The sequence below is a fragment of the Bacillus sp. GW823-FHT06B01 genome, from assembly GCF_058952315.1.
Genome location: NZ_JBXAHR010000002.1, coordinates 204,013 through 259,513 on the forward strand (window position 1 = coordinate 204,013; position 55,501 = coordinate 259,513).

Below are 55,501 nucleotides of genomic sequence, written 5' to 3' on the forward strand. Positions count from 1 at the left end.
GTTATGAGCATGTTGCAATGGAGGGAACATCATTATTGTCATGCATATCGGAATCTGTAAAAAAGATATATAAGGTAATTTATGTTAAAATATAAAAATTGATAAAGCGTCTGTGTCAAAACGCACGATAGTTTGAGAGGGAGTGCTAGATTTTTGGGGCTGAATTAAAGGATAATAAATCAAACAAGGCTTTAAAGGTTGGAACTAATATCATACTTGTTTTATTACTAATAGGTGCAGTACAAATGTTTTATGATAAAGATTATACAAATGATCATTTCGGTGGGTTATTTATAATGGTCTTTTTTGGAATTAAAATAATTTCTAATTTTATGATGAGTATAAAAGAAGGAGATAAAAAGTCGATATTCATTGATGTAGGTTTGATGATTTTTTTGTTCTTCTTGTTGTTTCTAGTGTGAAATACTTCTTTTGAAAAAAGCTCATAGTCTTATAGAGACTGTGAGCTTTCCTTAATAATAACGGTACTAATGTAGCAATTTATAAAATGTTCGAGTAGTAGAAGTAAACTGAGCAGCTTCTTCCAAAAAGGGATAATGGTTACTCTCTTCAAATGTCACAAAAATAGAATTGCGTATGCCCTCATGCATCTCGATAGAATACTGAATCGGGCACTGCACATCGTGTCTTCCGCATATAATAAGCGTCTTTGTTTTCATAGAAGGTAAATGTTCTCGTAAATTAAATGTTGGATATTCGTGAGAGAAAGCGTTCATCCGGCTAGCAGACATTGTTTTTTTGATTGGTTTACAAAAATAAGAGTTGTAGTTTTCAGGTTTATACAATGATAATTTTGTTCTCTCAGTAGATAGTTCTTTCCGTTCTTCACTTGTAAGGTGAGGGCTTTTTAAATTTTCGATGAGATGTTGCATATAATGAAATTGTGGATGTTCTGGATGATAAATACAAAAAGGTGTTTCGGTGTAGTTGCTTGCTGCGGCTCCGACGATGACTAATGATTGTAAGGAATTTGGATATGTAATCGTATATAAAAGTCCAAGCATACCGCCTGTTGAGTGGCCAGCGAAATGCCATGTTGGGAGTTGTAAAGCTTCCCGTATTGCTTCTAAGTCGTGAACTGTTTCAATCATACTTAATTCGTTTTCTGCCTTGGCTTTTGCAGAGTTACCAGCGTTTCGTAAATTAATGAGCAATACACGATGCGTAGCAGTGAAAACATTCGCAAAGTAATCACCAGTTTCATTAAATTGTGAATAGTGATGTGTAATGCAAAGCGGTTCGCCACTGCCTTTAGTAAAAAGCTCGAATGTGCCGCGTTTCGTATTGATCATTTGTTGTGTCCACATAATATCACGACCTGTTCTCATAAAAGTTGGACCATTTAATTATGAAATAAAATATATCAGCGATTTTTGAAATATATCGGCGGTTATTAAAATATATCAGCGCATCTCAAGATATATCGACTTACCGACAGAAACCGACAATAATAGCAAGCTATAAATAAAAGGAGGCTATTCAAAAACGAGCCTCCTTTTTCTTTAGTACAAAGATTTTGTCATATTATTCCGAATAATTTCAAGAGATTTCGTTACAGTTAATGCGTTCTTTTCTTCAATTTCTGGTTTACGGGGGATCGGTTTATACATGTTGTCTGGATCTTCCCATGTGAGGGGAAGTTCTGTTTCAGCTTGTCCTTTCCAAGCGTCAATCCATTCTGGAGGGAGATAACCTGAGATGTTTTGGATGTTGTTCATTTCGAGCCAAATGAGTGCCCAAGCTCTTGGGACGACGCGCCAGTGGTCATAGCCACCACCGCCGACAGCGATCCAGCGACCTTCGCAATATTCATTAGCGATTTCGCGAGCGAGCTTCGGTATTTCACGGTAAATATTCATCGTGGCGCAAAGGTGTGTAAGTGGGTCATAATAATGTGCGTCAGCGCCATTTTGCGTTAAAATAATATCCGGTTTAAAGTATGCGGCAACTTCTTTTACGACAGTTCGATATGAATTTAAAAACGATTCGTCTTCTGTAAAGGCATCGAGTGGAACGTTAAAAGAATAACTATAGCCATTACCTTGTCCGCGTTCATTTACAGCACCAGTTCCAGGGAATAAATAACGCCCAGTTTCATGTAGTGAAATGGTGCATACGTTAGGATCGTCGTAAAAAGACCACTGTACACCATCACCGTGATGAGCATCTGTATCAATATATAAAACACGTAAACCGTATTTTTTCTGTATATATTTCATTGCGATGGAACTATCGTTATAAATACAAAAGCCAGATGCCTTGCCGCGGAAGCCATGATGTAAGCCACCGCCTAAATTAAGCGCGTGTTTTACTTTCCCGGAAAGAACAGCGTCGACAGCAGTTAACGTACCGCCAACGAGTAATGCGCTTGCTTCGTGCATATTTGGAAACATCGGTGTATCTTCTGTTCCGAGTCCATATGTCATCGCAATTGATTTTTCTAACTTACCTTCTCCAGCACGTTTTACCGCATTTATGTACTCCTCTGTATGAACGTAGGCGATCTCTTCATCTGTAGCCATCCGTGGTGAGATGACTTGGGAGGGAGAGATAAAACCGCCCTTTTGTAATAAATCATACGTGAGTGTGACGCGCAGTTGGTTAAAAGGATGATCAGGGCTAAACGAATAGCCCCGAAAGTCATCCGAATAAATAAATGCGCTACTCATGCTTGCATCCCCATAATATTCGGCCATAATACGCGGTAGCCTTCTGCTTCAAGTGCATCAATCACTTTTAGCGGATTCATCGTTTGAATGCGGAAAACGAGTACTTTATCATTCTCATCTTTTGCTGGGTAGACGAGAACGCTCACGATATTTATTTGCAAATCACTAAAAATAGCAACGACTTTTCCAAGAATACCAGGTTCGTTTTTTACTTGAATTTCAATTTGTGAACTTGGTTGATGTGCTCCTGTTAATTTCACTAACGTGTGCAGTACAGTAGATTCAGAAATGATTCCAACTAGCTTGCCAGCCTTTGTAACAGGGAGACAGCCAATTTTATTTTCAAAAAATAAAGTAGCAATTTCTTCAACGAAATCGAGAGGATGGCAAGTCATAACAGGATGTTTCATAATAAGTTCAAGTGGTTGCTTCAGCATATCGAGTGAAACTTGTTCATCTAAAATAGACGGACTTGCATCCCTTACATCCCGATCAGAAATAATGCCTACGACATGATTATTTTGATCGACAATTGGAATGTGCCGAATGCCTTTCGTGCGTATCGTTCGGATTGCTGTTTCGATTGTATCGTTTGGATGTAGTGTCACTACATCTTGATTCATAATTTCTTCTACAATCATTCCAGTTGCCCCCTTTATTAATACATAAAACGATTGTGAAAACGTAGACGATCAAATGCTTGAATAGAATCCGTATCAACGCGTTTCCCGATGCGGACCATTAAACAGTTAGCAGGATGTGAACAAATTTCAGGATCATCTGTAGCCATCCATTGTAAGCCACCGGCATTCATCATCTTTTCCATTACTTTTCGGTACTCCCAAACATTTAAGCCTGTTTGTTTTAAATCCCAGTGCCAATAATATTCAGTCGTCAATATAATGTAATCTTCCATATGATCGTCCATCATTGAAACTTCTAATAAGTTCTTTCCGACAGCGCAACCGCGGAAGGCGGGGACAACTTCAATCGCCCCGAGTTCAATTAAGTTTTCCATTTTTCCTTCTGACCATCGTTCGAGTGGATCAGGATACAAGTATGTAACATATCCAACAATCGTTTGGTCATGTCTTGCAATAATGAGACGAGCTTCTGGTAATTTAGAAATTTCGACAATTGCTTTATATTGCTGCTCGGCAGGACGAAACGCAACTAAATCTGGATGAAATTCATACATTTCTAAGTTATGTGTAGAGACAGGACCTTCAATAATTAAAGTGCCTTTCGCTGTTTTTAAGTTTCTAGCATTATATATTTTTTTATGAATCAATGTATTGCTCACCACCTTGAGGGTTTGTGAATCTATTAATATCGTACTTTATAATATATGCGATGTGAATCGAAATTTGTCATTAAAAATTTGTCTAAAAATCAACAAATATACTGAAAATTTTAAATAATATCATTATAATAGATAATAGAATACATAGGAGGGGGATGTAAAGTATGAAAGTAGAAACGCTTCCTGTCATTAAAGGAGAAAATAATTTGCCGAATTATGATGAGGCATACGCGAATTTTAACTGGGAAGAGGTTAATAAAAACTTTACTTGGAATGAAACAGGCCGAGTAAATATGGCGTATGAGGCAATTGATAAGCATGCGAAATCCGATCGTAAAAATAAAGTAGCCCTTTATTATCAAGATGGATCGCGAAAAGAGAAATATACATTTAAGGAAATGAAGGATTTTTCTAATAAAGCAGGAAACGTCCTGAAAAATTATGGCGATGTAGAAAAAGGCGATCGCGTTTTTATTTTTATGCCGCGTTCTCCAGAATTATATTTCGCACTTCTTGGTGCAGTGAAATTAGGGGCAATCGTAGGTCCGCTATTTGAAGCGTTTATGGAAGGCGCAGTTCGCGATCGTTTAGAAGATAGCGAAGCAAAGGTGTTAATTACAACTCCTGAATTGTTAGAGCGCGTACCATTAAATGATTTACCTGCTTTAAAAACAGTCTTCCTTGTTGGAGATAATGTAGAAGAAGGCGGTAAAACGGTAGCGTTCAATCCTTTATTTGAACAAGCTTCAAAAGAATTACATATCGAATGGTTAGGCCGTGAAGACGGTTTGATTCTACATTACACATCTGGTTCTACTGGTAAACCAAAAGGTGTGCTTCATGCGCAAAATGCAATGGTTCAGCACTATCAAACGGCGAAATGGGTATTAGATTTAAAAGAAGATGATGTATATTGGTGTACAGCTGACCCAGGCTGGGTAACTGGAACGGCTTACGGTATTTTCGCACCGTGGTTAGTTGGAGCATCCAATGTTATTTTAGGTGGACGCTTTAGCCCAGAAGCGTGGTATGAAGCACTGCAAGATTACGGTGTAACAGTTTGGTACAGTGCGCCAACAGCGTTCCGTATGTTAATGGGAGCTGGACAAGACGCAATTAAAAAATATGATTTATCACAAGTTCGTCACGTATTAAGCGTTGGTGAACCGTTAAATCCAGAAGTAATTCGCTGGGGTATGAACGCGTTTGGACTTCGTATTCATGATACGTGGTGGATGACAGAAACAGGTGGACAAGTTATTTGTAACTACCCTTGTATGGAAATCCGTCCAGGTTCAATGGGTAAACCAATTCCAGGTGTGAAAGCAGCGATTGTTGATAATGAAGGAAATGAAGTTCCTCCATACACAATGGGTAACTTAGCAATTGGTAAAGGTTGGCCAGCGATGATGCGTGGAATCTGGAATAACCAGCAAAAGTATGAATCTTACTTTATGCCGGGAGATTGGTACGTATCAGGTGACTCTGCTTATATGGATGAAGATGGATACTTCTGGTTCCAAGGGCGTATTGATGATGTAATTATGACGTCAGGTGAGCGAGTTGGTCCGTTTGAAGTAGAAAGCAAATTAATCGAGCATGCTGCTGTTGCAGAGGCTGGTGTAATTGGTATTCCTGATCCAGTGCGCGGAGAAATCATTAAAGCATTTATCGCGCTTCGAGCAGGATACGAACCATCTGATGAATTAAAAGAAGAGATTCGTCAATTTGTAAAGAAAGGCCTAGCAGCTCATGCAGCGCCAAGACAAATTGAATTTAGAGATAAATTACCGAAAACGAGAAGTGGTAAAATTATGCGCCGCGTATTAAAAGCGTGGGAATTAAACTTACCAACAGGTGACTTATCAACGATGGAAGATTAAGAGAGGAAGGTCTGAACGAAATAACGTTCAGGCCTTTCTTTTTTTATGGTATCATAAACTTATATATACGAGTTAAAGGGGAGAAGAAAATGAAAACAGAAAAAGAAAAGATGATACTTGGGGAAATGTACATACCAGCTGATCCTGTTTTGATTCAAGAGAGGGAGCAAGCTCGTATACTAACGAGAAAATTAAATGAAACACCAGAAGTGCATTTAAAAGAGCGTAGCGAAATTGTAAAAGAATTATTCGGAACGACTGGAGATAACATTCATCTTGAATCTTCTTTCAGATGTGATTATGGCTATAACATTCACGTTGGTGAAAATTTTTACGCGAACTTTGACTGTACAATTTTAGACGTATGCCCGGTGACAATCGGAGTGAACTGTATGTTAGCTCCAGGAGTTCACATTTATACAGCAACACACCCGCTTGATCCAGTAGAGCGTATAAGTGGATCAGAATACGGAAAACCAGTTACAATTGGCGATAACGTATGGATTGGCGGAAGAGCAATTATTAATCCAGGTGTAAAAATTGGAGACAATGCGGTGATCGCATCGGGTGCTGTTGTAACGAAAGATGTGCCGGACAATGTAGTAGTTGGCGGAAATCCTGCAAAGATTATTAAAAAAATAAAATAATATTTGAACGAAGCGCCTTCCTCGTCTGTATACATTTATGAAAGAATAGATGAGGGAGGCTTTTTTATGTCTAATAAATTACTTCTTGCTTTTGCTTTACTTGGAATTATAGTCGTATTTTCTTGTGGTTTGCTATTACCGATGCCAATCGGATTTAAAGTATCAATGATTACAGCTGGGGTTATGATGATTGTTATGTTTTCAATCATTATTCCGTTTGATAGAAAACATATAGTACGGAAAAAAGGATATAAAATTGATTTTACAAAAACAAAAGTGTATTTTCGCTGGAATGTATTTGATACGATTTCGGCTTGTCTTGCAGTGTATGCATGTATATGTGTGCAAGCATTAAATATTTTAGTTTCAACGGGACAGACAATTCAAAACCCGTATGTTCAATTTTTTACGAATCAATCACAAGTATGGATTATTGTCGCAAGTTGCTATTTAATTTCCCGCATTTCATTAACGTTAAAAGGAATAAAGGAGATCAAAAATTATGGCGCAGATTGGGATTGAGGAGGAACTCATGCTTGCGTATCAAAATGGAGATAAACAGGCGGGAGAAAAACTATATGTTTTGATCAAACCAGCGCTATACACATTTTTATATCGATTTAACCGAGATGAACAATTAAGTATCGACCTTGTGCAAGATACGTTTTTGACGTTAGAGCGTAAGAAACATATGTATGAACTTGAAAAAGGTAAAATAAAAACGTATTTATTTCAAATTGGTTATCGTCTTATGATTAATAAATTAAATAGAAGAAAAAAGTGGCGTACGCTTTTGCCGTTTTTAGTGCCGATCCAGGAAAAAGAATTTTCTCACGAAGATCGGCTCACAGTAAGAGAAGCAATTTTGAAAGTTTCGGAAGAGCAACGAGCTGTCCTTATTCTTTCTTATTATCATGATATGCAGCAAAAAGAAATTGCAGAGATATTAAACATTCCGATTGGAACAGTGAAATCGAGAATCCATAATGGAATAAAGAAATTGAAACAATTGCTGGAGGTGGATGAAATTGAGCGAAAATCCCTTTAAGAGTGAATATAAATTAAAACAGCATTTAGATAGTGACCATGTAGAAATACCGGGCTTTCCAAAAAAGGTAAGTCGCTTCGATCGATTAATCAGATTTCTTGGTTCCCCAGCGAAAGATCCTGTGGAGGCGACGATTGGGAATGATTTATCTGTTGTGTTTCATGTATCGTTAATAGTTGGAGTTCCACTTCTTTCTCTTATTACGATACTCTTTGCGACGTTGTAAAGGATTGGCAAGAAGAGAAACCCGACCTCTATTTGACACGTCTATATAAATGATGGTATAAAGAAAAGTATATGAATAATTGAGCGTGGAAAGGGAGAAGTAGTGATCATTTCCCTGTTTTAGAGAGCTGATGGCCGGTGAAAATCAGCACATAGATGATCGCGAATTACGCCCCTAGAGCATCTTTTTTCGATTGAATTGTATTCAAAAGGGAAAAGACGGTGCTAAGCCGTTATGTAAATAAGGTGGTAGGCTTTTTTTTGCCTGCAACTAGGGTGGTAACGCGATAATCAAAATCGTCCCTTATTTAAAGGGGCGATTTTTTTATGTTTTCAACCTTCACGCCAGTAATGAACTTAAAGGAGAGTATGTAGGATATGGGTATTTTACAAGATCTTGAATTTCGCGGTCTAATTAATCAGCAAACAGACGCTGAGGGACTTGAGCAATTATTAGAAAAAGAAAGCGTTAAATTATACTGTGGTTTCGATCCGACAGCGGATAGCTTACACATCGGTCATATGTTACCAGTATTAATGTTACGTCGCTTCCAATTAGCTGGTCACCAACCGATTGCACTTGTTGGCGGTGGTACTGGTATGATCGGTGACCCAAGTGGTAAAAAAGCAGAACGTACATTAAATACGAAAGATACAGTTGCTTACTACACAGAAAGCATTAAAAACCAACTTTCAAACTTCTTAGAGTTTGAAAACGTGGACAACCCAGCAACAATGGCTAACAACTATGACTGGCTTGGTAACTTAGATGTCATTTCATTCTTACGCGATATCGGTAAAAACTTCGGTTTAAACTATATGTTAGCAAAAGATACAGTAGCATCTCGTTTAGATACTGGTATTTCATTCACTGAGTTTAGTTATATGATTTTACAATCATACGACTTCTTAAACTTATACCAAAACCATAATTGCCGCTTGCAAATCGGTGGTAGTGACCAATGGGGTAACATTACAGCTGGTCTTGAATTAATCCGTAAATCAGAAGAAGATGCGAAAGCATTCGGTTTAACAATTCCACTAGTTACGAAATCTGACGGTACGAAGTTTGGTAAAACAGAAGGCGGCGCAATTTGGTTAGACCCAGAAAAAACAACTCCTTACGAGTTCTACCAATTCTGGATTAACACAGATGACCGCGACGTTGTAAAATACTTAAAATACTTCACATTCTTATCTCATGAAGAAATTCTTGAGCTTGAAAAGCAAGTAGCTGAAGCACCAGAAAAACGTGCAGCACAAAAAGCGTTAGGTTCTGAAATGACAAAACTTGTTCACGGCGAAGAAGCATTAGAGCAAGCGATTAAAATTTCAGCTGCATTATTCAGCGGTTCTGTAGCAGAATTGACTGCAAGCGAAATCGAACAAGGATTCAAAGACGTACCATCTGTAGAACGTACTGCAGAAGATACAGTATTAATCGACTTACTTGTAGAAAGCAAAATCTCTCCATCAAAACGTCAAGCACGTGAAGATGTAACGAATGGTGCAATCTACGTAAACGGTGAGCGTACACAAGCATTAGACTACGTTGTAACAGAAAACGACCGCATCGAAGGTAAATTCACAATCATTCGTCGCGGTAAAAAGAAATATTTCTTAATTCGTTACTAATCAGAAACGAATATAAACAAATAGTACCCCGAATTGTAGGCTGAAAAGTTTATGATTCGGGGTTTTTATGTGTGAATTTAGATTACCTTACGAGTTCTTGTAAATAGAATATGAAGAATTAATACGAGCATATAAAGTAAGCTAATGAGCATAACAATAAATGCTGTTGGATAAAATTTTGCCGCATATATAAAGAAATCTATTTGATAAATATCTTGGTAATTTGAAACGGTGCCTTTGAAGTAATTCGTAAACTTGGCACTATATTTCCATTCATCAGGATCATCTATTAAATTACTTCCCTGATACCAATTAATAAGTGCGGAAGTAATAAACAGCATACATGCACTACCCAATTGAACCATTTGGTTTATTGTCAAAATGAATCAACCTCCTATTTTATGGTTATTATAGCGTGCATTCATATTTCTGTAACCTTTTTGTTGTAATCTCCTTTTCGAGTTCATACGGAAATCACATGTAAGCGGTATGATAAATGTATAACAAATAGAAAGGAGTGGTAAAACAAAATGTCACTAGAAGCGCTCATTATTTTTTCTTTGCTAAACGCGGGTCAGCTTGCAGAGAATTCGAAGGTGGATGTACATAAAGAGCAGAAAGATGCTTATGTATATGTTCAAAAAGAGGAAAATAAATAATTTTAATATATATAAATAAAAGCTACTCGAAGTAACTGTTTTAGTTGTCTTCGGTAGCTTTTTACACTATGAATAGATAGGAATTAATTCTCGTTTAAAATCTTCGTACATTTCAAAGGCAATTTTCATGATTTCTTTGAGTTCTTCGTAACTGTGGTAATATAGCACGGGTACTTTTTCCGTGTCATTTGATAACAATCGTATAAATATGTCCCATGGGTCTCCAGCTCTAACTTCACCGTTATGACATGCCTCCCAAATCAATTCAGCAACACCATATTTTAAGCTGATGTTGAATCTAAAGGTGTAGACACCTTTGTTTTTTACTTCTCCTACAATAAAAAAGTCTTCTTTTTTATTGTAACGAGCTTTATAGCCAAGGGACTCGAATACTTCAATCGCTTTTTCATTTTCATAGTTTTCAAATGTATTTTCTCTATCAGAAAATTTTTCTGATAAGAATTTGTATCTTTCTACAAAGTCAATTTTCTTAAGTACCTCTTTAATTTCGGGTTCTACATCATACGCCATCAATTATTCCTCCCTAAATCGAATCTCAATAGCATATTTACCTTTTAGTTCTTTCAAATACGTCTCAAAATTTTCCCTAAATTTGTTTCTTTTTTCGTACGTGAAATTGAAGTCTTTGCAAATGTATAATTCGCTTGATACAGTTCATTTTGAAGTATCTTAGTTATGATATTTTCACCAGTAAAAGCAAATATTCCTTTTCCATGATATTTGATTCGAAACAAAGGAAAAGCTAGCGTAAACGTTGGTTTTAATATCAATCAGGTGTTACATTGAGTACATCCCTAAATAGAATGTCATCAACAGTTACATCGGGGCCAAATAGTGCGACATCGTCTGCAAATTTTATTCCTTCTATTTTTCGGCTATTCTCTGTGTAACCAATTCTTTCATATCCGCTTGCTTTTAGAGTTGTTTCAATAACTGATATTAATTGAGATTGCAATCTAGTATATTCTTGCTCTGAATCTCCAGTTAAAGTGGGCATCATGCCATTGACATCTTTATTTACAATTTCAAAGGAATTAAGGATAGAATATACATTAGCTAGTTTAGAAATGATAAGATATGTAGTATATTCAACTTCAAACTCGCCTTTTACATAACTTGGTAAAGTAATATACCAATCATTTGAAGGGAATACTATGTCGCTATCTCCTTTAATTTTAATATTATTTTTATTACAAAAATCAATTATTTGTTTAGGGAGAGTTAGTTTGATAGAAGACTTTTGTAAATATTCTTCTATATTTTTTTCAACGTAGTATTTTCTTTTTACTTCTTCAATTTTTTTATTTAACATTTATGTCCTGCCCTCCTGATTTATCTGGTCCTTTAGCTCCTTTCAAATCAAAATCAACTTCGCCTAAATGTTTACCTCTTTTATTGAGTTCTTCAAATCTTCCACGTTGAGTATCTACTGAATAATATTTTCTTTAATTTCTTTTGATTTAGCTCCTTCTGGATTTATAAAATCAATAAAATTTTTTAATGTATCAAGTAAAGGAATTCCCATTAAATAATCTCCCTTAATGTTTTTATATAGAATATTTTACCATGCTCAACAGTCGATTTAGTTAAGTTTGGAAATAAATATTTGAGGTGAAAGGACTAAAAGTATTTTATATTTGAAGATGATTTTAAATTTCTTTCAAAGGTATCAACATCTCTCAAAGCGAACTTATCCACATTTAATATAAAAAGCTTACTGAGGTATATAATCAGTAAACTTTTTATTTAGTATATGTTTATTTATTACAGTGAAAAGTGTAAAAGAAGGTGCATTTACTAGGTTTAGAAACGATGGTTCTAATGTGGTATTAGCATTGAAAAGAAGTGCTAACATTAGATTGAATAAGACTGTATAAAGTTTAGATACATGAAGAAATCCGGCTCTTGTGAGTCGGATTTTCTTTTTATATATATAAGATAAGATTGCCTTTCTTATATGTAAAATTATGAATAGATAGGAATTAATTCTTGTTTAAAATCTTCATACATACCTAAAGCAATTTTTAAAATTTTTTCTAAGCTGTCATAATCGCTAAATAGTACTGGCTTAATTCTAGTATCTGGAGAAATTAAAAGTCTTGAATATAGACTCCATGGACTACCTAATCGTAGTTCATCATTATGATAAACTACCCAAGTAAAATCCAGAACGTTTACTTTAATACCAATATTAAAATAAAATAAATTTTCTTTTTTATCACCTAGTTCTCCAACTTTTAAAAACTTTTCTTTTTTATCATAAACTGATTTATAACCTAGCTTTTCAAGTATTTGTTGAATTTCTTCAATATTGGGATTAGGAATGATTTCTTCGGCATCATAATTTTCTCTCGAAAAAGAAGAAAGTTCTGTGTATCTATTAACAAAGTCAATTTTTTTTAGTGCTGTTTCTATTTCAGGTTTTAATTTTAAGCTCATAATTATTCCTCCCTAAATCTTAATGTTACACCGTATTCTTCAGCTATTTCTTTATACTTTTCTATATTTTTAATGTTTTTATTAGATGCTGGCACCTCTAAAATATAGTCTCCGTTAAGTTTTAGGCCATCTAACTCAGGATACTGATTTGATCTTATTTTAGTGCCAGATGAATATTTATCCCTAAATTCGTTCAAGTAAGTTCTAAATGTTGACTCGTCTATTTTATGTAAATCTGTAGCTTTCCTTGAAACGATTTCTTCAAAAATTGGGTCATACGAATCCAGTCTTTTGTGATTTTCTAAATGTAATTCATGGTAATCGTACCAACCTTCTTCTCTTGCTTTTGAATTAAATCTATTTCCTCTTGCCATAGGTGAATTTTTTGTCCAATAATCACTTGCCTCTTTCCAATCTAATCTGTCTTTAGGGACTTTCCCCTCTTTGGCTTTCCTATCACAATATTGCTTGTATCTTAATTCTAAATCAGATTCGATAAATTTACCATCTTTTAAAAGATTTTTAGCAGTCTCACTTGAGCCCTTAACTCCACTAACAGAACCACTAGAAGAAGACTGGATTTTTTGAAGAGTATCCTTACCATTTTGAATTGCATTACGCCCAACAAATACACCATGCCCAACAAGACTAACGCCAGCCGTTGTAGCAGCTGCATCAAATGTAATAGCAATTGGTGATGCTAATCCACCAGTTCCTACTGTTGCGACTAGAGTTAAAAAATTAGAGCCGCCTATGACGGTAAGGCCTTCTAGAATTTCTATAATGGAAGCCGCTCCTGCTATAACATTTCCCATGAACCTTCCCGCTTGATAAGTTAACTTGCTTTCTAATTCATCATTATCAGATGATTCTAATCCAATAACGCTTTCGAAAGCCGCACTGCCAGCGCCTTGAAAAAATTCTTTCATAAATTCCCAAGTACCGATAGCTGTTTTTTCGTACCATGGTCTATTGGCCTCTTGTTCTCGTAAAGCAATTATTTCTTCCATTTCTTTTTTTATTTCAGCTTCACGAGCTTTTTCCTCTGTAATTTGTTGAATGGAAGCTATCCATTCCATATTTAATCCCTGTGTGCTAAATGTTCCTGATACAGGACTAAACCCTTTTCCGCTTTGGACTTCGGCTAAACCTGTCGCAATGCTAGCGGCTAATTGAATCGCTGTATTATAGTTATCGCTAGATGTTTGATTAAATTCATATAGATGTTCTAATTTTTCTTGCAGTTTACGCCTCATGACAGCAAAAAGATTTACCATAGCGTCCATGCCCGAGATCGGCATAGCTTGATTGATTGCTTCCGTACTTGCTATCATTCGGTCAATTTCTCGAATTTGTTCTAATATCTCTTGTTCGATTACATCTGTGGAAGCGACTTGTGATTGAAATTGATTTGGAAATGCATTATTCTGACGGATTAATTCTTCACATAAGTAAATGATTCCTTGTGCTAAAGGACGAAAGGTTTGTACAAAAAATGATTTTGCACTGCTATATGTTTGTCCTTGTAGAACAATATCAACTGCAAAAGCGTCAATCGACTGAATGGCTTGTTCCATGCCTTGAATGGTAGCCGTACATACAGCATTCATGCTTTGTGTTTGGATATGTACTTCTCCTAGATACATGTTTAAACTCATAAATTCCCCTCCTCAACAAGTAAATCATACCAATTTAAGGATGAAAATGTAAATATTACATCCTCTTAAATTTCCGATTCCAGAAGGGTATTCTGAGTTTCTGCTTCGTGTTGGGGATTGGTGAGGAAGTTTATGTTAAAAATAGAAATGTCGTTTTTTATTATGGAAGGGAAAAAACGGTGATGTTAAATAATCCATCAAATAAAAAAAGTGAACGACTACGAATATTCGTTCACTTTTTGTCTTATTCTTTACGTTAAATATAGTTCATAATCTCCTTCAATACGGTTTGGTTTCCCAAACATTTCTTCGTATAGACTAACATGTTTTGAAAATCCATTTTTTAATGCAAAGTGGTAACCTTCTTTAGTTACGACTTGCTGTAAGACTAATCGTTCGAAGCCTTTTTCTTTAGCGAATGTCTTAAACCATTCAATAACAATACTCCCCTTACCTTGATTGCTTGGGGTAATACTTATAGCGGTGATCGCCAAGTATGAATTGGTGGAAAACTCACTTCTAAGGCTAATGGTGACCTTATGTTCTTTAGAAGAAATATTTAAGGCATACTTAGAAACCCCTTCTATGAACATTATTTCGTCTTGTACTAATTCTTCTAGTAACATTTTTAATTTTTGAAAGTCTTGTACATGAAGAGGGATCTCGGTGAATTTTTCTTTCAAAACAATTAACTCCTTTTATCATCTGTTTTTTGCACTTATCCATTTCTATACACACGCCAGCCATTATATTTTTTGTCCCAAACTAGCCCCACTTAGCCCCAGGTGCATACTTTTTAATGCTTTATTTTGCATTATTAGTGATAAATAAAAAAAGCCCAGGCCCCTTGATAAACAAGGTTCCTAAGGCTTTTAATACTACTCTTTGCAGAGTACCGAGATTAACGAGAGTAGAACTCTACGATTAATGCTTCGTTGATTTCAGCTGCTAACTCAGAACGCTCAGCGTGACGAGTGTAAGTAGCTTCTAATTTATCAGCATCGAAAGTTAAGTATTCTGGTACGAAGTTGTTAACTTCGATCGCTTCTTTAACAACAACAAGGCTGTTAGATTTTTCGCGAACGCTGATTGTTTGACCAGGTTTTACACGGTAAGATGGGATATCTACACGAGATCCATCAACTGTGATGTGGCCGTGGTTTACTAATTGGCGAGCTGCACGACGAGTGCGAGCTAAGCCCATACGGTAAACTAGGTTGTCAAGACGAGCTTCAAGAAGGATCATGAAGTTTTCGCCGTGCTTACCAGGCATTTTACCTGCTTGGTCAAATGTGCGACGGAATTGACGCTCAGTCATGCCGTACATGTGACGAAGTTTTTGTTTCTCTTGTAATTGTAAACCGTATTCTGAAAGTTTCTTACGTTGGTTAGGACCGTGAGGACCTGGTGCGTAAGGGCGTTTTTCTAATTCTTTTCCTGTGCCGCTTAGAGAGATTCCAAGACGACGAGACAGTTTCCAAGCTGGACCTGTATAACGAGCCATAGTTGACTCCTCCTTTAAAAATGTTTTTATTTACGTAAAATAAAAACAGACGTAATCGATATTTACGGGCATTTTGTTTTCATGTACCTTCGCTCCAGCAGCAGGGAGTTACGAGATACACCTCCGTAGAGGAACAAAATACAAACGATAAACTCACATTACAAGGCTGCCTTTTTATTTTACACAAACGCTATTATATCTTTTACCCAGAGTTTCGTCAAGCCACTCCCTTTTTGTTTTATGCATATAAATTTTGGAAATTAATATAAGAAGGAATTTAAAACAATATAAAAGAAGAGATAGAAACACAAATAAAACGCTTACATAAAATGTAGTAAAAACGTTCATCAGTTTTTACTGGTGAATATGCGGCAATAAAAACATAAAAGGGGATGTTTTTATGAAAAAGAAGCATATGGAGACAGCGTTAATTCATCACGGGTATACATCTGAGGAACATAAAGGAAGTTTAACACCACCGTTATTTCAAACGTCTACATTTACATTTGAGACTGCGCAGCAAGGAGAGGCGAGTTTTGCGGGAGTGGATCCATCTTATATTTACTCAAGACTTGGAAATCCAACTGTAAAATTATTTGAAGAACGTATGGCGGTGTTAGAAGGAGGAGAAGAAGCACTTGCTTTCGGATCAGGAATGGCAGCTATTTCAGCAACGTTAATTGGCTTTCTAAAAGCTGGAGATCATATTATTTGTTCAAATGGATTATACGGGTGCACGTACGGTTTTTTAGAAGTGTTAGAAGAGAAATTTATGATTACGCATTCGTTTTGTGATATGGAGACAGAGGATGATGTCGAAAATAAAATCCGTCCAAATACAAAGGTTATTTTCGTTGAAACACCGATTAATCCAACGATGAAATTAATCGATTTAAAACAAGTTATTCGGGTTGCGAAGCGAAATGGCTTACTTGTCGTTGTTGATAATACGTTTTGTTCACCGTATTTACAAAGACCGCTTGAGCTTGGTTGTGATGCGGTTGTTCATAGTGCGACAAAATATATTGGTGGTCATGGCGATGTTGTGGCGGGTGTAACGATTTGTAAAACGAAAGCATTAGCTGAAAAAATTCGCCCGATGCGTAAAGATATCGGCGGTATTATGGCGCCGTTTGATGCGTGGTTATTGTTACGTGGATTAAAGACGTTAGCGGTAAGGATGGACCGTCATTGTGATAATGCAGAAAAAATTGTATCGTTTCTGAAAAATCATGATGAGGTAGAAGGTGTTTGGTATCCAGAAGGGGAGTTAGCATCTCGCCAAATGAAACGGGGCGGTGGTGTGATTTCTTTTTCAATTAAAGGCGGAAAAGAAGAGACGCAAGCGTTTATCAATGACCTTCACTTTATTACAATTGCCGTAAGTTTAGGGGATACAGAAACGTTAATTCAGCATCCGGCAACGATGACGCACGCTGCGATTCCAGCTGAGCTAAGACAAGAAATGGGTATTTACGATAATTTAATACGTTTATCTGTCGGTTTAGAATCATGGGAGGATATCGTTTCTGATTTAGAACAGGCACTAAAGAAAATATCTACTGTTAGTAATCAATAAAAAAGAGTGAGCTATCGGTTTCGTACGTGATGTACGCAATCGATAACTCACTCTTTTCTTTTTTAAATATGTTTTAGGAGTGTTTCCACAAACTTTTCTAAATAGCGCTGATCTACTTCATCAAAACGATTTTTTTCAGGGCTATCAATATCAAGTACACCGATGATAGTTCCTTCTTTCACGATTGGTACGACGATTTCTGAATTAGAAGCACTGTCGCAAGCGATATGTCCTGGAAATTGGTGAACGTCTGCTACAAGCTGCGTTGTTTTTGTTTCAGCTGCAACGCCGCAAACGCCTCGTCCAAATGGAATGCGCACGCAAGCAGGCATTCCTTGGAAAGGTCCAAGAACAAGCTGATTTCCGTCTGTTACATAAAAGCCAACCCAATTCACACGATCTAAAAATTGATTTAATAATGCGGACGCATTTGATAAGTTTGCGACTACGTTCGGTTCGCCAGTTAATAATGCATCCAGTTGTTTAATTACTGTCTCGTATTGTTCTTCACGAGAACCTGCATAACTTTCTTTAGTAAACATGGAAACAACTCCCTTTTTATCGAGATGTGTAAAATATTAGCAAAATACGATGTATTTCACATGACTTTGTCGATAGAAAATTAAAGGAATTTGTCTTAAAAGTCAAGAAATTTAAACTATAGCTGTTCAGTGAGAGGAAGTGAGCGCATGAAACAGACGAAACAAAAAGTAATTGATGCGGCAATATCGTTGTTTAACACGAAAGGTTATGATGGAACGTCGGTGCGAGAAATTGCAAAGCGAGCGGATGTGAATGTAGCGAATATTTCATATTATTTTGCTGGAAAGCAAGGTTTATTAGAACAGCTTATTACTGACTTTTTAGAAGGATATATTCATGTGATTGAAATGTCGTTCGAACAGAGAGAATATTTGTCGGCTAAAGATGTGATGGTGCAAATGGTGCGCGAGATTTTACGATATCAATTTGAAAATAGGGAACTGACACGTTTCTTCTACCGAGAGCTTTCACTTGATACGACATTAATTCGCGAAGTGATGACCATTTACTTTTCTAAAGAAAGATATTATATAGAGCAAATGATTAGACAGGGACAAATAAGGCAAGAGTTTAAAAAGGTATCTTTTACAATGTTTATGACGCAATTAAAAGGCATGATGAATATGCCGTTTTTATATCCGCAATATATATCAGAAGTGCTGCATTCTTTTCCGTCTGAGACATTTTTCATAGAAATGTACACGAAAGAAATTGAGCAATGGATGGAACACACATTATGTATAACGAATATGTACTATGAATTGCCAAGAGCTGTTCATATGTGAAGAATCCCCACCTAACGAACTGAGGTGGGGATTTTTGTGCTTTCTTTCCTTTGCCATACATTGTTGCATAAGAGCGCGATAATTGTTAATGAGGCTCCGGCAATTTCAATTTTGTCGACTGTATAACCTCGAAAGATGGAACCGATAAGTGCAAGTACAGGAACTAAATTCATAAATAATATGCCGTTAATAGATGAAATATAGCGATTTCCTGTGTTCCAGCAAAATACAGCGATAACACCTGCAACAATCGACATATACAAGAGTTCAAAACGAACGCTCATAATGGTACGAAGTGACGGCATAGTAACGATGTTTGTGTAAGTGAAGAAAGTGACGATAACGATGAGTGAAACTGAGCCGAATAAACAAGTTAACGTCGTATATCGAAGTGGTGACCAAGATTGAAAACGAGCACCACCGTTCGTATAAATGACCCAGCAAGTAACGCCGCATAGCATAAGTATATTTGTTGAGAGGTGACTGGCAGCTCCAAATAATAAGTGAATATTTCCTTTTGAAATGACAAGCATAACACCGAGCAATGCAACGAACATACAAAGGAATGTGTAGTTTTGTGGGCGTTTGTTTTTTGTTATCCACTGCAATAATAAAGCGATGAGCGGCATAAGAGATTGAATCATCGCAGCATGGATGGCCCCAGAAGGCTCGGCAAGTTGTTGGCCGTAAAAAATGAGAAAACCATATCCAGCGAAACCGACTGTTCCGTAAAAGAATAACGAAAGTGTTCTTTTTTCTAAGTGGAGTGAAGTTTTTCCTTCAGTAATGAATAGCAAAATAAGAAAAATAATAGCTGCTGATCCGTACCGGATAGTTGTGAAGAAGAACGGATCGATAAACTGCAGAGCATTTGCCATGACAGGAAACATAAATCCCCAAGCCGTTACGGCAAGCAAGCATAGGAGGGATCCGAGTAGCATTTGTTTTTTGTCCAAGAGTATCTTTCCCCTTTACATTTCGTTATAGTAAGTTGATGAAATAAGTATAAAGAGTAATTGTTTATAGAAGGAAATATCGATTTTTTATGACAGTTATAACTTTTTGTTAGAGGTGTGTACGATGGATTTGGAAGCAGTACGATCGTTTCTTGAAGTGAAGAATACGCGAAGTTTATCGAAGGCGAGTAAGCTTTTACATATTTCTCAACCCGCGCTTAGTAAGCAAATTCAAAGGTTAGAAGCGGATTTAAAGGTTACTTTACTGAAGCGTTCCGCGCAAGGAGTGGAATTAACAGAGGCTGGAGAGTTATTTATAACAAGGATGTTACCGATTTTGGAACACATAAATGAAGTGAAAGCCGAAATGAAGAATTTTCAAGAGAAGCGGAAAATTTCTATAGGCATATTGCCAAGTTTAGCAGCTCATTATATATCAAAATGTAAAGATGTATTAGGTGACGGATTCGAAGTAGAATGGAAAATTGAACATACGAAAGTATTAATGGGACTCTTTAAAGAGCGGAAGATTGAAGCGATGTTCGTCGATTCAGTAGTAGAAGACGCTACGTGTATAAAAGAAATGCGAGAAGAAAAAATTGTTTGTCTAGTTTCAAGTGATCATCTTTATAAAGAGAAAATAGTAATCCGAATGGAAGATTTGCAAAATGAAAAGTTAATCGTATATCCAGAAATTTGTGATGTAAGGAAAATGATTACGAATATGTTTCAAGGGATAGGGGCGAAACCAATCATTGCATTTGAAACTTCTTATGCAGAACCGATGCTTGCAATGGTCGGAGCTGGACTTGGTATTACGTTACTTCCAGAAATGGCAGTAGAGCAAGCTGTAAAGCAAGGGAATGTGTATGCGATTTCTATTGAACCACCACTTATGCGCAAAATTTATTTCGTATCTCATATGAAAGAGAACCTGTTATTACAATCATTTGATGATGGGAGATAATCCAAACAGAAGATTGAGAAAGATTACAATTGCATTGAAAGAAACATGAAATTTTAAAAAAAACTAGGTCAAAAACACGCCATTACATGGTATGATTAGTACATTGTTAGTTGTTAAATATAGGGGGATTCCCTTTTTATACATAATGCCTTCCATTTCATAAACGGAACGGACAAAAAAAGAGATATAACTAGGAGGCTTTTTTGCATGGATTCTATCCTGACGATCGTTATCATTGTAGTAAGCTCTATTCTAGTGCTGCTCATGATAGAGCTTGTGATAAGAAATCGTTCATATAAAGATATTGAAGCACTGGAGCAGTGGAAACAAGAGATAAAAGATAAGCCTGTGGCAGATGAACTAAAACGGGTGAAAGACTTAAATATGACAGGTCAAACAGAAGAACTGTTCGGTAAATGGCGTGAAGAATGGGATGAGATTGTATCAACAACCCTTCCGAAAGCAGACAAAGATTTAGCGCAAGCGCGAAAATTCGCCTCGCAATTCTCCTTCCGAAAAGCAAAGCATGCGATGAATGAATCCATAAGTGGTTTAGATGACGCTGATAATCGTATTACAGATATTTTAAATGAATTACAGCAATTGTTAGAAAGCCATGAAAAAAATAGCTCGGAAATTGAAGGGTTACGTGATACATATCGTAGTATGAAGAAGAGTGTTCTTGCTCATAGACATATGTATGGAGCAGCAGAACAGAAAATCGAAGAAATGCTAGACGCTGAATCTAATAAGTTTAAAAGCTTTGAAGAGGCAACAGATAATGGTGACTATTTAAAAGCGAGAGAAATTGTTATTAGTTTGGAAGAAGGTTTGGCAAACTTAGAAATCATTATTCACCAAATTCCAGATTTATTGGTAGAGTGTCAAGCGACGTTACCAGTTCAGCTGGAAGATTTATTACAAGGACATAATGATATGGTACGACAAGGTTATGTATTAGAGTATTTGGAAGTCCCTAAAGAAGTTCGTGATATGACGACACAACTACACACATGTTTAATGGATATACAGGAGCTTCATATAACCGAAGCAGCTGAAAAAGTAGAAAACTTAAAAACGCGCTTAGATGGCTTCTATGATCAACTGGAACAAGAAGTACATGCGAGACATTATGTGGAGCAAAAAACACTTTCTGTTTATGAAGACTTAGAAGAAATTCGCATTGAAACGATTGAAACAAAAGCAGAAACACAACTTGTGAAACAAAGTTATCAGTTACAAGATAAGGATATTGAGTCTCAAAAGGTAATTGAAAAGCAAATGCACATTTTAATGAAACGTTTTGAAATGCTACAATTACGCGTTGCTGAACAAGATATTGCCTTCTCTATTATTCGTGAGGAACTAGAAGAGGTTTATGAGCAATGTGAAACGTTAAAAGTACTTCATGCAGAATATAAAGAAATGCTGCAAACGATGCGTAAAGAAGAATTTGAAGCACGTGAGAAGTTACAAGAAATGCGAAATATCATTTTTGAAACGAAACGTTTTATGCAAAAGTCGAATTTGCCAGGTCTTCCAGAAAGCATTATGGAAGATTTACAAAGAGGACAAATGGCAATGCAAGCTGTATATGAACAGTTAGAAGTGAAACCGTTAAATATGAACGCTGTAAATAGCAGTTTAGAAGAAGCGTACACAACTGTTAATGGTGTAGCTGAAATGACAGAAGAGTTAATTGGACAAGCGTATTTAGTTGAAAAATTAATTCAATACGGTAATCGTTACCGCAGTCATGATGAGAACCTTGCAGAGAGCTTAAATTATGCGGAGAAATTATTCCGTGAATATCAATACGATGCAGCTTTAGAACAAGCGGCTTCTGTACTAGAGCAACTTGAACCTGGCGTTGTTCAAAAAATAGCTGAATATGTAGACAATGAACAAACCCTTTCATAAGGGTTTGTTTTTTTGTGTAATTTTGGGGACGATGTTGCTATAATGAATAGCGGAATACAGTAAGGTTATTCGTTTTAAAATATAGTGAAACTGTAGTCAGTAGGGTCATCCTCGCTAATTATCGGCCTTCACAATCGGGATAAAATGGAACCTTTGAGTAGTCTTAGCGTAATTACACGTATTTGTGATATGATTATATGATGTGATAGCGCTGAAAGGGGAAGAACGATGATCTATTTTGATAATAGTGCGACGACGAAGCCATATCCAGAAGCCCTTCAATCGTACGTAACGGTTGCTGGAAAATATTTTGGAAACCCTTCTTCTATTCATTCGCTTGGGGGAGAGGCAGAGCGTCTATTAACACAATCAAGAACGATTGCAGCGCAGCTTCTTCACGTTAAACCTTCTGAGATTATTTTCACATCAGGTGGAACGGAAGGGAATAACCTTGCGATTAAAGGAATAGCGATGAGGAATCGTTCGCGCGGTAAACATATTATTACAACAAATATTGAACACGCGTCTGTGTTTGAAGCATATAAACAATTAGAAGATCTCGGTTTTGATGTAACATATTTACCGGTTAATGAGCATGGTGTTGTATCGGTAGAGGATGTAAAACGAGCACTTCGTGAAGATACGATTCTTGTGTCAATTATTCACGTGAACAACGAGACTGGAGCAATTCAGCCTGTTGCTGAAATTGGAACGTTATTATCGAACTATCCGAAAATAAGATTCCATGTGGACCATGTACAAGGGATAGGAAAAGTACCGCTTGATTTATATGCTTCTCATATTGATCTTTGCTCAATATCTGGACATAAATTCCACAGTGTAAAAGGAACGGGTCTTCTTTATGTACGTGATGGCGTAAGGTTAGATCCAATTTTATCAGGTGGTCAACAAGAGCTTAAGTATCGCTCTGGTACAGAAAACTTACCTGGCATTGTAGCGATGGTGAAAGCACTTCGCATGACAATGGAACAAATGAAAGAAAAGATAGCTCATTTGCACAATTTACAAACAGAGCTTGTCCGTTTCTTGAAAGAGATGGAAGATGTAACGATTAATACGTCGCTTGCATATGCAGCACCGCACATTTTAAATGTGTCATTTGTTGGTTTAAAACCAGAAGTGGTCGTTCATGCTTTAGAAGAGCACGGTGTATATGTATCGACGAAGTCTGCTTGTTCTTCAAAAGCAAATGAAGTGAGCAGAGTGTTAGTGTCAATGGGAGTACCCCATGCCGCTGCTGCAAGTGCTATTCGTATTAGTTTGGCACCAGAAAACACGATGGAAGAAGTAAAACAATTTCAAGGTATTGTGAAAGAGACGATGCCAAAATTATATGAAGTGATGAGGTAAAGGAATATGATGACATATGAATATATTTTAGTTCGTTATGGAGAGATGACGACTAAAGGTAAGAACCGCTCTAAATTTGTAAGCACATTGAAAGATAACGTAAAGTTCAAGCTGAAAAAGTTCCCAAATATTAAAATCGATGCAACGCATGACCGTATGTACATTCAATTAAATGGCGAAGACCATGAAGCAATTTCTGAAAGATTGAAAGATGTATTCGGTATTCATAAGTTTAACTTAGCGATGAAAGTACCATCAGAATTAGAAGATATTAAAAAGGGTGCATTAGCAGCTTTCTTACAAGTAAAAGATGATGTGAAAACATTTAAAATTACAGTGCACCGTTCTGATAAGCGCTTCCCAATGAAGACGATGGAGTTACTTCCAGAAATCGGTGGACACATTTTAGAAAATACAGAGGATATCACAGTAGATGTTCATAATCCAGATGTGAATGTACGTATAGAAATTCGCAGTGGTTACAGCTATATTATGTGTGGTGAGCATATGGGAGCTGGTGGTTTACCAGTTGGTGTTGGCGGAAAAGTAATGGTACTTCTTTCTGGTGGTATCGATAGCCCAGTAGCAACGTACTTAACGATGAAACGCGGAGTGTCTGTGGAAGCAGTTCATTTCCATAGCCCACCTTTCACAAGCGAGCGTGCAAAACAAAAAGTAATCGATTTAGCACAAGAGTTAACGAAGTACTGTAAACGTGTAACGCTTCACCTTGTTCCATTTACAGAAGTGCAAAAAACGATTAATAAAGAAATTCCATCTAGCTATTCAATGACAGTTATGCGCCGTATGATGATGCGTATTACAGAGCGTATCGCAGAGGAGCGTAATGCACTTGCAATTACGACTGGTGAAAGTCTCGGACAAGTAGCAAGCCAAACATTAGATAGTATGCATACAATCAACGAAGTAACAAACTATCCGGTTATTCGTCCACTTATTACGATGGATAAATTAGAAATTATTAAAATCGCTGAAGAAATCGGCACATATGATATTTCAATTCGTCCGTACGAAGATTGCTGTACAGTATTCACACCAGCAAGCCCAGCGACGAAGCCGAAGCGTGAAAAAGCGAATCGTTTTGAAGCGAAATACGATTTCACACCATTAATCGATGAAGCTGTAGCGAACAAAGAAACAATGGTATTACAAACGGTAGAAGTAGTAGCGGAAGAAGACAAATTCGAAGAACTTTTCTAAAACCATAAATTACCATATCTAAAACGTGTATGAAGTCATGTTATTTATCACACTCTATACTCACAAGGAGGTGATATAACATGTCACGTAGCACAAATAAATTAGCGGTTCCTGGTGCTGAATCAGCATTAGACCAAATGAAATACGAAATCGCTCAAGAGTTTGGTGTTCAACTTGGAGCAGATGCAACTGCTCGCGCTAACGGTTCTGTTGGTGGTGAAATCACTAAACGTCTAGTTTCACTAGCTGAGCAACAATTAGGCGGTTACCAAAAATAATCCCATATAAGATGGCTTAGAAAGAGCGGGTTTTCCCGCTCTTTCTTTTTGTTGTTTGCACCGTTATACATTCATTTCGACATAGACATAAAAAATTTGTCAAAAGAAGAGGGTTCAAAATTAACTGAAAATTCTTTATTATATAAGGGAGGCATAGAAATGGAGGAGGATATTGTATGAAGAGAGAGGAATTGTTGGCGCCACCGTCTTATAATTTAGTTTCTGAAATAGAGAAATATACAGGTGATAAAGATAAGCTTGCTTTAATTTGGCAAGATGATAAAGGGAATAGACGAGAAGTTACATACGCTGAGCTTATGAAAGGTGCGAATAAAATTGGAAACGCTTTTATAAAGAGTGGTCTGCAAAAAGGGGACAAGCTCCTCATTATGATGCCGCGCTTAATTGAAGCGTACATGACGTATATCGCTGCGATTAAAGCAGGATTTGTCGTAATTCCGAGTTCGGAAATGTTGCGCAAAAAGGATATAGAATATCGCATTGGGCACGGGGAAGTAAAAGCAATCGTAAGTTATGAGCCGTACATTGGGCAGTTTGATGATATAGAAGCGATGGAATCTCTTCAAAAATTCGTTCTGAGCGAGCAGTCAGTAGATGGATGGATTAATTTAAAAACAGCGTTAGAAACAGAAAGTGACATGTTAGAAATGGCGAAGACTGATAAAGAAGATATGGTCTTTTTATCTTACACGTCAGGAACGACAGGAAACCCAAAAGGTGTTGTTCATACGCATGCGTGGGCATACGCTCATTTGCGCACGAGCGCTCCAAATTGGCTCGGAATTGAAGAGGATGATGTTGTATGGGCGACGGCTAGTCCAGGTTGGCAAAAGTGGATTTGGAGCCCGTTTTTAGCAACACTCGGATCAGGAGCGACAGGATTTGTATACAACGGTAAATTTGAACCAAAAACGTATTTAAACTTATTAGGTGATAATAAGGTGAATGTGCTTTGTTGTACGCCGACTGAGTATAGATTAATGGCAAAAGTAGAAGACTTAAGTGAGTACAATTTAGAAGCGTTACATAGCGCTGTATCCGCAGGTGAGCCATTAAATAGAGAAGTCATTGAAACGTTCCAAAAGCACTTTAATATTACAGTAAGAGACGGCTACGGGCAAACGGAAAATACATTGCTTGTTGGTGTAATGAAAGGGATGGATATTAGACCGGGATCAATGGGAAAACCAACGCCAGGCAACCACGTTGATATTGTAGATGAAGAAGGTATCCCGGTACAGGTAGGAGAAGTTGGTGATATCGCAGTTCACATTGAAACGCCAGCCCTCTTTAAACAATATTATAAAGACGATGAGCGCACAGTGATGCAATTCCGCGGTGATTATTATATTACCGGTGATAAAGCGAAGAAAGATGAAGACGGCTATTTCTGGTTTGAAGGGCGCGGTGATGATATTATTATTAGCTCTGGTTATACAATTGGGCCGTTTGAAGTAGAAGATGCGCTCGTAAAACATCCTTATGTAAGAGAGTGTGCGGTTGTCGCAAGCCCTGATGAAATTCGCGGAAGTGTCGTGAAGGCATTTATCGTATTAAGAGAGAATATAGACAAGAATGAAGAAACATTAATTCCAGTACTCCAACAACACGTCAAAGAACTCACTGCACCATATAAATACCCTCGCAAAATTGAATTTGTAGATGAACTACCAAAAACGATTTCCGGAAAAATTCGCCGTATTGAGCTTAGAAAACAAGAGATGGAGATTCCGTCAAAATAATTTTGAAAACAGTGAAGGAAATAGTTGAATGAAATGCCAAACAATGATAATATAAAAACGAACACAAGTTCGATATTTATAAACTTAAAAAAGAGGTGTCCGTATGATTTTAGGTATTAATCCGTACTTAGTTTTAGATGGTAGTGGGCAAGAGGCTGTACAGTTTTATAAAGAGGCGTTAGACGCAAAAGTAGAAATCATGCAAACTTTTGGTGACATGCCTGAAAATCCAGAATACCCGATTCCAGCTGAAGCAAAAGAGCGCGTTTTACATGCTACTTTAAAAGTTGGTAATACGGACCTTATGATTTCTGATACATTCCCAGGTCAAGGGCATGCAATCGGATCTCAAGTAACAATTGCAATTCAAATTAGTAATGCAGAAAAAGCGAAAGAAGTATTCGAAAAGTTACAAGAGGGTGGAGAAGTTATTATGCCACTTCAAGAAACGTTCTGGAGCCCAGCATACGGACAACTTAAAGATAAATTTAGCATTGAATGGCAAATCACAACGAACCCTACTGAACAAAAGTAATTTTTAGAAAAGCACCATTTTTAATCGAAATGGTGCTTTTTTTATACGCTCTAATTTCGTAGATTAAAGGGAAAAGGGGGATGAGCATATGGGAGAAATTTGGTATGGCGGCACCATTTACACGATGCGAGAAGAGAATGAAAAAGTAGAAGCTATTTATGTTGAAAAGGGCATGATTGTTGATGCTGGGAGTAAGGAAGAGCTAGAAAGTCGATATTCAGACGTGAAGTTGTATGACTTAAAAGGCAAAACGATGATCCCAGGTCTCGTTGATAGTCATATGCATCTTATTGGGCACGGGGAGAGGTTACTCCGTCTAGACTTATCAAATTGTACATCTTATAGCGAAGTGTTGACTCTTGTTCAGAAGCGAGTAGAAGAAGCGCCAAAAGGTTCTTGGGTTATTGGAGAAGGCTGGAATGAAAATAATTTTACAGATACAAAACAAGTTCATGTACGTGATTTAGATGAAATCTCTAAAGAACACCCTATTTTATTAAAGCGCGTTTGTCGCCACGTTACATGGGTGAATTCATACATATTGCAAGAAGCGCACATAACAGAAACGACGCAAGACCCGAAAGGAGGAAAAGTCGGCCGGGACGCATTGAATAATTTAACAGGGCTTTTATATGAACAAGGACAAGAACTAATAAAACATGTGCAGCCTGAAATTGATGAAGCCTACTTACAAAGAGCTCTGCAAACAGCGATTAAAGATTGCTGGCAATACGGACTTGTTGGCGGGCATACGGAAGATTTAAATTATTACGGTGGTTTTAGAAAAACGCATAATGCGTTTTCTCATGTTATAAAAGAAATGCCCTTTAAAGCGCATTTGCTCGTTCATCATGAAGTGGCACATGAACGAAAAGAATATGAAAATGAGACTTATATTGAATTTGGAGCGATGAAAATTTTTTCTGATGGCTCTTTTGGCGGAAGAACAGCTTTATTAAGTGAACCGTATGAAGATGCGCAGGAAACAAATGGAGTTGCAATCTTCTCACGTGAAGAGCTTGCGGAGTTAGTGAAAAAAGCACGGGATTTACATATGCCAGTTGCGATTCATACAATAGGTGATTTATCACTTGAATATGTCATTGATGCACTTGAATTATATCCACCAGCAGAAGGTTTTCGCGATCGTATTATTCATTGTCAGTTAGCTCGTGAAGAATTGATTGAGAGAATGCAACACTTGCCGGCTATTATTGATATTCAGCCCGTCTTTGTGTCATCGGACTTCCCATCAGTCATTGAAAAACTAGGCGAGCATCGTCTTGGATATGCATATGCTTGGAAGACGTTACTAGAAGCGGGATTACACTGCAACGGTGGGTCTGACGCGCCAATTGAACAAGTGAATCCGTTTTTAGGCATATATAGTGCTGTTACACGTAGAAGTTTTATTGACGGCGTATGCTATATGCCAGAGGAAAGATTAACGGTATATGAAGCTATCTCTTTATTTACAACAGGAAGTGCCTATGCAATCGGAAAAGAAGCGAAGCGAGGGAAAATCGCAAAGGGATATGAAGCGGACTTTACGATAGTAGATCGAAATATATTTGAGGTAGAGGCAGAAGAAATAAAAGAAGTACAAGCAGAAATGACCGTAATTGATGGGAAGATTGTGTATAGGAAAGACGTGTGAAAATATATCGAATTACCGATAAAAAATGACAAGAATAGTGGTCGGTAGCGAGAGAAATAAATAACCGCCGAATTATAGGATCCCATAATTCGGCGGTTATTTTCATGCTATAAAAATGTTCTTTGTACTTTTTCCCAGAAGGAATTGTTTTTTAATTTTACTGTTTTAATTTGTTTATCGCTTAAGCGTACAACAGCTTTTTCCACTTGTTTAATGCTAAGCGCTTCATTATCCATACCGATAACTGGATAATCGTTACCGTCTGGTCGTAGTTTTAAAGTTAGTGTACGCTCGTGATTTAAAATGAATGGTGAACCGAGCGTACGGTATGTGTTGTTATTTAAAGATGCTAATTCGCTTACTTGGAAGCATGGGATAAGCGGATCAACAACCGCACCATGTAATGATTTATTGTAAGCTGTACTTCCTGTTGGGGTAGAAACAACTAAACCGTCCCCTCTAAATGTTTCGAAATATAGATCATCAACGTGAACATCTACAACGAATGTTTTAATAATGCTAGAGCGTAATGAGAACTCATTTAAACAATGGAAAGATGTACCGTGATCTACATCTACCTGAATTGTTGGATATTTTCGCACTTCAATTTCATTTTTTGTAATTTCTTGAAGGGCTGTATCAACGTGATCAATATGGAAATCGCAGTAGAAAGAAGTTTCATCTTTCGTAGAAATCCCTGCGTATAAACAATCTTCTCTAAAACCAGTTTGACGAACGGCTTGTAAGAAAGTTGCATCATCTCCAACACTGACGATAGCGTTTGCATTTTTTGAATGATCTAATATGGTAAAACCATTCTCTTCTAAAATACGATAGATTGGTTTCATTTTTTCAACGAGCGTTGCTTTGTCATCACCATAAAAGAAAAATAAATTGCGACGATCTGCCATTATGTATCCCTCCACTGCAGTTAAATTTTCTGTTCTTCGTGCTACATATCATCCAAATATGTTCCCCGACGATATGTTCAAATAATATATTTCGATATAAAATGTCAAAATCCCTTTTTATTTTTAGAAAAATTTTTATATTCAATTTTAAAGGTTCCTGTTTAATGATGAATAAACTTGTCGATAATGGGTACGGAGTGAAAGGATGATACGTATGAAGTGGCTCGTGATTGGAATAATAATTCTTCTCCTTTTTATTTTGCTTATACTATTGTCGAAAATAAAGCTTAAAGTGACATTTTTATATTCAGAAACGGAAAAGCAATGTTTGTTTCAAGTGAAAATATGGATGATTCGATATACGTTTGATGTATTGGAAAGAATTGAAAAACAACAGAAAAAGACAGGGCAGAAAATCGAAAAAGCTGAAGAAGACGGCGGAATTGATAATAAAATTATGGCACAACTTGATAGTATAGGGGAACTGATAAAAAAGCTGCAAGAAGTTCATACTATCGTTAAAGATTTTCTTAAACGAGTAAAAATCAATGGTTGGAAATGGCACACCCAAATTGGAGCAGGTGATGCAGCTAGTACTGGAATTGTCACTGGATATGCATGGGGGACAAAAGGAATGGCTGCTGGAGTTGTAGGACAATATATGCATATTGTTGACGTACCAGAATTTGAAATCACCCCTGTTTTTCAAGGGAAAGGATTTGCATCAAGATGTGAGTTAACAGCATCTTTTCGTATATTTCGTGCTATAAAAACGGGTATCAAATTACTCACGTTTATGAGAAGACAAAGATCTGGTACGAATGAAAAATCAGTTCAAGCATAGGGGGGATATAAAGTGGACCATCCAATTCAAGGTTTAATGACAACCGCAATGCAGCATTTAAAACAAATGACTGATGTAAATACAATTGTTGGTGATCCGATTAAAGCGGCAGATGGAAGTGTAATTCTTACCGTTTCAAAAGTTAGTTTCGGATTCGCTGCTGGTGGAAGTGAATTTGGTAAAGTAGAACATTCAGGCCGTCATCCATTTGGCGGGGGAAGTGGTGGAGGAGTTTCTATTAATCCTGTTGCTTTTCTTGTAATAAATGGAGAAGGTGTAAAAGTGTTGCATTTAGATAAGCAAACACACGTCATCGATAAAATAATTGAATTAGCACCACAAGCTGTTGATAAAGTGAAAGAAATGATGGATAAACGAAAAGAAGACGATCCTGAATTTCAAATTTAACAAATAAAGAAGCTAATCAATGGATTAGCTTCTTTAATTTTTTTGTAAATAAAGCGATTTTATTTGCATTATCGATAGGGACAAACTATCATTTACAGTGTACATATTTTGTTTAAATAAGGGAGGATTTTCAAGTGGCAAACGTAACTTTTAAAGGTAATCCAATGACTTTAGTTGGAACAGAAGTTAAAGTTGGCGATCAAGCGCCAAAATTCCAAGTATTAGCAAATGACTTATCTCCAGTAAGTTTAGAAACATACAAAGGCGAAGTAAAATTAATTAGTGTTGTACCTTCAATCGACACAGGTGTGTGTGATGCACAAACACGTCGTTTTAACCAAGATGCAGCAGGTATTGAAAACGCGAAAGTATTAACAATTAGCGCTGACCTACCATTCGCTCAAAAACGTTGGTGTGCAGCAAACGGTTTAGAAAATGTTGTTACACTTTCTGACCACCGTGACCTTTCATTCGGTGAAGCTTACGGCTTAGTAATGAAAGAGCTTCGTTTACTTGCTCGTGCAGTATTCGTAGTAGATAGCAACGACAAAGTAGTTTACGCAGAATACGTAAGCGAAGGTACAAGCCATCCAAACTATGAAGCAGCATTAGAAGCAGCTAAAGCGGCAAAATAATGTGAAAGAAATGACCTCTTATAAAGAGGTCGTTTTTTCTCATATATTGCTGCGTAATGGTACCAATATATGAGAAAAAACGTTATATCATATATAACTTAAAGGGGAGCTCTTTGTAGGAGGTCGCTTTTTCTTTTTGGAAAAAAACACTTTGTGGTATGATATAAGTTATGTGTAAAAGAGAGAAGGAGGAATGTACGTGAGTCAGACAGTAGAAACATTATTTTCTATTTTTGATTCTTCTGCGGTAGTTTTACGTAAAGAATTAGATGTAACATATTTAGAGGCGCTTGTAGAAACAGGTGATAACTTGTTTGAAGGAGCAATTTTACAAGAGGAATTATCCGAATCAGCAATTGAAAGGCTGAATCGTGAATATAGTACGTTTAATGAAGAAACATATAAAGGGGAAGAAATTCGTAAAGCATTTCAGTTAGCCATCTTAAAAGGAATGAAAGAAGGCGTGCAAGCGAATCACGAAATGACGCCTGATGCAGTTGGAATGTTCATGAGCTACTTATTCCATAAATTTATGCAAGGGCAAAACGAAATTACTGTTTTAGATCCTGCAATTGGAACAGGTAACTTAATGACTACAGTATTTAATAGCGCCAAAGAAGGACTAGCAATGAGTGGATTTGGTGTAGAAGTGGATGAAGTACTAATTAAACTTGCTTTAGTAAATGCGAATTTACAAAAGCATGCAATCGAATTCTTCCATCAAGATGGACTAGCGCCACTTTATATCGATCCGGTTGATGCAGTCGTTTCAGACTTACCGATTGGTTACTATCCAAATGAAATCGGTGCAAGTGAATATAAGTTAAAAGCAGATGAAGGAATGTCGTATGCACATCACCTATTTATTGAACAAAGTGTGAAACATACGAAAGAAGGCGGGTACTTATTCTTCCTAGTACCAAACTTCATTTTTGAAAGTGATCAAGCACCAAAATTACATGCATTTATTAAAGAAACATGTTTTATTCAAGGGCTATTACAGCTACCTGTTTCCATGTTTAAAAACGAGAAAAATGCAAAAAGTATATTTGTTCTCCAAAAGAAAGGTCCTAGTGTAACAATGCCAAAACAGGCGTTATTAGTGGAGTTACCTAAATTCTCCAACATGAAGGCGATGGAGAACATTATGGATCAATTAAATACTTGGTTTGCAACCCACAAATAAGGCGAGGTATATGTAACAGGGTTAGTAATTCATGTAGTACAGTTTTATATGATATGTCATATTTTTAAATATATACTAGATTAAACTGAATTTTTTTGAAATCTGTAATATATATTTTTTCTTGGTGTTACAATTTTTTCACTTGAAATATATGTCGGACGATGTTTAAATTAAAATCGTGAGTATAAAATTCACTAATGATGAAACGTTTTCATATTTAGTGAATTTGATCAGATAAAATCGAGCGGTTTGTGGACATATCCACACAACTACCAAGAGAAAAAGGGGCGAAAGACTAGATGTCAAAAATCATCGCGATTAACGCAGGAAGCTCTTCCTTAAAATTCCAATTATTTGAAATGCCAAGTGAAACAGTATTAACAAAAGGTTTAGTAGAACGTATCGGTTTAGAAGATAGTATCTTCACTATTACTGTAGATGGCGAAAAACAAAAAGAAATTACAAATATTCCAGATCATGCAGTAGCAGTAAATATGCTTCTTAAAAAATTAACTGAAAACGGAATCGTTAAGTCTCTAGATGAGATTGGCGGTATCGGTCACCGTGTTGTTCACGGCGGCGAAAAATTTGCTGACTCTGTTTTAATTACTGATGAAGTATTAGCTGATATCGAAGAGTTAAGCGATTTAGCGCCACTTCATAACCCAGCAAACCTTGTTGGTATTAAAGCATTCCAAGAAGTATTACCAAACGTACCAGCAGTAGCAGTATTCGATACAGCATTCCACCAAACAATGCCGGAATCTGCATTCTTATACAGCCTACCATATGAGTACTATGAAAAATTCGGTATCCGTAAATACGGTTTCCACGGAACTTCTCATAAATACGTAACTGAGCGTGCGGCTGAATTATTAGGTCGTCCACTTGAAAGCTTAAGCTTACTTTCTTGTCACTTAGGTAACGGTGCAAGTATCGCAGCAGTAGAAGGCGGTAGATCTATCGATACTTCTATGGGCTTCACTCCACTTGCTGGTGTAACAATGGGTACACGTTCTGGTAACCTTGACCCTGCGTTAATTCCATACATCATGGAAAAAACAGGCCAAACAGTAGAAGAAGTAGTTAACGTATTAAACAAGAAGAGTGGTATGTTAGGTCTTACTGGTTACTCTAGTGACCTACGTGACATCATTGCGAAAGAAGAAGAAGGCGACCACCGTGCGAAAGTAGCACTTGATGTATTCGTAAGCCGTATCCACAAATACATCGGTTCTTACACAGCTCGTATGAAAGGCGTTGACGCTATCATCTTTACAGCTGGTGTAGGTGAAAACAGTGCGATTATTCGTGAGCGTGTATTAGAAGGCCTTGAGTACATGGGCGTATACTTCGACGTAAAACGTAATAACGTATTTGGTGAAGAAGCATTCATCAGCTTCCCACACTCTCCAGTAAAAATTATCGTAATTCCAACTGACGAAGAAGTTATGATCGCTCGTGACGTACTACGTCTTGGAGATATTGGTTAATATACTATATGAAAAAAAGACGAGATCCTATAGGGTTTCGTCTTTTTTCTGTTGGATATATTTCAAGATTCCATCTGGATATAGTGCTTTCTCTTTTTGAATGAATGCAGTGAGGGAAATCCATTTTGCGTATGACAGTGTTTGTTCATCTTGTATATTCAGTATTTCCATTTCATATAGTGACATGTCTAATAAGCGTAAAGAATATAGCTGAATGATTTCATGACCAATTTCTCCATCTAGATGAAAGATGTTTTCTAAGCAGCCTAAATAATTGGTGATTTCCACTTCTGTGTGAAGCTCTTCTTGAAATTCGCGAATAACGGTATGTGCTGATTTTTCACCAAGTTCAATTGAACCGCCAAGAGGTCGGTAATATGTTTCATCGCCAGTATGATATTCTTGTACGAGAAGTCTACCGTGATGTATAGCAATGCCAAAAGCTTTTGCACGTGGATACATATATAATCACTCCTTATTTCTTTTGTATAAGGATGATTATAATGTGTTTTGTAATAAAAAGTATCGTGTATTTAGGACTGCGGTCTAATCGTGAGTCCATCAAATAGGTCACTCCAAAATGCTTCATTGTACTGGTATACATCCATAATAGGGCATTTTATAACGCAAATATTTTGTAATCCCCAATCTTCTTGGGCAACAGTTGGTACATCTGCAGGAAGTAGTAATAGGACAGAGAATTTATGTTTAACTATTTGAGATAAAATGTGTTCCAAGGAATGCGCTTCTTCGTATGTTCCTCCAGTTCGAATAAACAATATGGATTCTGCCGTTTCAATTGTAGTTAGAAAACGATGAATTCGATGCTCATAGTTTAACTTAACTTCTGTATAAGAAGGCCAAGAAGTTGGTGTGTTTACATCTGTTTTAAAGTCGTGGCAGGAGTCGATTTCATATAGGTTGTCACGGAGTCTTAATTTCGCACCATCATCCCAAAATGAGATGAAAGATAAGTTTTCGAACTGTAGAAAACGGTCAAATCGATTTTGTAATAATACATTCACTTTTTCTAATGAAGGGCTTAGCATAAAATCGATAACACCAAAAAAGGGTGATAATTCGAATTGATATAACGCCCAAGCAGGCCAGCAGTTTTGTCCTAAGCTGAATACTGCATTATATTCTTTTTTTATATTGGATAGATTCATGTGATTTATCTCATCCTTTTTGCTAATATTTTATGTCACTAAAAAATGGAATGTGAATAAAGATAGACAAGCATATTTGTAAAGAATAAGCAGAAATATGTTACAATAGAAAAAAATCGAACGAGGTGGTTGTTACGATGCGATCGAAGCGAGAACAAGCCATTTTAGACAATATAAAAGAATGGGAATCGCAATTAGTTGAGCAAGAAGCGACTGATTTTCAAAAAATGTTTGATAAATGGGTACATACGACAATTGCGAAATTACCTGAGAAAAAACGAAAAGATTTCTTTACGAAAGCAGATGGATGGCTCTTTCATTTGCATGCATTGATTCAAAGTTCACAATCACAGTTAGACGCGCGTAATCGTATTTTAGGAACGTCGAGATTATTTGATGAATCAATTGAGCAACTAGAAGATTTGAAAGCATTATCTATTGATCAGTTAACATACATAGCAGAGCAGCAAACAGCGCGACATCGCCTATATTCATTCGTACAAGGCGGAGCAACGGGTGCTGGAGGTTTATTATTATTAACGGCTGATTTTCCGGTTATGATTGCATTAAATGTGAAGGCTGTCCAACTTATTGCAACATCATTTGGACATGATGTGAACAAGCCTTATGAAATGATGCTTGCGTTAAAGGTGTTTCATGCGTCATTACTACCAGGAAGGCTTCAGCAATACGCATGGTACAATTTACTGCAAGAGCTAGAGCAAGAAGATTCGTTCTTCTATGAAGGAGACGAAGCGGTATTACAACCAGCTTCTACTGAGGTTGTGTTAAAACAAATTTTGAAAACATTTTCGATTTATGCTCTTCGTCGTAAATTATTCCAAGGTATTCCGGTAATCGGAATGGCAATCGGGTCTACAGTGAACTATCGTTTAACAAGAAATGTTACTGAATTTGCAAATAGATTTTATCAAGTGCGCCACATAGTCGAGAAGGAAAAAAGAGCGTAAAAAAAGCGAGAGGCCGAAGCCTTTCGCTTTTTTTAATTTGTTGCATGCTTTTTGGACATTGGAATAGATACTGGTTGCTTTTCTGCTTTTTTCTCTGCTTTTGGATAATAAATTAAATCCAATGTTTTTGCCTGTACAGCAATTGAAAGAATAGTAAAAGCAATTTCTGTCCAATTTAAATAATATAATGAAAGCGCAAGAACAATCGCGTCAAAGACGAAGAAAATTTGCCCAATTGTAAAACGAGTTCGTTTACTTAATACAATTGTTAAAATGTCGTCTCCGCCGGTTGCACCGCCAAATCGCAATATAAAACCGAGTCCAATACCAGCTAACGCACCGCCAACTACTGCAGCTATAAATAAATTATTTGATAAATCGACCGTAAATGGAGAATAATTTTCCATAAGAGAATAAAATACTCCGAATGAAATCGAACCTAGGAATGAATAACCAACCATTTTTTTACCTAAAAATGAAGCACATAGTAAAATAATTGGGATATCCATAATTACAGTTGAAATAGATGGTGAAATATCATAAAAATTTTGGATAAATAGTGCAATTCCTACAAATCCACCTTCTGTTAAGTGGTTTTGGAAGTGAATGTGATATAGCGCTGCTGCTAAAATAAATGAACCGATTAAAACCATAAAAATTTCTTTAATAATTTGTCGACTTTGGATGTTCCTCATCGTTATTCCTTCTTTCCGTAGTTAGTAGTCCTTTTTGTGTTGTAAACTAACTACGAGCTCACATGTAGCTTCAGTTAGTTTACGAAAAAAACTAACTACGCTATATGTCGCTGAAGAAATAACGAATAATCCTCTCGTCCATCAATTCTCCCTACCTTCGTTTTAGTTTAAGTCTTAAAACGACTAAACAAAACGTGGAGTAGGATTCTTCATTTAGCAATCCTGCTCTTCTTTGTTTTGTTTAGCTAGTAACAATTAAGTCCTAAACAAAACGCTACGTGTAAGAAGAGTCTTTTTTTTGCCAAATTATCCTTCGGGCAATCATAATTTCCCCACTCTCGTATTTTTTTCGCTAGACTAAAGTATCTGAGCTGAAAAATACGCTACGTGTATGATTCGTCAATACGATGCCACATGCTCCTTCGAGCGATCATGATATCAAAATCCCTTCCTTCAAGATTTATATTATTATATCATACTTTCAAAAAATGTATGCGGATGGAAACCGACAATAAGCGGAGGAAATCTACAAAAATTGTTATGTTTAAATATTTTTGTAGAAAAGCCTAAGTTATTTTGCAGAATTGGACAGTGTTTTAATGTTTGTCCAATAAGTAAGAAAGAGATGGCGTTTATTCAGTTGTATCTTTCTGGTCACCTTTATCTTTAAAAAACGCATCCCAGCTAATCACACTTAAAAAAGTTAAAGCGATAATAATGAAAGCTCGCATAAAATTGAGACCTCCTTTTGTACATAGTATATGAATAATTTGCTTCAGAATGTGTCATTTTTTTACAAGTCTTAATTGTTATGAGATTATATCAATATAGATAGATGAAAGGGAGAGAGAAGATATGCTAAAAGACATGTTCAAAAGAAAAGAATTAGTATGCGTTTCATGTCAGAAAAAGATTCAATATGAAGAAGAGCTCGTTGCTTTTGTAAAGTTGCCAAAGGAAAGAAGTATATTAGTTGGACCGTTCGATTTGTGTTTAGCGAAAACAGCACAAGAAATATATTGTAAATCGTGTTACGACAAAAAAGCATGACCCAAAGTAATTGAGGGACATGCTTTTTTCATTGGTGTGCTTTTCCCTCAGATACATTTTGAGTGAGTCGATACCAAAGCCAAAGGTCATTAATGATGGAAGCGAGATCGGCAATTTCTGAATTAAGTTTGCAAGAAATTTCAAAGTTTTCTTCGTTATTTAAATGATGCTGTTTTGCATTAATAGAGTGCTCGAGTTCTTTTATACGATCAGGAATCTTTCCGCGAACTTGTTCCCATTTCAATAAAATAGCATGCTGTATTTTTTCGGGGATATCTTCCCAATCTTCTTGTAAATACGGAATTTCAATTCCTAGATGATCATCGTATAAGAAATACTTTTCCATAAGTTCACCCCCGTTTTCCTGCTTATATTGTACATGAAAACAGAAAGAAGCTCGACGAAATTGTTTGAAAAAATTTGAAAATGACTCTTGATACATTTTGTGAAAGGTGTTAAAGTGTGTATTATTATAAAAGAAAATGAATATTTATTCTTTAGGGGGATGCAAAATGGAGAAGAAAAAAGTGGTATTAGCATATTCTGGAGGTCTTGATACTTCCGTTGCAATTAAATGGTTACAAGAGAAGAATTATGATATTATCGCGCTTTGTTTAGACTTAGGGGAAGGTAAAGACTTAGCATTCGTAAAAGAAAAGGCACTTTCAGTAGGTGCAATTAAATCATATATGATTGATGTTCAAGAGGAATTTGCAAATGAATATGCATTGATGGCGATGCAAGCGCACACGTTATACGAAGGGAAATACCCTCTCGTTTCTGCATTATCTCGTCCACTTATCGCTAAGAAATTAGTAGAAATTGCAGAACAAGAAGGGGCGACTGCAGTTGCACACGGATGTACAGGGAAAGGGAATGATCAAGTTCGTTTTGAAGTTTCTATTCAAGCGTTAAATCCTTACTTAGAAGTGATTGCGCCTGTACGTGAATGGAAATGGTCACGTGAAGAAGAAATTGCATATGCAAAAGAAAACGATGTACCCATTCCGATTAATTTAGACAGCCCGTTTTCAATCGATCAAAACTTATGGGGACGCAGTAACGAATGTGGTATTTTAGAAGATCCATGGGCAGCGCCGCCAGAAGATGCATATGAGATGACATTGGCATTAGAAGATACACCGAATAAACCAGAGTTTGTAGAAATCGGCTTTGAAGCAGGTGTACCGACTACTTTAAATGGCACTGCATATTCACTTTCAGAATTAATTAAAACGTTAAATGCGCTTGCTGGAAAACATGGCGTTGGACGTATCGATCACGTAGAAAATCGCCTCGTTGGTATTAAATCGCGTGAAGTATACGAATGTCCAGCGGCAATGACGTTAATCACAGCACATAAAGAGCTAGAAGATTTAACGCACGTAAAAGAAGTAGCACATTTTAAACCGGTGATTGAGCAGAAAATAACAGAACTTATTTATAACGGTTTATGGTTCTCTCCTTTAAAACAAGCGCTTCATGCTTTCTTACAAGAAACGCAAAAAAATGTAACAGGTACAGTGCGTGTGAAATTATTTAAAGGCCATGCGATTGTAGAAGGACGTAAATCTGAGTACTCTTTATATGACGAAAAATTAGCAACATATACTGCTCAGGACGAATTTAATCATGATGCAGCAGTTGGATTCATTTCATTATTCGGTTTACCGACGAAAGTATACAGCCAAGTGAATCAAAAGAAGGTGGAAGCGTGAGCAAACTTTGGGGCGGACGTTTTACAGAAGAAGCGGAAGCGTGGGTTGAAGAGTTTGGAGCATCCATCTCCTTCGATCAACAATTAGTAAATCAAGATATAAAGGGAAGTATTGCGCACGTAACGATGCTAGCAAAGCAAGGTATCGTTACGAAAGAAGAAGCAGAGAAAATAAAGGTAGGGCTTCAGTATTTATTAAAAGAAGCAAAAGAGAATAAGCTTCAATTCTCGGTAGAAGCAGAAGATATTCATTTAAACATTGAAAAAATGTTAATTGAACAAATCGGTGAAGTAGGAGGGAAACTTCATACAGGACGAAGCCGTAATGATCAAGTAGCGACTGATATGCATTTATATTTGAAAGAAAAAGTAGAACATATTATAAAAGCTACAAAACAATTGCAAACTGTTCTTGTTCATCAAGCAGAAAATAATATTGAAACCATTATGCCTGGTTATACGCATTTGCAGCGTGCGCAGCCAATTTCATTTGCACATCATATTCTCGCTTACTTTTGGATGTTAGAGCGTGATGTGAATCGTTATGAAGATTCATTAAAGCGCATTAACATTTCACCATTAGGAGCAGGAGCATTAGCAGGGACAACATTCCCGATTGACCGAGAATATAGTGCGGAGCTTCTTGGATTTAATGGAATCTATGAAAATAGTTTAGATGCAGTAAGCGATCGTGATTTCATACTGGAGTTCCTAAGTAACTCATCTATGCTCATGATGCACTTATCACGCTTTTGCGAAGAACTTATTTTATGGAGTAGCCAAGAGTTTCAATTTATTGAAATGAGCGATCAATACGCAACGGGAAGCAGCATTATGCCGCAAAAGAAAAATCCAGATATGGCGGAACTAATCCGCGGTAAAACAGGCAGAGTATACGGTAATTTATTTAGTTTACTTACAGTCATGAAAGGATTACCGCTCGCTTACAATAAAGACTTGCAAGAAGATAAAGAAGGAATGTTTGATACAGTAAAAACAGTAGAAGGCTGCCTTCATATTATGGCAGGCATGCTAGAGACGATGACTGTAAACAAAGAAAAAATGGGGCAAGCTGTGACGCACGATTTCTCTAACGCAACAGAAATTGCTGACTACTTAGCAAACAAAGGACTACCATTCCGTCAAGCTCATGAAATTGTTGGGAAGCTAGTGCTACACTGCACACAAAAAGGAATTTATTTAGTAGATGTACCACTTGCAACATATAAAGAAATGAGTCCGTTATTTGAAGAAGATTTGTATGAAGTTCTTTCACCATATGCAGCTGTAAAGCGTCGTAACAGTGCTGGCGGGACAGGGTTTGAGCAAATTGAAAAAGCTTTGGAGAAGGCGAAGGAATTAACGGTAGAGTTTGTAGGTATTAAATGATGCATAATATAGAAGGTAAGGTACTTTTTTAGAAAGTACCTTACCTTTTTGTATTTAGATTTTTAGGGGAGTATCTATCATTTCATAGTTATGTTTCATAATCATAAAATGATGTTTTTCATGTATCGCTAATAGTTGAATAGATTGAATCAGGTTAGGATAGTGAGCAATTGGATCTAAAAATACGATATGTCCTGCAATATTTTCTTCTATATTTTGAACGAGCTTTTTTATTTCATCTGTTTCACGTGTAAGTAATTGTTCTAATTCAGTTATATTCATAGAGTGATAGACTTTTTTTGAGGGGATTAAAATCCAAGGAGCTCTCATTCCCTTGCCATGCTTTTCTTTATATTCGGCATAAATGTCATGTATGTCAGTTGCAAATGGGGCATTTCTTCTTAGTTTTGCATAAGGGATAAGAGTGAAAGAGAATTTAATCGCTACTTTGAGCATCTTTGCAATTAAATATAAGTGATAAAAGTGTTCACCAGTAGACCATTTTTTGTCCTCTGTTCTATACCATAGTTCTTCTTGGGATAGTGAATGGAGCTGAGGAAGGAACTCGTTCCTTTGTACATGTAATGTATGAAAATGTTTTGAGATATTTTCAGATTTCATATTTTCGTATCCTCCACACTTTTTCCTAATTATAACATTTTCCGTGTGGATGTAAGTAAGCCTAGAGCAATGTGCTCCAGGCTTATAATGTATCAATCATACTTATGTCGATCTTCCGTAATTCGAATATACTCAATATCCATCAAATCTCTAAGTAATGCACCATTACTTAGTTCCACACCATGTTTTTCTTTAAAATGTGTACGGAGTGTATCTAACATTTCGAGCTCTTTCCCGTTCACATCTAAAATAATACGTTCAGAATCATTCATATAGCATCCTCCTTTTTTAACATATATATTTTGTCCGTCTATTTCTAAAAAATGTATGTTAACCTAAAGTTAGGAAATAAGAAAGGAATGGAAAATGAGACGTATTTATCCCGCATTAACGGGCAGTAAGACCCCCACCTCAAAATTTAGCGAAAGCAAAGAAGTTAGGTGGGGATCAACTGCCCATAAAAGCCCGATTGGTTCAACTAATAATCAGTGGGGGATGAACAAAACCCCCCCACTGATTAAAGTTTCACTTTATTTTATAGGGATAATTTTGTACACGCTAATTGTATTACATGTTGCATTCCCAAATATCTTTTCATTTGAGGATGTAGAAACAGTACACGTTGGGATATTTATCTTTATTCTATTTGTAGTAGATTGCTGTATTTCAATATGGCTTTCAAAAAGAAAACATGTACAAAATAAAAAAGAAATGGAACGGAAAAAGAGAAAACGTTCCTTTTGGATGACAACGTATTGTTTTTCTTTAGTGATTGCTGCTGCATTTTTTAGTGAGCATATTCCACTAGAAAGATTGGATATTGAATTTTGGGCAATCGTATTTGCATGTTATTTTTTTATGCATTTTCTTCCTTATATGAAAGAAAAGCGAGGAGAAGAGGAAGTTCCGCTTGGAGAAGAAGCGAGAGAACGAGAGCATAAGAGAATAGAAGAAGATATAAAGAAACTCGGAGAACAAAAATGGTATTTGAAATCAAAAATCATATATGTTCTTTGCTTTATGACGCCGCCAATTGGTTATTTGTATGTATTCTTCCTTCGTAAAAAAATGACAGAAGATGCAAAGCAAACGTACTTAACGGTTGCGACGATTATGATGGCGTTATGGTCTTTGAAGTTTCTACCTCCTTATATATTGGCAATTACCGTTGTTGCTATGGCTTGTCTTGTATTTCTAATAAAATATGTGAAATGAAAAACACCAAGCCCATCTGGACTTGGTGTTTTATTTATAAATTAAAGATCACCTTGCTCCTCATCACCACGAACAACAAGGACATCGCATTTCGCATAGCGAATAATATGTTCAGAGACGCTACCAATTAGGAAACGCTCAACAGCATTTAAACCAGTCGCACCACACATAATTAAATCTACTTTATGGTTTGGAGCGATTTCTTTTGAAATTTTAGATTTAGGATTACCAAATTCTAATACAGTTTCAATTTTTTCAAGGCCAGCTTCAAGCGCAGTTTTTTTGTAGTCTTCTAATAAGTCTTCTGCAAATAGATTTGCACGTTCAGCAATTGCGCGGCTATAAGCTTCTACTGCTGAGTATGCTTTTACATCAACGATATGAGCAATTGTTAATGTTGCATTGTTACGTTTTGCGACTTGAATTGCTTTTTTAAAAGCTCTTTCTGCTTCTTTAGAACCATCCACCGCGATTAAAATATTTGTATATGTATTATTCATAGTAAATTCCTCCTAATCATTTTTATTACCGTTTACAACTTTATTATAAAACAAATTTTGGTAATGTGCTTGCCGGAAACGTTACAGAATTTTGAAAACTTTGCTTTAATTCATTTTAGTTGTAATTGAGGCGAGAACTTGTTACATATGAAGTATAGCAATTTAAAAGGAGGCATGTTTGTGAGACACGCGCTCATTACAGCCGGTACGAAAGGTTTAGGAAAGCAAGTAACAGAAAAGTTATTGGCTAAAGGGTATTCAGTAACAGTAACATATCATAGCGATATAACTGCTATGGAAACGATGAAAGAAACATATAAAAATATGGAAGAGCGTCTACAATTCGTGCAAGCGGATGTCACGAAAAAGGAAGATTTACATAAAATAGTAGAAGAAGCGATAAGCCGTTTTGGTAAAATTGACTTTTTAATTAATAATGCTGGTCCATATGTATTTGAACGAAAAAAGTTAGTCGATTATGAAGAAGACGAATGGAATGAAATGATTCAGGGCAATTTAACAGCGGTGTTTCATTTGTTGAAACTTGTCGTTCCGGTTATGAGAAAACAGAACTTTGGCCGTATTATTAATTACGGATTCCAAGGGGCAGATAGCGCACCGGGATGGATTTATCGTTCAGCTTTTGCAGCAGCGAAAGTAGGACTTGTTTCATTAACGAAAACAATTGCTTACGAAGAAGCAGAAAATGGTATTACTGCAAATATGGTATGTCCTGGTGATATTATTGGTGAAATGAAAGAAGCGACAATTCAAGAAGCACGTCAGTTGAAAGAACATAACACACCAATTGGTAGATCTGGAACAGGTGAAGATATCGCAAGAACGATTTCGTTTTTATGTGAAGACGATTCCGATATGATTACCGGTACAATTATTGAAGTAACTGGTGCAGTAGATGTTATTCATAGACATCGATAGAGCGAAATAAGGTGAAGTTTTGAATAATTGGACAGTTTATCCTTTACGCTGAGAGGTGCGGATAATACTGTCCTTTAATGTAAGATTAAATCTATCGGAAAACTTGTATTATTTTTTGTCAAATATTGAGATATTATGTTAAAATATAAGAGCGTAGAAAGCGCTTTAAAAAATGATTCAGGGGTCATTTCATAACTCAAGGGGGAACTAATAATGCGTATCGGTATTCCAACAGAAATTAAAAACAATGAAAACCGCGTGGCGATGACGCCAGCGGGAGCTGTACATTTAGTACAAAATGGTCATGAAGTTTTTGTTCAAAAAGGAGCAGGTATAGGATCAGGCTTTACAGATGAAGAATACGTACAAGCTGGTGCGAAACTTGTTGAAACTGCTGAAGAAGCATGGAATCAAGATATGGTTATGAAGGTAAAAGAGCCAGTTGCAAGTGAATACGGCTATTTCCGCGAAGGTTTAATTTTATTCACATACTTACACTTAGCTCCAGAACCAGAATTAACGAAAGCATTAATTGATAACAAAGTTGTATCAATTGCATACGAAACAGTGCAATTAGACAATCGTTCTTTACCATTACTTGCACCTATGAGTGAAGTAGCTGGTCGTATGTCTGCACAAATCGGTGCACAATTCCTTGAGAAAAACAAAGGCGGTAAAGGTATTTTACTTGCAGGCGTTCCAGGGGTAAAACGCGGCAAAGTAACAATTATCGGCGGTGGTCAAGCTGGTACAAACGCAGCTAAGATTGCAGTAGGTTTAGGTGCAGATGTAACAATCATCGACTTAAGTGCAGAGCGTCTTCGTCAACTAGATGACATTTTCGGTAACCAAGTAAAAACGTTAATGTCTAATCCATACAACATTGCAGAAGCTGTAAAAGAATCTGACCTTGTTATTGGAGCAGTATTAATTCCAGGTGCAAAAGCGCCAAAACTTGTAACAGAAGAAATGATTCAATCAATGGAACCAGGTTCTGTCGTTGTAGATATCGCGATTGACCAAGGTGGTATTTTCGAAACAACTGACCGTATTACAACTCACGACAACCCAACTTACGAAAAACATGGTGTTGTTCATTATGCAGTTGCTAATATGCCAGGAGCAGTTCCACGTACATCAACTCTTGCATTAACAAACGTAACAGTACCATATGCAGTACAAATTGCGAACAAAGGCTACAAAGATGCTTGCTTAGGTAACACTGCATTACTAAAAGGTATTAACACATTAGATGGATATGTAACATTCGAAGCAGTTGCAGAAGCTCACGGTTTACAATACGCTGATGCGAAAGAGCTTCTTGAAAAAGCTCCTGCTTTATCATAATAGAAATACATGTAAGCCCCTCCTTTTGTAAGGAGGGGCTTTTTATTTAGGCTAATTGTCTAGTTTCTTTACAATTTTCAATCCGAACATCATTGTAAAGAAAAGAATGCCGAATAAGTAATACAAGGCATACTCAACTCGTATCATCGAATTTTTGTCAGTGATATATAAAATAAATAGTATTGCAGAACCGATTAAATGAGAGAGACCGAAAATTTGCGCCATAAGTTTTAAACTCATCTTCTCAATTCTTTCATCCATTTCAGGTAATGGATACTTCTCGGAATCGCTCTTTTTTTTCTTAAAGAATATTTGTTTTACTACGAATAGTATCGAGTCTAAGAGTATAAATACGCCAGCGAATAGAAGGACAGAAGTAATTTTTTCTTCATCATTACTAGTGAAATAAAGAAAAGTTGAACCTAACAATAAAAAGGTAAGATGCGAAATGAACTTTTGATTAAAAAAGTTTTTCATTCTTTTTCCTCCCCAGTTTTATCTAATTGAAATAAATCTTCTACTTTACAGTTGAAAAACTCACATAATTTCAATGCTAATTCTAAACTCGGGTTGTATTTATTCTTCTCGATAGCGATGAGGGATTGTCTAGTGATTTGAACAGAGGAAGCTAATTGTTCTTGGGTGATGTCTCTAAAGACGCGGAATTGTTTCACCTTATTTTTAATCAAATATACAAAGTCTCCTTTTTGTAAATTTGTTACATTTATTATATCCATTTTTAGGTAATAAGTAAATAAAACTTTACAAAAAGTAAACAAAACTTTACGTGAAATATAGCTTGTTATAATGTTATTTTTTGTGATAATTTGGAATTAAATGAAAAAATAAGTCAAAAGAGGAGATTTAATGGGGAGTAAAAAGAGGAAGAAAAGGCAAGTTAAAAGACAAAAATATATGAAGAAAAAACAGGAACAGAACATACCTCTTTCAAAAAAAGTAGTTATTATGATAGAAAAAACATTTCGGTATATTTGTATGTTCTTGTATGTGATTTTTTGCGTGTTTTTATGTGGGATGGTTAACAATTTGGGGATAACCCCTAATGTTATTGAAGGTATTTTTGGCGTTATACTTGTTATGGTAGAAGGATTCTTATTCTTTATATTATTTGATAAAGTGTGGCCTAGTCATGAAAGTAAAAAAGATAGAAAAAGAAGAAAAAAATCTTCATACGCTTCAAGCTCATCAAGTGGATTCGGTGACTACAGTAGCAATGATTGTAGCAGCTCAAGTGATAGTGGAGGAGATTGCGGAGGTGGTGGAGACTAAATTAGTTTTTCAGAAGAACGACTAATGAAAGGGTGGGACGAAAGATGGAAACTGTGAATTTAATAGAATTAACGAAGGACATTCAAGATCAACATAAAAACTTTGTCGTTTCAAATGTAAATAGTCATTGCTTACGAATTGCTGTATTTACTGGTGAATATGATTGGCACTATCATTCTAATTCGGATGAATTATTTATTGTGCTAGAGGGAGAACTACTGATCGATTTTGAAGATGGAGAAACGGCGGTTTTAAAGCCGAATGATTCTATCTTAATTCCAGCATGCACAATTCATAGAACGAGAGCATTCAAGAGAACGGTAAATCTTTGTTTTGAAAATATAGAGGCTGATACGATTAAAGTGGAGCAATTATGAAAAAATTATCAGTAGCCGAGTATAGAAAAATCATTCCGATTTTAGAAAGTAATACAAGAACGACGACGTTTGCTTATGCGGTATGTGACCAAATGATAGATGGTGAGATTTTTGCCAACGAGAAGTTAACAGCAGGATTAATTCGTACAACTAACGGTATCTATTATTTATTTGGTGATACGGATGATCACAATTATAACGAAGATTTATTTGCGTATTTAAAAATGGCTATTGAAAAAACAGAGAAGAGATTTACATTGTTCACTTCGAGTGAAGAGTGGGAAATGATGATAGAAGAACATTTTAGTAATGTACTTCGGAACATTCCACGAATGAAATTTCAAAGCATAACCTTTGAAGAGAAAAAACAAGATTGTAACAAAAATACATATGGAGTGAAGCGTATTGATAGAAAAGATATAGCACAAAGTAATGAGTTTACAGAGGGATATTATAAAGAATATTGGGGATCAAAAGAAACGTTTTTGAACAGTGGTTTTGGATTTTGTATAGAACAAGATGGGATGATTGTAGCTGAATGTGTTTCGATATTTAGTGGGAATGGATTTGCTGAAATTGATATTGTGACGCAGGAAGCATATCAAGGGAAAGGATTAGCTCAAGCTGTTGCACAACGGTTCATTGAACATTGCACACAAAATGATATTACACCGTGCTGGGATTGTTATGTAGACAATATTCCTTCGCAAAATTTAGCTAGTAAATTACGTTTTTATAATCCAATAGAATATAGATTGTTTGTACGGAAGAAAACGGGGGAATAAAAATGAATGTGGAGTTAACGAGATTCAAAGTGAAACAAGGTAAAAGTCATCGTGTAGATGAATGGATGCAGCTTCTTAATGACAATATGAAAGAAGTGCTTTTGACATTAAACGACGAAAAAATGTATGTTGAGACAATTTTCCGGGAAATAAGAGATGGAGAAGAGTACTTATATTGGTATTCTGTGCAAGGAGAAGGCGGGGCTCTTGTCGAAAATTCTCATCATGAAATTGATAAAAAGCACTTAGCGTTTTGGTATGAATGTATTGATGAAGAAGTACAGTCTGTTGATATGAAAACAGAAGTTGTTATGATTCAAGATGTTGTGAAGGAAGCGATGAAATAATAGATTGGTATTTTATAACCGTAAAATGGTCTTCTTTTTGGTTGGAATATATATTATTGGAGATGCTGTAGGATGATGATTAGTAATAAATATATCACTCTCGATGAAATAGAAATAATAAGAGAACCTTTAAATAAATTGCATGAATATCATAACAATACATCAAAACATTTTTCTGGTGATTATCCAAGAATGACATTTGAGGAACGTATTGAAAATTATAAACAGAATTCAAAGTATGGAGAATATAGAATTGAATTATTAGTTGAGGCGGAAACAGATAATATATTAGGATTTTGTATAGCGTATAGTAAAAGTGTAAACGGAAAGATTGAAGTTTTATTCGTTGATGAAAAATATCGAAGAAACGGATTTGGGTTAAAATTAATGAATAGTGCAGTGGAATGGTGTAAAGCGAAGAAGATCGATGAAATTGAATTAACAGTAGTGTACGGAAATGAAGCTGTATCGTTTTATGAAAAGCTGGGGTTTTATCCTCGTTCAATTATTATGGCAACTAAGCCATAATGATAGTATGGAGAGAGATGAGTGGGAGTTTTTGTTTCAAAAAAATGATTTATATGTTAATAAAATATATATGAAGAGCGCATCAAAATAGATGTGCTTTTTTATTTTGAAAAAAATTATAGAAAAGCTGTATACATTTTACGCTCTCAAACGTTGAGTATATAGAAAGGAGAGCAGGATGAGCCATGATACGTTTGAAACATTATTAATAGAGAAGTCAAAAGCTGTGTTTGGATATTTAATTAAGATTGGAGCAGATAGAAAAGAAGCAGAGGATATTGTGCAAGATACGTTGTACAAAGCTTTATTACTTATGGAGGAAATACCGTTAGAGCATTTAACGCCGTGGCTCTTTAGAGTTGCGATCAATCAGCACCGAGATTTACATCGAAAAGAAAAAAGATTAAATCCCATTGCGATTGAATCTGTTGTTCTTATTGGTCAAAAGTCGTTAGATGAAGTGCTTTTAACAAGTGAACTACAAGGCGAGGTACAAGCAATATTGGAGACGATGACGGAGGATTATCGTCATATTTTACTGTTGAAATATGAATATGAACTATCTTATAAGGAAATTGCCATTTTATTAAGTATGAAAGAAGAAACAGTGAAAACAAGTTTGTACCGTGCAAGAAATCAATTTAAAAAATTGTATAGGAGGAGAAACGATGAGTCGGAAGGACTTTGATTTGAATATGGATGATAAGCAGATGAAAGTTTTGATGAAGAGAGCGAAGCGGAAGCAACTTTGGAGAAATTGGCTTATTTCTATTTGTGCGTCCATTATTGTTATAGTAAGTTTATTTTTTGGAGCAGCGTATTTTTCTCAGCAAACGTTTAGAAAAATGGAAAGAGAAATGAATGCACTACATAGGGTTCAAGGCCCTAATATTCGTTTCAGTGGAAGTATGTATTTAAGTCTCGGTGTTACAGGGAGTACGGTAATATATAACTCGTATAAAAATATAGCTGGCCAACCAGTAAAATGGGTAAATGATATATATGAATCTGGCATATGGGATTATAGTATGAAGCGCTACAATGGTGAGCTTGTTAGTTTAGATGAGGAAAAAAGGGGTGAAGAGGCTGTTGCGATACCAGACTATAATGTACAAACAATGCAAAGAGAAATGAGGTTTTATTTACCTTTCGTTACTTATAAAAATTATGTGGATGACCTGAAAAATATTGGGGATTTGCAAAATAAAGTTGCAGAAGTAGCCTTATCTTTTGATAAATCGTATACAGTTGAACAAATTACTGAGATGCTACCCAAAAGTGTACAGCCAGTTTGGTTTTGGGTAGATACATATAATGAAAAGAAAAGTGATTCTTATGTAGGGCTAAAAGATCCTAAAAATGGCGCAATATTAAATGCAGAAATGGCTAAAAATGTTTTTGGGTTTGAAGGGAGTTATGCAAAAGTAAAAGAAGATGTGAAAAATGATGTAACAATAAACTCAAAAGAGTTTCTATACCAAATGAAGTATTTAGCAAAAAATAGTGAAGGTATACCAAGTGATTATTTTGAACAATATTATAAAGAAATAAAAAATACGAAACCAAAAGACCTACCAATATACGGTGTAGTTGTAACAGGTAAAACAGAGGATTTACAAAGTTTACAAGGAGCACCGTATATTAAGGCTGCTGTTAGAGGTGTAACAGTTGAGAAATATTGATTACAAGAGATTAATGTGAATAATCAGAAAATTTATGTTATAATATGGGAAAAGGAGGTTAATATGAGGCAAATACATGGAGCAATTTATATTTACATAACAATGTTTTTCGTGGCGATATCCTATGGATTAGGGCACGTGTATTCGCATCCTATACTAACTTTTTTAAGTGGAGCATGTATGGCGTTTGCGATTCTTGTCCACCTTTTCTCAGTTTGGATCGTGAAATTTCAATTAAATATTAGTGAAATAGAAGAAGGCACTTTTTGAGTGGCCTTCTTTTTTTAATAATATTTTGGAAGCTCTCGTAGCAATTTTTCAATTTTGCATTCGGTTTCTTCACATATAGAAAGTGTACGTAGTCTGAAAAATAAGCTGCGTAGGAAAGATTTTATATTTCCGTATAGAAACTCGTATGATTCAATATGTAGTGTTTGTTTTTGGACTGGTAATTGAGCTACTAAGTCATGAAGGGCTAATATGAGTACGTCTTCCTTTAGACTATTTTGTAGCATTGAGACAATCGGATAAACGAGTCGCTCGTCTTCTTCATATTTGTAGTAAATAGAATGGACACAAACTTTGTTTAATAAAGTTTGTAATATTTCTTCGTAATGTAAAGTTTCCAGTTTAGGACTACGAACAAGCGCTTCAAATGTATCAGAAGCATGAGCGATACTATGTGCCCAGCCGTGGTCTTGCACATATCCACGGAAATCATGTTCATTGTTCATATATAGAATCAATTGATCTTTTACAGTTAAAATATCATTCTGTGATAAGAAATTATATTTTGTATCGGCATCAATAATGAGCGCAATTAATAATGTTGTAAATGCGCGGGTAAATACAGCATCTTCGTCATCCGAATGAATCTTATACAATAAATATTTGTCACTGATGCTTTCTAATAATAGTTTCTTTAATTGCGTGTGTGTGTGAAATATAATCCTTCTTGATGAGGTGATAAAAAGTAGAGTAGATAAGTTTATCCCTTAAATAGCTATCAGTATCCCCGATATGCTCCAGCATACTGGAACTTAAAGAATCGATATTGAGGACATTATTGATTACGTAATTATTATTACGAATTTCTTCTAACTGTTGTTGTAACATATAAACCTCCTATTTTAGAAAATTCTGTATTTTAATAGTATAATAAGAGGAAGAAATAGACAATAAATAAATGTTTTTGAATGGAGGGCATGATGAAGAGAGCATTAGTCTTTTTTATTAGTATTTTCTTTTTAGGAAGCTGTTCACTTTCGTATTTTACTTTTTCTAGCGAGAGCAAAAATTGGACGGGGCAATATAAAGGGCATATTAAGGATGACAGTGAAGATGGAATGTTTACGTTTCAGTATAAGGGCGGAGATGGGAATACAGAATTTAAGAATTTAGAGATTGCTATTAATGGAGCCTTTAGCACAATGACACAAACGTCAGAAGTTCATAAGGGAGCAAAGATTGAAATGAAGTCTTCTTGTGTCAGTTGTGCGCCCCTATCCAAAGATGAACCGATAGAGGTTGTCATTAAATGGGATAATAAGTATGAGGAGAAGATGGTGTTAAATTTGAAATAGCCTAGAGTAAGGAGTTAAAAATGAATAGGCATATGAAAAAATTAATGTTTTTAAGTGTATTTCTAATCATATTATCAGCGTGCACTACAAAACAAGTAGAGGTGAAAAAAGCACCTGAAGAAGGGTATGTCATAGTAAGAAATGACACGGTATTTTTCGTCAGTGATGAAACGTATGAAACAAAAATAGAGTTGCAAAATTATATAGAACAACAAATGAATAAAGAGTATCCATCACATATAGTTTTGAGCTTTAAAGATAAAGGTGCATATAAACAGTTAAAAACAGGGGATAAAATAAAAGTATGGACTTCTCAAACGCTTGAAAGCTATCCAGCAAAAATGATTGTAGAGAAGTTTGAAATATTAGAGAAACAGAAAAAGGCAGCAATCACGCTGCCTTTTTTCTTATTTCACAAATTGTAATTCTTTCGGGAATTTCGTTAAAATTTCTGACCCGTCTTTTGTGATGTAAATATCATCTTCAATACGAACGCCACCTACGTTTGGTACGTAAATACCTGGCTCGATTGTGAAGACCATACCTTCTTTTAATGGAGACTCGTTACCAGCTTTTACATCTGGATATTCGTGTACGCTAATTCCAAGTCCGTGACCAAGGCGGTGTGGGAAGAAGTCCCCGTAACCTGCATCTGCGATAACAGAACGAGCAGCGTTGTCGATTGCGCCAAGTGTAACACCTGGTTTACATGCTTCAACTGCTTGTAGTTGTCCAGCAAGTACAGTGCTATAAATGCGAGTTTGTTCTTCAGAAATTTCGCCGAATGCTACTGTACGTGTAATGTCAGAGCAATAACCTTCAATGATTACGCCTAAATCAAATAGTACGAAATCGCCGCGTTTCATTTTATTTGCACCTGGAATACCGTGTGGAAGAGCAGAGTTTGCACCTGCTAATACCATCGTATCAAATGACATTTTATGTATGCCTTTTGTTTTTAATTCATGTTCAATAATTGCTAATACTTCTAGCTCACTACGATCTTCTTTAATTGCATTTACACCAACTTCAACAGCGTAGTCCGCCATTTTAGCTGCTTCGCGTAAAATAGAAAGTTCTTTTTCATCTTTAATTAAACGAAGTTCACGAACTTTTTCCTCAGCTGATTTGAAAGCTGCATTTGGGAATAGTTTTGTTAATTCTTCGTAACGTTCTACGTTTAAATGTTCTTTTTCAATTGCAACTGCATTTGCATTGATGCCGCGGTCTTTAATTGCTTTTGCAATCATATCCCATGGTCTGTCAGTATCAGTAAATCCGATAATTTCATGTGCCCAGCCAGCGTTACGCGCTTGACCTTCTTCCATTTTAGGGCAAATTAAAATAGGTTCTTTTTCTTGGAATACAAACATACCAAGAAGTCTTTCGTGTGGTTCGCAGTGGAAGTTTGTCATGTAGAAAACGTTTGGTGTAGAAGTTAAGAACGCAGCTTCTACGTTTTTTTCTTTTAGCCATTGCATTAAATTTTCTAATCTAGCATTCATCGATTGGCACCCCCGAGATATTTAATTACAAATATAACTTTACATCGGAAGAAAGCGTTATGACAAGTAAATAGATGTTAGAAAAGACAGGGAATTGAAAAATCATGTAGAATAAAAAATGAGAATGTGAATAGGGGAGGAATGTAGTAATGAAAGTATCTTATCACGGGCATTCAGTTGTAAAGATTGAAACGAATGGAAAAGTGATTTTAATTGACCCGTTTTTAACTGGAAATCCGATAACGGATTTAAAGGCTGAAGATGTCAAAGTAGATGCAATTCTTTTATCGCATGGACATGGTGATCATGTTGGAGATACAGTAGAGCTTGCGAAGAAAAATAATGCAGTTGTTGTGGCACCATTTGAACTAGCGACATTTTTAAGTTGGCAAGGTGTAAATACACATCCGATGCATATTGGTGGTTCGCATGAATTTGACTTCGGAAAAGTGAAGTTTACACAAGCATTCCACGGTTCTAGTTATATTGATGAAGAAAATAAGACGATTACATATACAGGTATGCCAGCAGGTATTTTATTTACAGCAGAAGAGAAAACTGTGTACCATGCAGGAGATACCGCTCTATTCTCTGATATGAAATTAATTGGGGAACTGAATAACATTGATATAGCATTTTTACCAATTGGCGATAATTTCACAATGGGGCCAGAAGATGCTGTTTTAGCAGCAAAATGGGTTCAGGCGAAAACTGTTGTGCCGATGCATTACAATACGTTCCCAGTAATTGAACAAGACCCATATCAATTTGTAGAAAAGCTACAAAATTGTACAGGAAAAGTATTAGAAGCTGGAGAAAGTATTACACTATAGAAAAGAAACCCTTCATTTGAAAAGACAAGTGAAGGGTTTTTTACGTGTGTAGGACAGCTTTTAAAGGTTGTACTTGTTTTGATGATTTTTTTCTTTTTGGAAGTGGTTGTTCAGGTGCTTCATTCAATTCCATTGCAACTTTTTTTCCATCTACGAAAGCTAAAAATACAGCACCTACAACTTCTAATAATTTT

The 55,501-nt window shown here is 36.1% G+C and carries 66 protein-coding genes, 2 pseudogenes and 1 other annotated feature (1 of these 69 cut by a window edge); of the genes and pseudogenes, 41 read left to right on the plus strand and 27 right to left on the minus strand.

The window, feature by feature from the left end; translation table 11 throughout:
* Nucleotides 1-149 precede the first annotated feature (149 nt).
* A complete protein-coding gene (locus tag AC1Q8N_RS08050; RefSeq protein WP_098076391.1) occupies nt 150-422 on the plus strand; it encodes a hypothetical protein in 273 nt (90 codons plus the stop codon).
* 66 nt (nt 423-488) lie between these two features.
* Here the strand turns inward: AC1Q8N_RS08050 and AC1Q8N_RS08055 are convergent, their stop codons facing one another.
* The 4 genes from AC1Q8N_RS08055 to acuA all read right to left on the minus strand — a co-directional run bounded on the left by AC1Q8N_RS08055 (nt 489) and on the right by acuA (nt 3,981).
* The gene (locus tag AC1Q8N_RS08055) at nt 489-1,349 is read right to left on the minus strand and encodes an alpha/beta fold hydrolase (protein WP_098577170.1); all 861 of its coding nucleotides are present in this window, start codon (nt 1,347-1,349) and stop codon (nt 489-491) included.
* Between the two features lie 174 nt (nt 1,350-1,523).
* Nucleotides 1,524-2,690, minus strand: coding sequence for an acetoin utilization protein AcuC (gene acuC / locus AC1Q8N_RS08060; RefSeq protein ID WP_098048111.1), 1,167 nt, complete (start codon nt 2,688-2,690; stop codon nt 1,524-1,526).
* Nucleotides 2,687-3,331, minus strand: a complete 645-nt coding sequence (locus AC1Q8N_RS08065; protein ID WP_000634566.1) for an acetoin utilization AcuB family protein — start codon at nt 3,329-3,331, stop codon at nt 2,687-2,689. Before AC1Q8N_RS08065 ends, acuC begins: the two co-directional genes overlap by 4 nt.
* Before the next feature lie 17 nt (nt 3,332-3,348).
* The gene (gene acuA / locus AC1Q8N_RS08070; RefSeq protein WP_048544470.1) at nt 3,349-3,981 is read right to left on the minus strand and encodes an acetoin utilization protein acetyltransferase AcuA; all 633 of its coding nucleotides are present in this window, start codon (nt 3,979-3,981) and stop codon (nt 3,349-3,351) included.
* Nucleotides 3,982-4,157: 176 nt separating this feature from the next.
* Between acuA and acsA the strand changes: the two genes are divergently transcribed.
* The 6 genes from acsA to tyrS all read left to right on the plus strand — a co-directional run bounded on the left by acsA (nt 4,158) and on the right by tyrS (nt 9,431).
* Complete coding sequence (acsA, locus tag AC1Q8N_RS08075) at nt 4,158-5,876, plus strand: acetate--CoA ligase (protein WP_046956190.1); 1,719 nt, start codon at nt 4,158-4,160, stop codon at nt 5,874-5,876.
* An 89-nt stretch (nt 5,877-5,965) separates the two neighbouring features.
* On the plus strand, nt 5,966-6,523 hold the full coding sequence (locus AC1Q8N_RS08080; protein WP_493521162.1) for a maltose acetyltransferase domain-containing protein: 558 nt from the start codon (nt 5,966-5,968) through the stop codon (nt 6,521-6,523).
* A gap of 66 nt (nt 6,524-6,589) precedes the next feature.
* Nucleotides 6,590-7,045 (plus strand): hypothetical protein, encoded by a 456-nt coding sequence (locus tag AC1Q8N_RS08085; protein WP_098642626.1) that lies wholly within the window; start codon nt 6,590-6,592, stop codon nt 7,043-7,045.
* Nucleotides 7,026-7,571: an RNA polymerase sigma factor gene (locus tag AC1Q8N_RS08090; RefSeq protein WP_048544463.1), complete on the plus strand. Its 546-nt coding sequence runs from the start codon at nt 7,026-7,028 to the stop codon at nt 7,569-7,571. Before AC1Q8N_RS08085 ends, AC1Q8N_RS08090 begins: the two co-directional genes overlap by 20 nt.
* Nucleotides 7,552-7,797: a hypothetical protein gene (locus AC1Q8N_RS08095; RefSeq protein ID WP_001293791.1), complete on the plus strand. Its 246-nt coding sequence runs from the start codon at nt 7,552-7,554 to the stop codon at nt 7,795-7,797. The genes AC1Q8N_RS08090 and AC1Q8N_RS08095 overlap by 20 nt, the downstream gene beginning before the upstream one ends.
* A gap of 77 nt (nt 7,798-7,874) precedes the next feature.
* Nucleotides 7,875-8,104 (plus strand) — a binding site (T-box leader).
* Between the two features lie 70 nt (nt 8,105-8,174).
* A complete protein-coding gene (gene tyrS / locus AC1Q8N_RS08100) occupies nt 8,175-9,431 on the plus strand; it encodes a tyrosine--tRNA ligase (RefSeq protein ID WP_000512075.1) in 1,257 nt (418 codons plus the stop codon).
* A gap of 77 nt (nt 9,432-9,508) precedes the next feature.
* Here tyrS and AC1Q8N_RS08105 read toward each other — a convergent pair whose 3' ends face one another.
* Entirely contained in the window at nt 9,509-9,811 is a 303-nt protein-coding gene (locus tag AC1Q8N_RS08105; RefSeq protein WP_000154637.1) for a YjdJ family protein, read from the minus strand.
* A gap of 150 nt (nt 9,812-9,961) precedes the next feature.
* On the opposite strand from AC1Q8N_RS08105, the gene AC1Q8N_RS08110 reads away from it, so the two are divergent.
* Entirely contained in the window at nt 9,962-10,090 is a 129-nt protein-coding gene (locus tag AC1Q8N_RS08110; protein WP_000050944.1) for a hypothetical protein, read from the plus strand.
* A 66-nt stretch (nt 10,091-10,156) separates the two neighbouring features.
* Here AC1Q8N_RS08110 and AC1Q8N_RS08115 read toward each other — a convergent pair whose 3' ends face one another.
* From AC1Q8N_RS08115 to rpsD, 7 genes and pseudogenes are all read right to left on the minus strand, one after another.
* Nucleotides 10,157-10,621 carry a hypothetical protein gene (locus AC1Q8N_RS08115; protein ID WP_098152760.1) on the minus strand — a complete coding sequence of 155 codons (465 nt, stop codon included), beginning with the start codon at nt 10,619-10,621 and terminating at the stop codon, nt 10,157-10,159.
* A 256-nt stretch (nt 10,622-10,877) separates the two neighbouring features.
* Nucleotides 10,878-11,423, minus strand: a complete 546-nt coding sequence (locus AC1Q8N_RS08120) for a hypothetical protein (RefSeq protein ID WP_016085941.1) — start codon at nt 11,421-11,423, stop codon at nt 10,878-10,880.
* A pseudogene (locus AC1Q8N_RS08125) lies at nt 11,413-11,514 on the minus strand (hypothetical protein); the annotation flags it as partial. The pseudogene AC1Q8N_RS08125 and the gene AC1Q8N_RS08120, both read right to left, overlap by 11 nt.
* Nucleotides 11,515-12,076: 562 nt before the next feature.
* Entirely contained in the window at nt 12,077-12,550 is a 474-nt protein-coding gene (locus AC1Q8N_RS08130; RefSeq protein ID WP_002199161.1) for a hypothetical protein, read from the minus strand.
* A 2-nt stretch (nt 12,551-12,552) separates the two neighbouring features.
* The gene (locus tag AC1Q8N_RS08135) at nt 12,553-14,208 is read right to left on the minus strand and encodes a T7SS effector LXG polymorphic toxin (RefSeq protein WP_098642628.1); all 1,656 of its coding nucleotides are present in this window, start codon (nt 14,206-14,208) and stop codon (nt 12,553-12,555) included.
* A gap of 251 nt (nt 14,209-14,459) precedes the next feature.
* Nucleotides 14,460-14,891: a GNAT family N-acetyltransferase gene (locus AC1Q8N_RS08140; protein WP_098642629.1), complete on the minus strand. Its 432-nt coding sequence runs from the start codon at nt 14,889-14,891 to the stop codon at nt 14,460-14,462.
* A gap of 218 nt (nt 14,892-15,109) precedes the next feature.
* Nucleotides 15,110-15,712 (minus strand): 30S ribosomal protein S4, encoded by a 603-nt coding sequence (gene rpsD / locus AC1Q8N_RS08145; RefSeq protein WP_000135322.1) that lies wholly within the window; start codon nt 15,710-15,712, stop codon nt 15,110-15,112.
* A gap of 400 nt (nt 15,713-16,112) precedes the next feature.
* On the opposite strand from rpsD, the gene megL reads away from it, so the two are divergent.
* Entirely contained in the window at nt 16,113-17,291 is a 1,179-nt protein-coding gene (gene megL / locus AC1Q8N_RS08150) for a methionine gamma-lyase (protein ID WP_098642630.1), read from the plus strand.
* Between the two features lie 62 nt (nt 17,292-17,353).
* On the opposite strand, the gene AC1Q8N_RS08155 is transcribed toward megL, so the two are convergent.
* Nucleotides 17,354-17,833, minus strand: coding sequence for a GAF domain-containing protein (locus AC1Q8N_RS08155; protein ID WP_048544449.1), 480 nt, complete (start codon nt 17,831-17,833; stop codon nt 17,354-17,356).
* Between the two features lie 147 nt (nt 17,834-17,980).
* Between AC1Q8N_RS08155 and refZ the strand changes: the two genes are divergently transcribed.
* Nucleotides 17,981-18,619, plus strand: a complete 639-nt coding sequence (gene refZ, locus AC1Q8N_RS08160) for a forespore capture DNA-binding protein RefZ (RefSeq protein ID WP_098078731.1) — start codon at nt 17,981-17,983, stop codon at nt 18,617-18,619.
* 11 nt (nt 18,620-18,630) lie between these two features.
* On the opposite strand, the gene AC1Q8N_RS08165 is transcribed toward refZ, so the two are convergent.
* On the minus strand, nt 18,631-19,575 hold the full coding sequence (locus AC1Q8N_RS08165) for a DMT family transporter (RefSeq protein WP_098642631.1): 945 nt from the start codon (nt 19,573-19,575) through the stop codon (nt 18,631-18,633).
* Nucleotides 19,576-19,699: 124 nt separating this feature from the next.
* On the opposite strand from AC1Q8N_RS08165, the gene AC1Q8N_RS08170 reads away from it, so the two are divergent.
* The 8 genes from AC1Q8N_RS08170 (at nt 19,700) to AC1Q8N_RS08205 (ending at nt 29,287) form a co-directional block, all read left to right on the plus strand.
* Nucleotides 19,700-20,542, plus strand: a complete 843-nt coding sequence (locus AC1Q8N_RS08170; RefSeq protein WP_098642632.1) for a LysR family transcriptional regulator — start codon at nt 19,700-19,702, stop codon at nt 20,540-20,542.
* Between the two features lie 207 nt (nt 20,543-20,749).
* A complete protein-coding gene (gene ezrA, locus AC1Q8N_RS08175) occupies nt 20,750-22,462 on the plus strand; it encodes a septation ring formation regulator EzrA (RefSeq protein WP_098642633.1) in 1,713 nt (570 codons plus the stop codon).
* A gap of 228 nt (nt 22,463-22,690) precedes the next feature.
* The gene (locus AC1Q8N_RS08180; RefSeq protein ID WP_098069298.1) at nt 22,691-23,833 is read left to right on the plus strand and encodes a cysteine desulfurase family protein; all 1,143 of its coding nucleotides are present in this window, start codon (nt 22,691-22,693) and stop codon (nt 23,831-23,833) included.
* Nucleotides 23,834-23,839: 6 nt separating this feature from the next.
* A complete protein-coding gene (gene thiI / locus AC1Q8N_RS08185; protein WP_048544434.1) occupies nt 23,840-25,054 on the plus strand; it encodes a tRNA uracil 4-sulfurtransferase ThiI in 1,215 nt (404 codons plus the stop codon).
* Between the two features lie 80 nt (nt 25,055-25,134).
* Nucleotides 25,135-25,332 carry an alpha/beta-type small acid-soluble spore protein gene (locus AC1Q8N_RS08190; RefSeq protein ID WP_000091640.1) on the plus strand — a complete coding sequence of 66 codons (198 nt, stop codon included), beginning with the start codon at nt 25,135-25,137 and terminating at the stop codon, nt 25,330-25,332.
* A 176-nt stretch (nt 25,333-25,508) separates the two neighbouring features.
* Complete coding sequence (gene mbcS / locus AC1Q8N_RS08195) at nt 25,509-27,095, plus strand: acyl-CoA synthetase MbcS (RefSeq protein WP_048544432.1); 1,587 nt, start codon at nt 25,509-25,511, stop codon at nt 27,093-27,095.
* Between the two features lie 103 nt (nt 27,096-27,198).
* Nucleotides 27,199-27,630 carry a VOC family protein gene (locus AC1Q8N_RS08200; RefSeq protein ID WP_048544430.1) on the plus strand — a complete coding sequence of 144 codons (432 nt, stop codon included), beginning with the start codon at nt 27,199-27,201 and terminating at the stop codon, nt 27,628-27,630.
* A gap of 88 nt (nt 27,631-27,718) precedes the next feature.
* Complete coding sequence (locus AC1Q8N_RS08205) at nt 27,719-29,287, plus strand: amidohydrolase (RefSeq protein WP_098078745.1); 1,569 nt, start codon at nt 27,719-27,721, stop codon at nt 29,285-29,287.
* Between the two features lie 107 nt (nt 29,288-29,394).
* Here the strand turns inward: AC1Q8N_RS08205 and AC1Q8N_RS08210 are convergent, their stop codons facing one another.
* Nucleotides 29,395-30,198, minus strand: coding sequence for an NAD kinase (locus tag AC1Q8N_RS08210; protein WP_048544426.1), 804 nt, complete (start codon nt 30,196-30,198; stop codon nt 29,395-29,397).
* Between the two features lie 205 nt (nt 30,199-30,403).
* Between AC1Q8N_RS08210 and AC1Q8N_RS08215 the strand changes: the two genes are divergently transcribed.
* The 5 genes from AC1Q8N_RS08215 to ackA all read left to right on the plus strand — a co-directional run bounded on the left by AC1Q8N_RS08215 (nt 30,404) and on the right by ackA (nt 34,764).
* Complete coding sequence (locus tag AC1Q8N_RS08215; RefSeq protein ID WP_098123524.1) at nt 30,404-31,042, plus strand: DUF2953 domain-containing protein; 639 nt, start codon at nt 30,404-30,406, stop codon at nt 31,040-31,042.
* Between the two features lie 12 nt (nt 31,043-31,054).
* Complete coding sequence (gene ytfJ, locus AC1Q8N_RS08220; protein WP_000350005.1) at nt 31,055-31,450, plus strand: GerW family sporulation protein; 396 nt, start codon at nt 31,055-31,057, stop codon at nt 31,448-31,450.
* Between the two features lie 134 nt (nt 31,451-31,584).
* Nucleotides 31,585-32,085: a thiol peroxidase gene (gene tpx / locus AC1Q8N_RS08225; RefSeq protein WP_000024522.1), complete on the plus strand. Its 501-nt coding sequence runs from the start codon at nt 31,585-31,587 to the stop codon at nt 32,083-32,085.
* 199 nt (nt 32,086-32,284) lie between these two features.
* Entirely contained in the window at nt 32,285-33,271 is a 987-nt protein-coding gene (locus tag AC1Q8N_RS08230; protein WP_000084362.1) for a class I SAM-dependent methyltransferase, read from the plus strand.
* A 299-nt stretch (nt 33,272-33,570) separates the two neighbouring features.
* Complete coding sequence (gene ackA, locus AC1Q8N_RS08235; protein ID WP_493521163.1) at nt 33,571-34,764, plus strand: acetate kinase; 1,194 nt, start codon at nt 33,571-33,573, stop codon at nt 34,762-34,764.
* 27 nt (nt 34,765-34,791) lie between these two features.
* On the opposite strand, the gene AC1Q8N_RS08240 is transcribed toward ackA, so the two are convergent.
* Entirely contained in the window at nt 34,792-35,226 is a 435-nt protein-coding gene (locus tag AC1Q8N_RS08240) for an NUDIX hydrolase (protein ID WP_048544418.1), read from the minus strand.
* A 71-nt stretch (nt 35,227-35,297) separates the two neighbouring features.
* Nucleotides 35,298-35,933 (minus strand): DUF1796 family putative cysteine peptidase, encoded by a 636-nt coding sequence (locus AC1Q8N_RS08245; RefSeq protein ID WP_048544416.1) that lies wholly within the window; start codon nt 35,931-35,933, stop codon nt 35,298-35,300.
* A 137-nt stretch (nt 35,934-36,070) separates the two neighbouring features.
* Between AC1Q8N_RS08245 and AC1Q8N_RS08250 the strand changes: the two genes are divergently transcribed.
* A complete protein-coding gene (locus tag AC1Q8N_RS08250; protein ID WP_001256871.1) occupies nt 36,071-36,904 on the plus strand; it encodes an EcsC family protein in 834 nt (277 codons plus the stop codon).
* A gap of 32 nt (nt 36,905-36,936) precedes the next feature.
* Here AC1Q8N_RS08250 and AC1Q8N_RS08255 read toward each other — a convergent pair whose 3' ends face one another.
* On the minus strand, nt 36,937-37,599 hold the full coding sequence (locus tag AC1Q8N_RS08255) for a YitT family protein (RefSeq protein WP_048544413.1): 663 nt from the start codon (nt 37,597-37,599) through the stop codon (nt 36,937-36,939).
* Nucleotides 37,600-38,454: 855 nt separating this feature from the next.
* On the opposite strand from AC1Q8N_RS08255, the gene AC1Q8N_RS08260 reads away from it, so the two are divergent.
* The gene (locus tag AC1Q8N_RS08260; RefSeq protein ID WP_098200045.1) at nt 38,455-38,649 is read left to right on the plus strand and encodes a hypothetical protein; all 195 of its coding nucleotides are present in this window, start codon (nt 38,455-38,457) and stop codon (nt 38,647-38,649) included.
* Between the two features lie 28 nt (nt 38,650-38,677).
* On the opposite strand, the gene AC1Q8N_RS08265 is transcribed toward AC1Q8N_RS08260, so the two are convergent.
* Entirely contained in the window at nt 38,678-38,995 is a 318-nt protein-coding gene (locus tag AC1Q8N_RS08265; RefSeq protein ID WP_088064564.1) for a radical SAM protein, read from the minus strand.
* A gap of 166 nt (nt 38,996-39,161) precedes the next feature.
* Between AC1Q8N_RS08265 and AC1Q8N_RS08270 the strand changes: the two genes are divergently transcribed.
* Both AC1Q8N_RS08270 and argH read left to right on the plus strand, forming a co-directional pair.
* A complete protein-coding gene (locus AC1Q8N_RS08270) occupies nt 39,162-40,367 on the plus strand; it encodes an argininosuccinate synthase (protein WP_000412317.1) in 1,206 nt (401 codons plus the stop codon).
* Nucleotides 40,364-41,755: an argininosuccinate lyase gene (argH, locus tag AC1Q8N_RS08275; RefSeq protein WP_098078752.1), complete on the plus strand. Its 1,392-nt coding sequence runs from the start codon at nt 40,364-40,366 to the stop codon at nt 41,753-41,755. The genes AC1Q8N_RS08270 and argH overlap by 4 nt, the downstream gene beginning before the upstream one ends.
* Nucleotides 41,756-41,809: 54 nt before the next feature.
* On the opposite strand, the gene AC1Q8N_RS08280 is transcribed toward argH, so the two are convergent.
* Both AC1Q8N_RS08280 and AC1Q8N_RS08285 read right to left on the minus strand, forming a co-directional pair.
* The gene (locus AC1Q8N_RS08280) at nt 41,810-42,376 is read right to left on the minus strand and encodes a DinB family protein (protein ID WP_048544405.1); all 567 of its coding nucleotides are present in this window, start codon (nt 42,374-42,376) and stop codon (nt 41,810-41,812) included.
* A gap of 92 nt (nt 42,377-42,468) precedes the next feature.
* Complete coding sequence (locus tag AC1Q8N_RS08285) at nt 42,469-42,648, minus strand: hypothetical protein (protein WP_000999985.1); 180 nt, start codon at nt 42,646-42,648, stop codon at nt 42,469-42,471.
* A gap of 223 nt (nt 42,649-42,871) precedes the next feature.
* Between AC1Q8N_RS08285 and AC1Q8N_RS08290 the strand changes: the two genes are divergently transcribed.
* On the plus strand, nt 42,872-43,591 hold the full coding sequence (locus tag AC1Q8N_RS08290) for a hypothetical protein (RefSeq protein ID WP_098078847.1): 720 nt from the start codon (nt 42,872-42,874) through the stop codon (nt 43,589-43,591).
* Nucleotides 43,592-43,632: 41 nt separating this feature from the next.
* Here the strand turns inward: AC1Q8N_RS08290 and AC1Q8N_RS08295 are convergent, their stop codons facing one another.
* The gene (locus AC1Q8N_RS08295; RefSeq protein ID WP_001066680.1) at nt 43,633-44,091 is read right to left on the minus strand and encodes a universal stress protein; all 459 of its coding nucleotides are present in this window, start codon (nt 44,089-44,091) and stop codon (nt 43,633-43,635) included.
* A 147-nt stretch (nt 44,092-44,238) separates the two neighbouring features.
* Here AC1Q8N_RS08295 and AC1Q8N_RS08300 point away from each other — a divergent pair, with 147 nt between their 5' ends.
* Both AC1Q8N_RS08300 and ald read left to right on the plus strand, forming a co-directional pair.
* Entirely contained in the window at nt 44,239-45,030 is a 792-nt protein-coding gene (locus tag AC1Q8N_RS08300) for an SDR family oxidoreductase (protein ID WP_048544518.1), read from the plus strand.
* Between the two features lie 213 nt (nt 45,031-45,243).
* A complete protein-coding gene (gene ald / locus AC1Q8N_RS08305) occupies nt 45,244-46,377 on the plus strand; it encodes an alanine dehydrogenase (protein ID WP_001219390.1) in 1,134 nt (377 codons plus the stop codon).
* Between the two features lie 51 nt (nt 46,378-46,428).
* On the opposite strand, the gene AC1Q8N_RS08310 is transcribed toward ald, so the two are convergent.
* Both AC1Q8N_RS08310 and AC1Q8N_RS08315 read right to left on the minus strand, forming a co-directional pair.
* Nucleotides 46,429-46,854, minus strand: coding sequence for a hypothetical protein (locus AC1Q8N_RS08310; RefSeq protein ID WP_098078755.1), 426 nt, complete (start codon nt 46,852-46,854; stop codon nt 46,429-46,431).
* Nucleotides 46,851-47,114: a helix-turn-helix transcriptional regulator gene (locus AC1Q8N_RS08315; RefSeq protein WP_141520017.1), complete on the minus strand. Its 264-nt coding sequence runs from the start codon at nt 47,112-47,114 to the stop codon at nt 46,851-46,853. Before AC1Q8N_RS08315 ends, AC1Q8N_RS08310 begins: the two co-directional genes overlap by 4 nt.
* 130 nt (nt 47,115-47,244) lie before the next feature.
* Here AC1Q8N_RS08315 and AC1Q8N_RS08320 point away from each other — a divergent pair, with 130 nt between their 5' ends.
* From AC1Q8N_RS08320 to AC1Q8N_RS08355, 8 genes are all read left to right on the plus strand, one after another.
* A complete protein-coding gene (locus AC1Q8N_RS08320) occupies nt 47,245-47,667 on the plus strand; it encodes a hypothetical protein (RefSeq protein WP_098078760.1) in 423 nt (140 codons plus the stop codon).
* A gap of 44 nt (nt 47,668-47,711) precedes the next feature.
* Entirely contained in the window at nt 47,712-48,044 is a 333-nt protein-coding gene (locus tag AC1Q8N_RS08325; RefSeq protein ID WP_046956219.1) for a cupin domain-containing protein, read from the plus strand.
* Entirely contained in the window at nt 48,041-48,829 is a 789-nt protein-coding gene (locus tag AC1Q8N_RS08330; protein ID WP_098642635.1) for a GNAT family N-acetyltransferase, read from the plus strand. The genes AC1Q8N_RS08325 and AC1Q8N_RS08330 overlap by 4 nt, the downstream gene beginning before the upstream one ends.
* A 2-nt stretch (nt 48,830-48,831) precedes the next feature.
* Nucleotides 48,832-49,176, plus strand: coding sequence for a DUF6176 family protein (locus AC1Q8N_RS08335; protein WP_063260726.1), 345 nt, complete (start codon nt 48,832-48,834; stop codon nt 49,174-49,176).
* A gap of 72 nt (nt 49,177-49,248) precedes the next feature.
* Nucleotides 49,249-49,704: a GNAT family N-acetyltransferase gene (locus tag AC1Q8N_RS08340; protein WP_098067726.1), complete on the plus strand. Its 456-nt coding sequence runs from the start codon at nt 49,249-49,251 to the stop codon at nt 49,702-49,704.
* Between the two features lie 178 nt (nt 49,705-49,882).
* Nucleotides 49,883-50,392: an RNA polymerase sigma factor gene (locus AC1Q8N_RS08345; RefSeq protein ID WP_073516705.1), complete on the plus strand. Its 510-nt coding sequence runs from the start codon at nt 49,883-49,885 to the stop codon at nt 50,390-50,392.
* A complete protein-coding gene (locus AC1Q8N_RS08350) occupies nt 50,373-51,386 on the plus strand; it encodes an anti sigma factor C-terminal domain-containing protein (RefSeq protein WP_098078765.1) in 1,014 nt (337 codons plus the stop codon). Before AC1Q8N_RS08345 ends, AC1Q8N_RS08350 begins: the two co-directional genes overlap by 20 nt.
* Nucleotides 51,387-51,449: 63 nt before the next feature.
* A complete protein-coding gene (locus AC1Q8N_RS08355; protein ID WP_001248904.1) occupies nt 51,450-51,656 on the plus strand; it encodes a hypothetical protein in 207 nt (68 codons plus the stop codon).
* A 14-nt stretch (nt 51,657-51,670) separates the two neighbouring features.
* On the opposite strand, the pseudogene AC1Q8N_RS08360 reads toward AC1Q8N_RS08355, so the two are convergent.
* A pseudogene (locus tag AC1Q8N_RS08360) lies at nt 51,671-52,502 on the minus strand (DUF2785 domain-containing protein).
* 92 nt (nt 52,503-52,594) lie between these two features.
* On the opposite strand from AC1Q8N_RS08360, the gene AC1Q8N_RS08365 reads away from it, so the two are divergent.
* Entirely contained in the window at nt 52,595-52,969 is a 375-nt protein-coding gene (locus AC1Q8N_RS08365) for a hypothetical protein (protein ID WP_116443091.1), read from the plus strand.
* Between the two features lie 20 nt (nt 52,970-52,989).
* Complete coding sequence (locus AC1Q8N_RS08370) at nt 52,990-53,394, plus strand: DUF3221 domain-containing protein (protein WP_098630345.1); 405 nt, start codon at nt 52,990-52,992, stop codon at nt 53,392-53,394.
* On the opposite strand, the gene pepQ is transcribed toward AC1Q8N_RS08370, so the two are convergent.
* The gene (gene pepQ / locus AC1Q8N_RS08375) at nt 53,377-54,474 is read right to left on the minus strand and encodes a Xaa-Pro dipeptidase (RefSeq protein WP_098221210.1); all 1,098 of its coding nucleotides are present in this window, start codon (nt 54,472-54,474) and stop codon (nt 53,377-53,379) included. The two genes, AC1Q8N_RS08370 and pepQ, sit on opposite strands and share 18 nt — an antisense overlap.
* A gap of 149 nt (nt 54,475-54,623) precedes the next feature.
* Here pepQ and AC1Q8N_RS08380 point away from each other — a divergent pair, with 149 nt between their 5' ends.
* Nucleotides 54,624-55,307, plus strand: coding sequence for a metal-dependent hydrolase (locus AC1Q8N_RS08380; protein WP_048544378.1), 684 nt, complete (start codon nt 54,624-54,626; stop codon nt 55,305-55,307).
* Between the two features lie 40 nt (nt 55,308-55,347).
* Here AC1Q8N_RS08380 and AC1Q8N_RS08385 read toward each other — a convergent pair whose 3' ends face one another.
* Nucleotides 55,348-55,501, minus strand: partial view of a hypothetical protein gene (locus AC1Q8N_RS08385; RefSeq protein WP_176374055.1) — the 3' portion only. Its footprint extends 5 nt past the window's final position; only the last 154 of its 159 coding nucleotides appear in the window; the start codon falls outside the window, past its right edge; its stop codon occupies nt 55,348-55,350.

Excerpts from the sequence above, each read along its gene's own strand:
- AC1Q8N_RS08055 (WP_098577170.1), bottom strand. The coding sequence starts at position 1,349 with ATGAGAACAGGTCGTGATATTATGTGGACACAACAAATGATCAATACG.
- acuC (WP_098048111.1), bottom strand. The coding sequence starts at position 2,690 with ATGAGTAGCGCATTTATTTATTCGGATGACTTTCGGGGCTATTCGTTT.
- AC1Q8N_RS08065 (WP_000634566.1), bottom strand. The coding sequence starts at position 3,331 with ATGATTGTAGAAGAAATTATGAATCAAGATGTAGTGACACTACATCCA.
- acsA (WP_046956190.1), top strand. The coding sequence starts at position 4,158 with ATGAAAGTAGAAACGCTTCCTGTCATTAAAGGAGAAAATAATTTGCCG.
- AC1Q8N_RS08080 (WP_493521162.1), top strand. The coding sequence starts at position 5,966 with ATGAAAACAGAAAAAGAAAAGATGATACTTGGGGAAATGTACATACCA.
- AC1Q8N_RS08085 (WP_098642626.1), top strand. The coding sequence starts at position 6,590 with ATGTCTAATAAATTACTTCTTGCTTTTGCTTTACTTGGAATTATAGTC.
- AC1Q8N_RS08090 (WP_048544463.1), top strand. The coding sequence starts at position 7,026 with ATGGCGCAGATTGGGATTGAGGAGGAACTCATGCTTGCGTATCAAAAT.
- tyrS (WP_000512075.1), top strand. The coding sequence starts at position 8,175 with ATGGGTATTTTACAAGATCTTGAATTTCGCGGTCTAATTAATCAGCAA.
- AC1Q8N_RS08110 (WP_000050944.1), top strand. The coding sequence starts at position 9,962 with ATGTCACTAGAAGCGCTCATTATTTTTTCTTTGCTAAACGCGGGTCAG.
- AC1Q8N_RS08115 (WP_098152760.1), bottom strand. The coding sequence starts at position 10,621 with ATGGCGTATGATGTAGAACCCGAAATTAAAGAGGTACTTAAGAAAATT.
- AC1Q8N_RS08120 (WP_016085941.1), bottom strand. The coding sequence starts at position 11,423 with ATGTTAAATAAAAAAATTGAAGAAGTAAAAAGAAAATACTACGTTGAA.
- AC1Q8N_RS08130 (WP_002199161.1), bottom strand. The coding sequence starts at position 12,550 with ATGAGCTTAAAATTAAAACCTGAAATAGAAACAGCACTAAAAAAAATT.
- AC1Q8N_RS08135 (WP_098642628.1), bottom strand. The coding sequence starts at position 14,208 with ATGAGTTTAAACATGTATCTAGGAGAAGTACATATCCAAACACAAAGC.
- rpsD (WP_000135322.1), bottom strand. The coding sequence starts at position 15,712 with ATGGCTCGTTATACAGGTCCAGCTTGGAAACTGTCTCGTCGTCTTGGA.
- megL (WP_098642630.1), top strand. The coding sequence starts at position 16,113 with ATGAAAAAGAAGCATATGGAGACAGCGTTAATTCATCACGGGTATACA.
- AC1Q8N_RS08155 (WP_048544449.1), bottom strand. The coding sequence starts at position 17,833 with ATGTTTACTAAAGAAAGTTATGCAGGTTCTCGTGAAGAACAATACGAG.
- refZ (WP_098078731.1), top strand. The coding sequence starts at position 17,981 with ATGAAACAGACGAAACAAAAAGTAATTGATGCGGCAATATCGTTGTTT.
- AC1Q8N_RS08170 (WP_098642632.1), top strand. The coding sequence starts at position 19,700 with ATGGATTTGGAAGCAGTACGATCGTTTCTTGAAGTGAAGAATACGCGA.
- ezrA (WP_098642633.1), top strand. The coding sequence starts at position 20,750 with ATGGATTCTATCCTGACGATCGTTATCATTGTAGTAAGCTCTATTCTA.
- AC1Q8N_RS08180 (WP_098069298.1), top strand. The coding sequence starts at position 22,691 with ATGATCTATTTTGATAATAGTGCGACGACGAAGCCATATCCAGAAGCC.
- thiI (WP_048544434.1), top strand. The coding sequence starts at position 23,840 with ATGATGACATATGAATATATTTTAGTTCGTTATGGAGAGATGACGACT.
- AC1Q8N_RS08190 (WP_000091640.1), top strand. The coding sequence starts at position 25,135 with ATGTCACGTAGCACAAATAAATTAGCGGTTCCTGGTGCTGAATCAGCA.
- mbcS (WP_048544432.1), top strand. The coding sequence starts at position 25,509 with ATGAAGAGAGAGGAATTGTTGGCGCCACCGTCTTATAATTTAGTTTCT.
- AC1Q8N_RS08200 (WP_048544430.1), top strand. The coding sequence starts at position 27,199 with ATGATTTTAGGTATTAATCCGTACTTAGTTTTAGATGGTAGTGGGCAA.
- AC1Q8N_RS08205 (WP_098078745.1), top strand. The coding sequence starts at position 27,719 with ATGGGAGAAATTTGGTATGGCGGCACCATTTACACGATGCGAGAAGAG.
- AC1Q8N_RS08210 (WP_048544426.1), bottom strand. The coding sequence starts at position 30,198 with ATGGCAGATCGTCGCAATTTATTTTTCTTTTATGGTGATGACAAAGCA.
- AC1Q8N_RS08215 (WP_098123524.1), top strand. The coding sequence starts at position 30,404 with ATGATACGTATGAAGTGGCTCGTGATTGGAATAATAATTCTTCTCCTT.
- ackA (WP_493521163.1), top strand. The coding sequence starts at position 33,571 with ATGTCAAAAATCATCGCGATTAACGCAGGAAGCTCTTCCTTAAAATTC.
- AC1Q8N_RS08240 (WP_048544418.1), bottom strand. The coding sequence starts at position 35,226 with ATGTATCCACGTGCAAAAGCTTTTGGCATTGCTATACATCACGGTAGA.
- AC1Q8N_RS08245 (WP_048544416.1), bottom strand. The coding sequence starts at position 35,933 with ATGAATCTATCCAATATAAAAAAAGAATATAATGCAGTATTCAGCTTA.
- AC1Q8N_RS08250 (WP_001256871.1), top strand. The coding sequence starts at position 36,071 with ATGCGATCGAAGCGAGAACAAGCCATTTTAGACAATATAAAAGAATGG.
- AC1Q8N_RS08255 (WP_048544413.1), bottom strand. The coding sequence starts at position 37,599 with ATGAGGAACATCCAAAGTCGACAAATTATTAAAGAAATTTTTATGGTT.
- AC1Q8N_RS08260 (WP_098200045.1), top strand. The coding sequence starts at position 38,455 with ATGCTAAAAGACATGTTCAAAAGAAAAGAATTAGTATGCGTTTCATGT.
- AC1Q8N_RS08265 (WP_088064564.1), bottom strand. The coding sequence starts at position 38,995 with ATGGAAAAGTATTTCTTATACGATGATCATCTAGGAATTGAAATTCCG.
- AC1Q8N_RS08270 (WP_000412317.1), top strand. The coding sequence starts at position 39,162 with ATGGAGAAGAAAAAAGTGGTATTAGCATATTCTGGAGGTCTTGATACT.
- AC1Q8N_RS08280 (WP_048544405.1), bottom strand. The coding sequence starts at position 42,376 with ATGAAATCTGAAAATATCTCAAAACATTTTCATACATTACATGTACAA.
- AC1Q8N_RS08285 (WP_000999985.1), bottom strand. The coding sequence starts at position 42,648 with ATGAATGATTCTGAACGTATTATTTTAGATGTGAACGGGAAAGAGCTC.
- AC1Q8N_RS08290 (WP_098078847.1), top strand. The coding sequence starts at position 42,872 with ATGAACAAAACCCCCCCACTGATTAAAGTTTCACTTTATTTTATAGGG.
- AC1Q8N_RS08295 (WP_001066680.1), bottom strand. The coding sequence starts at position 44,091 with ATGAATAATACATATACAAATATTTTAATCGCGGTGGATGGTTCTAAA.
- AC1Q8N_RS08300 (WP_048544518.1), top strand. The coding sequence starts at position 44,239 with ATGAAGTATAGCAATTTAAAAGGAGGCATGTTTGTGAGACACGCGCTC.
- ald (WP_001219390.1), top strand. The coding sequence starts at position 45,244 with ATGCGTATCGGTATTCCAACAGAAATTAAAAACAATGAAAACCGCGTG.
- AC1Q8N_RS08310 (WP_098078755.1), bottom strand. The coding sequence starts at position 46,854 with ATGAAAAACTTTTTTAATCAAAAGTTCATTTCGCATCTTACCTTTTTA.
- AC1Q8N_RS08315 (WP_141520017.1), bottom strand. The coding sequence starts at position 47,114 with ATGGATATAATAAATGTAACAAATTTACAAAAAGGAGACTTTGTATAT.
- AC1Q8N_RS08320 (WP_098078760.1), top strand. The coding sequence starts at position 47,245 with ATGGGGAGTAAAAAGAGGAAGAAAAGGCAAGTTAAAAGACAAAAATAT.
- AC1Q8N_RS08325 (WP_046956219.1), top strand. The coding sequence starts at position 47,712 with ATGGAAACTGTGAATTTAATAGAATTAACGAAGGACATTCAAGATCAA.
- AC1Q8N_RS08330 (WP_098642635.1), top strand. The coding sequence starts at position 48,041 with ATGAAAAAATTATCAGTAGCCGAGTATAGAAAAATCATTCCGATTTTA.
- AC1Q8N_RS08335 (WP_063260726.1), top strand. The coding sequence starts at position 48,832 with ATGAATGTGGAGTTAACGAGATTCAAAGTGAAACAAGGTAAAAGTCAT.
- AC1Q8N_RS08340 (WP_098067726.1), top strand. The coding sequence starts at position 49,249 with ATGATGATTAGTAATAAATATATCACTCTCGATGAAATAGAAATAATA.
- AC1Q8N_RS08345 (WP_073516705.1), top strand. The coding sequence starts at position 49,883 with ATGAGCCATGATACGTTTGAAACATTATTAATAGAGAAGTCAAAAGCT.
- AC1Q8N_RS08350 (WP_098078765.1), top strand. The coding sequence starts at position 50,373 with ATGAGTCGGAAGGACTTTGATTTGAATATGGATGATAAGCAGATGAAA.
- AC1Q8N_RS08355 (WP_001248904.1), top strand. The coding sequence starts at position 51,450 with ATGAGGCAAATACATGGAGCAATTTATATTTACATAACAATGTTTTTC.
- AC1Q8N_RS08365 (WP_116443091.1), top strand. The coding sequence starts at position 52,595 with ATGAAGAGAGCATTAGTCTTTTTTATTAGTATTTTCTTTTTAGGAAGC.
- AC1Q8N_RS08370 (WP_098630345.1), top strand. The coding sequence starts at position 52,990 with ATGAATAGGCATATGAAAAAATTAATGTTTTTAAGTGTATTTCTAATC.
- pepQ (WP_098221210.1), bottom strand. The coding sequence starts at position 54,474 with ATGAATGCTAGATTAGAAAATTTAATGCAATGGCTAAAAGAAAAAAAC.
- AC1Q8N_RS08380 (WP_048544378.1), top strand. The coding sequence starts at position 54,624 with ATGAAAGTATCTTATCACGGGCATTCAGTTGTAAAGATTGAAACGAAT.